The following is a 57,671-nucleotide window of genomic DNA, read 5'->3' as shown; positions in this document are numbered from 1 at the left end:
GTTTTAATACTTTTTATTTTATCCTTCATTCTGCTTTACTATTGTACCAATTCCTTAACTTCATCAAAATTCAATCCTCCATAATTCCCGGAGCTCATCAATAATAAAGCTGAATTCTCAAGATTAAGATTAAACAAATAGTCTTTAAAATCTTTTGGATTTGTATAAATAATTAAATCTTTTCTATTGAATGCATTTGCGATTTGTTCATAAGTCACTTCTTCCAGCTGCTTAATTTTTACTGCATCTGGCGAATAGAAAACAACTGCTTTATCGGCATACTCTAATGCGCCTTCATATTCTTTTAAAAATTCAGCATTCAAGCTGCTATAGGTATGTAACTCTAAACAAGCCACTAAAGTTCTATTTGGATATTGCTCTTTTACAGCTTTTGTAGTTGCCGCCACTTTACTTGGTGAATGGGCAAAATCTTTATACGCCACTTTAGTTTTACTTTCAGCGATTTTTTCTAATCGTTTTGATGCGCCTTTAAAACTTGCAATTGCTTCGTAAAAATCGGCTTCATCAACGCCCATATTTTGGCAAATCCATTTGGCTCCAGCCAAATTATTAAGATTATGCGCTCCAAAAACTTCTATTGGCATGTCGCCTTCCGGAGTTTCGAGAAGTGTAACACCATCGTTTACGGTATATTTTGGGGTATGATACGCTAATTTTCGGATTGGATTTATAGCGGCTTCGGCAACACGTTTTACTTCGGCATCATCTTCATCGTAAACTAAAATTCCACCATTGGTAATTTTGCCAATAAAAATTTCAAACTGTTCCACATAATTTTCATATGTTGGAAAAACATTGATATGATCCCAGGCTATACCAGAAATTAAAGCAATATTCGGTTGGTACAAATGAAACTTTGGTCTTCTGTCTATTGGCGAAGACAAATATTCATCTCCTTCCAAAACAATAAAATCATTTTCCTCAGTAAGATGTACCATCGTATCGAATCCTTCCAATTGTGCGCCAACCATATAATCAACCGCTATATCATGATAGTGCATAACGTGGAGAATCATTGAAGTTATCGTTGTTTTTCCATGAGAACCACCAATTACAACTCGCGTTTTATTTTTGGATTGTTCGTAAAGGAATTCAGGATAAGAATATATTTTCAACCCTAATTCCTGTGCTTTCAACAATTCAGGATTGTCTGCTTTGGCATGCATTCCTAAAATTACTGCTTCAATATCTGAGGTAATTTTCTCTGTAAACCATCCTAATTCCGAAGGCAAAATCCCTTTTTTGTCTAATCTTGATTTTGATGGTTCAAAAATGGCATCGTCACTTCCTGTAACTTGATACCCTTTGTTGTGTAGTGCTAAAGCGAGATTGTGCATGGCACTTCCTCCAATAGCTATAAAATGTGTACGCATTAAGTTTCTGGTTTATAGTTGTTGAATTCGAAACAAATTAGAAATTAATCTTAATTTATTTACCCTTTTTTATTTTTATATTCTTCTAAAACTGTTTTGGCTTTATCAGGTTCGTTCATTTTATTTTTATACAAATTAGCCAGCATTTGATAGCTCATTTTTGAACCGCCTAGAGCTATTGCTTTTTTGTAGTTTTGCTCTGCAATTTTATATCTTTTATAATATTCGTCAATATGCCCTTTAGATAAATAACCATCAACGGGTGACAACCGAAATAATTCATTCGAATATTTCATAGCCTTAGACTCGCTTCCGCCAATAATTCCTGGCAACTGAATATACAACTCTATCAATGCCCAACGCGCCTCAATATGCTTCGGATTGAAAACTATTGCTTTTTCAAAAGACCCTTTAACTTCATCAATCATTCCAATCGCTTTGAATTTATTGACTTGAGTCGCTTTCATGCCAAGGGCACCTCCATATTTATAATAATAATTGGCTTCTGAAGGTTTCAATTGCTTCAGTTTTTTATAATATCCTATCGCTGTATCCCAAGATTTATTACGGCCAGCAATATCTCCAAGATATTCGATCGTTTTAAGACTAGACGGATTACTTCTTAGAAAATTTTCAAAAATAGGTCGCGATTGATCAAATTTTTCCTCTTTGAATAATTTTTCTGCGGCATCAAAACTGGATTGTGACCAAATCATCAAAGGAATTAGTAAAAAGAAGTATGCCATTTTTTTCATCTTTCAAAAATAAGGAAATTTTAAAGTATTAAACAGATTTTTTAATCTTAAAAAGAGTTACAAGCCAAGTCATCCTGAGAAATAATAATACTAAAAACACATTGTCATAACATAGTGGTCTTACTTTCGCAAAAACTAAAAATGAAAAGAAAAAGAAAAATTCCGCTGGTAGTCATAAGTGACGTTCACTTAGGCACTTACGGATGTCATGCAAAAGAGTTATTGCAGTATTTAAAATCGATAAATCCCCAAACATTGGTTTTAAATGGAGACATCATCGATATGTGGAGTTTCACCAAAAGTTATTTCCCTGCTTCTCATATGAATGTATTGAGACAAATTATAAAAATGTCTAATCTTGGCACTCGAGTAATTTACATAACCGGAAACCACGATGAAGCTTTACGAAAATATTCTGATTTTATTTTAGGCAATTTCGAATTGGTGGATAAACTAATTCTGGATTTAGACGGCAAAAAAACGTGGATTTTCCACGGTGATGTATTCGACTCCTCTACTCAGGGCTATGCCAAAATACTGGCCAAACTAGGTGGGAAAGGCTATGATTTATTGATTTTAATCAACAGTTTAATTAATTGGGTTTTGGGAGTTTTAGGCAAAGAAAAAAGAAGCTACTCCAAAATAATTAAAGACAGTGTCAAGAAAGCAATTTCCTTTATATCCAATTTTGAAACTACTGCAGCAGAAATAGCAATCCAAAAAAAATATACTTATGTAGTTTGCGGACACATTCACAAACCCCAAATGAAGGAAATAGAAAATGAACACGGAAAAGTGATGTATTTGAATAGTGGTGATTGGATTGAAAACCTTACAGCATTAGAATATAAAAAGCAAAAATGGACTATTTATCATTATAAAACAGAACACTACAAAGACACTGACAACCATGAGGAAAAAATAGTTAATGACATTGTTAACAAAATTCTTTCCTAAAAACCGTATTCAGAAAAACAGTAGAAGCGTTCTAAAAATAAAAACATACAGTAATGAAAATATTTTATGCTATTCAGGCAACGGGCAATGGTCACATCAGTAGGGCCGTACAACTGTATCCTTATCTTCAAAAATTTGGAGAAGTTGATTTTTTTATGAGTGGCAACAATGCTAGTCTGGATGTCAATTTACCTATAAAATTCAAAAGCGAAGGCTGTAGCCTACATTACAGTAAATGCGGTGGCTTGAATTATTGGGATATTGCCAAAAACATTAAACCAAAACAAATATATAAAGACGCTAATTCTTTACCGCTGAAAAACTACGATGTGGTCATCAATGATTTTGATTCGATTACTTCTTTGGCTTGCAAATTACAAAAAGTGCATTCAATTCAATTTGGACATCAAGCCAGTTTCATATCCCCTTTGACTCCCAGACCTGAAAAAAAGAGCATTATGGGAGAAATGATTTTAAAACATTTTGCCCCTTCTCCTCAATATATTGGTTTGCATTTTGACAAATATGATTCCTTTATACGACCTCCAATTATCAAAGATGAAATCATGAATTCCGAACCCAAAAACATGGGTCATATTACTGTTTATTTACCTTCTTTTCAAAAAGATTGTTTAGAGAAAGCTTTCAACAAGCTTCCTAACTTATCTTTTCATTGGTTTTTGAATGATATAAAAACCAAACAAACCATAAAAAACGTTACTTATTTTCCCGTTAATCAAGAATACTTCAATAAAAGTCTCATAAATTGTGAAGGAATTATTACTGGCGGTGGTTTTGAAACGCCCGCTGAGGCATTATATTTAGAGAAAAAAATACTCTCTATTCCTATTCGGAAGCACTATGAGCAAGAATGCAATGCAGCGGCTCTCAAAAAAATGGGAGTTCCTGTTCTTTATGATGTTGAGGATGATTTTTATTTAACAATAGAAAACTGGCTTAATTCCAATATAAAATACCCGAAGATACAAGCGAATAATATCCCTGAAACCCTGCAGTACTTATTTGATACTTACAATCATAACTGAATCAAATAAATTATAAAAAACAAAAAAGGTGCTCTTTTCAGAACACCTTTAAATAAAAATTTTAAAATGTTAATCATTCAACATTTTCCATAATTTGTCTTTCAGTTCGGTCAAACCTTGTTGAGCAACCGAAGAGATAAACATGTAAGGGATATCTTTGAAAGCAACGTCTAATTCTACTTTTAATTCTGCTTTCAACCCATCATCAAGCATGTCGCATTTTGAAATTACCAATAAACGCTCTTTGTCAAGCATCTCTGGATTGTATTTTGTCAATTCGTTTACTAAAATATCATATTCCGCTTTTATATCTGGCGTATCCACAGGAACTAAGAACAATAATGTTGAATTACGTTCAATATGACGCAAGAAATAATGTCCGAGACCTTTTCCTTCGGCTGCACCTTCAATTATTCCAGGAATATCAGCAATTACAAAAGATTGAAAATCTCTGTACGCCACGATTCCAAGATTTGGTTTTAAAGTAGTAAATGGATAATCGGCAATTTTTGGTTTAGCTGAAGTCAATACTGACAACAATGTTGATTTTCCTGCATTAGGAAAACCTACTAAACCTACATCGGCTAGCACTTTAAGCTCAAGAATAACATCCATCTCTGCACCAGGCAAACCAGGTTGTGAGTATCTAGGCGTTTGATTGGTTGAACTCCTAAAATGCCAGTTCCCTAAACCCCCTTTTCCACCACGAGAAAGTATTTGTTTTTCACCGTCTTCGGTAATTTCAAATAATATTTCTCCGGTTTCTTTATCTTTTACAACTGTTCCTAGGGGAACTTCAATGAATTTATCATCACCATCAGCACCTGTACTTCTGTCACCACTACCATCTCCACCATTACCAGCTTTAATATGTCGGGCAAATTTAAGGTGAAACAATGTCCAAAGACCTTTGTTACCAACCAAAAAAACATGGCCTCCACGACCACCATCACCACCATCTGGACCGCCTTTTTCAATAAATTTTTCTCTATGCAAATGCGTAGACCCTTTTCCTCCTTTTCCGGAAGAAACATATATTTTAACGTAATCTACAAAATTCCCTTCAGTCATATTTTTTAGTATTCAGTATTCAGTCGCAGTGTTCAGTTATGATATTCAGTACAATAATGCTGAAAACTGAAACTGGGACTAAAAATTTTTATTAATTATTTAAGTGCTTTCACCATCACTTTATCAATCTTCACGCCATCCATATCAATGACTTCTAACTCAAATTTTTGCCAAATTAATTTTTCCCCTTGTTTAGGTATATGAGAGAGTTCTGTCATTATTAACCCACTCACCGTGGTTACCTCGTAATCATTGATTAATTCATCTAATTCAAAGTAAGTCAAGAAATCATGTAGTGAATAATGCCCGTCAACCAACCAAGTCCCATCTTCTCTTTCAATCAATTGAAAATCGTCTTTATAAAAATCAGAAGCGTCACCAACCAAGGCTTCCAGAATATCATTCAAAGTAATTACGCCTTGAAAAACACCGTATTCATCAGAGACAAATGCATAATGAATGCCTGTTTTTTTGAAATTCTCCAAAGCTACATAAGCAGTAGTTTGCTCCATCATAAAAGGAGCTTCAGTCATTATATCCGCTAAATTAAAATTTTCATTCTCAAAATGAGCAAAAATATTTTTAAGATTAACAACACCTACAATATCATCATAATTTTTATCAAAGACAGGGTAAATAGAATGTAATTCCTTAAGCATAAATTCTTTAACCTGTTCTTTATCAGAATGCAAAGGCAAAAAAATTACTGATTTTCTATGCGTCATCAATGAGTTTATCTTTCTGTCTCCAATATGAAAAACGCGCTCTACAATATCTTGCTCTATTTCCTGTACTTCTCCACCTTCAGTACCTTCCTTGATAATCGCTTTTATTTCTTCTTCGGTTACTTTACCATCAGCAGTGGGTTTTATTTGTAAAATATTTAATAAAAAATCCGTTGAATGAGTTAACAACCAAATAAATGGCGCGGTAACAATCGAAACAATTTTCATGGGTAAAGCCACAGCTTTAGCAATGGATTCCGGGTGATTCAAGCCTATTCTTTTAGGTAATAATTCCCCCAATACTAAGGAGAAAAAAGTCAAAATCACAACAACTAAACCTACAGAAACAGAATGTGCATAAGGTTTCATTATTTCAAACCCTATTATAAATGCTTCAACATCCTTAGTTATTTTATCACCACTATAAATACCGGTAAGAATTCCTATCAGAGTAATTCCTATTTGTACTGTTGACAAAAATTTATTAGGCGAATTTGCTAAATCTAATGCAACTTTAGCGCTTTTATTTCCTTTTTTTGCCGCAGTCTCTAATCTATTCTTTCGTGCTGAAATCAAGGCGATTTCTGACATAGAGAAAACCCCATTTAATAGTATTAGAAAAAATATTATTAGTATTTCCAATTTCTTTAGTTGATTCGTTTTTTATTTAAATTCTGATTTCTGTTTTTTTACTTTCTTAAATCTCCAATCTGGATTTTTAGCCCAAATAATAATGTAAAGCACAGAGTTAAAATCTGCTTTTTCTTGTCAAAACAGGCCGACCAAAAGAAGCTCCTTTTATGACTTATAAAAATAAATTTATAACAAGGAATTGCAACTATAAATTATCAATAATATTACTTACTCTTTCCGTAATTTCAGTAATGGAACCTATTCCATTTACTGTGTGAAACTTCCCTTGCTCCTGATAATAATCCATTAAAGGAGCTGTTTTTTCATTATATTCCTGGTACCGATTTCTAATTTTTTCTTCGTCTTGATCATCAATTCTACCACTTGTTTTTCCTCGTTCAAGTAATCTTGCAACCAAGATTTCATCATCGGCTTCTAGCGCAATAGTTGCGGCAACATTGGAACCTATGGAGGTAAGAAATACATCTAAATCCTTTGCTTGCGAAATTGTTCTTGGATAACCGTCAAATAAAACCCCATTGGTGTCCGGGTGTTTATTTACCTCGTCAATTAGCATTTTTGTTGTCAATTCATCTGGGACTAAATCCCCAGCATCCATGTATACTCTTGCTTGTTTCCCAAGTTCGGTATCGTTTTTTAAATTAAAACGAAATACATCACCAGTGGAGATATGCGTTAATTTGTATTTTTCTTTTAAAAATTCTGCTTGGGTTCCTTTACCTGCTCCTGGTTTTCCAAATAAAACAATGTTAGTCATGTTGTTGTGTTCGTTATTCTTTTAGTTTATATACTTCGGGTAAGTTTCTTCCTAAACCATCATAATCCAATCCAAAACCCACAATAAATTTATTTGGAATTCTAATTCCAACGTAATCTATTTTCAGGTCTTTTGTAAAGGCTTCCGGTTTAAAAAAAAGTGTTGCTATTTTAAAATGCTTTACATTTTGTTTTTTAAATAATGCTTTCAGCTCTACCAAAGTATTCCCGGTATCGACAATATCTTCTATTATAATAACGGTGCGACCAGTCAAATCTTGGTTCAACCCTATTAACTGTTTCACTTCGTTTGTAGAAGAAGTTCCCTCGTAAGAGGCCATTTTTATGAAAGATACCTCACATGGTTTTTTATACAGTTTCATAAAATCAGAAACCACCATAAAAGCACCATTCAATACCCCAACGAATAATGGTGTTTCATCAGCAAAATCGTCTTCTATTTGCGTAACCATTTTAGCAATGGCAAAGTCAATTTCTTTGGCAGAAATAAACGGAACAAATTGTTTATCGTGAAGTTGTATCATTATTTTTGTGTTTAAAATAATGAGCAAAGATACAGAATTCGGATTTGACAATTGATAAATGGGCATTAATTTGTAATTTTAAGTAAATTGCATAAAAAACCAACTTTAAATCTATTAAAAGCATTAAATAATGGAACATAAATTTCGAAGAAAATAAAATAGCATTTTCAACATTAAGAGTCATAGAAGAAATTCAAAAATATTCAGCCTATTGTTTTACTTTCTCTTTATTGCTTACTTGAATCGTCAGAAAACAAAAAAAAGGCTGCCTTTATAAAAAGAAAGCCTTTGATCATTTTTAAATTAAAAACACTTTTAAAATTAGAGCAAAACCCCTTCAGTTCATTTATGTTTTTTTACTATTTAGTCTCCTATAACATCTTGATTATACACTGGCCACAAAAATTCATTCAAAATTCCAACCCACTGTTAAACCGAATGCAACAGGTTTGATACTTGCGTCTTTGTCGGTACTGTACAATCCGTTTGCTTTTCTGTCAGTACTTGATGTTGGATTATAGCTTAAATAAGACTCGTTTTGTTTTTGATCAAGGATTGTTCCATAACCGCTGTCAAGAAACATCGCGGCGTACAAAGCACTCTTTTCTCCCATTTGAAAAGTAAAACCTAATTCAAACGTACTCATCAAAATACCTTTTGTGTTGTATTCTCCTGATGCAGCGTAATTTGTTTGATTCCCAAAACCATATTCTGGCAAATTATCAATGTATAAATTAACATCTGGGTAGTAAGCAACTCCTTTAGCCGTTGTTGCCGAAGATTTGATTTTGTAATTTATAGGTAAGAAGTATTTAACACCAGCCCTAAAATTGAAATCAATTCCTTTGTTAATATTCTTTTTATACTGCAAAAAAAGTGGAATCTGAATAGCTTGCAATGTTTGAGATTCTTTATAATTTCCTGTAGTAATATTGTACGAAAATGCCGAGCCAATAGCATCAACCTCGAAATTAGTTAGCGTTGCTGAGGGTTGTTCTAAAGACACCTTTTGCTTATATTGTGCAAACTCAACTCCAGATCCAATGCCTATGTGATCTGTCAATGAATATATGTAACCTGCCTTTAATGCTCCGCCAATATCAGTGGCTGACCTCACCCCTTTTACATCACTTTGAATATTCCCTATTCCTGTTTGTATTCCTACATAAAACTGCGCTTTAATTCCTTGAGAGAATAAAATCAGTGCAAATCCTACTATATATTTAACATCAAATTTCATATTTATTTATTTTTATTGCATTTGAATATTCCATCCTCATTCCTATAAAAATGAGGATTTCATACTCTTAAGTGATTTAATTTTTAACTAAAAGGTTTTTTGTAAAGTATTTACCATTTGCTAAGGTCAGCCTTACTAAATAAATCCCCTCCGTATTTGGCGCAATCATATCCATTGTTTTACTATCAACCATTTTATCGCTCACTAGTACTCCAAGCATATTAAAAACTGTAATACGAGCATTTTGCAACTTAACGGAATCAACAGTAGTAAAAATTTGGTAACTTGAATTACTTTTAACCGGATTAGATGCAATCTTTAAATATTCATCTACTATTGAAGCAGAAAACGTCAAAGGGCATGTTGTAATAACCGTACCATCTATTTTTGTAGCTTTAGCGTAATAGGTGCCATTAAGAATCCCAGTATCTTTAAAATATTGAGCTTTTTGACTCGATACTAAAACTCCATTTTTGTACCAGCTGAAAGCAATGAAGGTCTTAGAATTATTATCAAAGAAAATAACATCGTCAAAATGTTTTCTAATTAAATTAGGCCGACTATTAACAATTGTTACATTAACTGTTTTAGTAGAAACATTTCCACTATTATCTGTTACTTTTAGAGTAACTACATTCTCACCCACATCGGCACAACTAAATAATGCCTTATCGAGTTCTAATAAACTGATTGCACAATTATCAGTTGAACCATTATTTACATCTGCAGCAGCTATCAAAACATTTGACGAAGCGTCAAGTTGAACGGTGATATTTTTTGTAATTACTACTGGAGCTATTTTATCTTCGACAGTTATAATAGCCGTTTTAGTAGCAACATTTCCGTTATTATCTGTAACTTTTAATGTCACTGTATTTACACCAATATTAGCACATGTAAATGAAGTTTTATCTAATTCTAATAAACTGATTCCGCAATTATCCGCTGAACCATTGTTTACATCTGCAACAACTATCGAAGCAGTTCCTATAGCATTCAATTGAATCGTAGTATTTTTTGTAACAACCACTGGAACAACCTTATCTTCAACAGTTACGATTGCCGTTCGAGAAGAAACGTTTCCGTTTACATCTGTAGCAGTCAAAGTAACTGTATTAGCTCCAAGAGTGGCACAAGTAAACGAAGTTTTATCTAATGTCAATAAAGCAATTCCACAAGCATCTGAACTTCCATTATTGATTTGGGTTGGAGTTATCGAAACATTTCCTGCCGCATTGAGTTGAACCGTTATATTTTTTGTAAGCACTGTCGGCAGAGCATTGTCAACCACTATTACCGTTTGAATTACTGCAACCGCATCTTTTCCATTACTATCACTTGCATTCCATTTAATCGTTGTGGTTCCCACCGGATAAACAGCACTCAATGCCAATGCATCGCTTCGAACGCCTTTTGCTGCACCTACAGTACAATTATCTGTGGTAGATGCCGAAACAACTACCCTTGCGCCGCAAACATTTAAATCAGTAGTTACATTTTTATTGCCATTGGAAGTAATCACAGGAAGTTGATCATCCCTTACGATAACGGTTTGAACAACTTCAACTGCCGCATTACTGTTAGCATCATATACGTTCCATTTGATCGTTGTGGTTCCCACCGGATAAATGGAATTCAATGCCAACGCATCGCTTCGAACTCCTTTTGCTGCACCTACAGTACAATTATCTGTGGAAGATGCCGAAACAACAACGCTTGCGCCGCAAACATTTAAATCAGTAGTTACATTTTTATTGCCATTGGAAGTAATCACAGGAAGTTGATTATCCGTTAGTATAACGGTTTGGACAACTTCAACTGCCGCATTACTGTTAGCATCTGATACATTCCATTTAATCGTTGTGGTTCCCACCGGATAAACAGCATTCAATGCCAATGCATCGCTTCGAACGCCTTTTGCTGCACCTACAGTACAATTATCTGTGGCAGATGCTGAAACAAGTACAATTGCGCCGCAAACATTTAAATCAGTAGTTACATTTTTATTGCCATTGGAAGTAATCACAGGAAGTTGATTATCCCTTACGATAACGGTTTGGACAACTTCAACTGCCGCATTACTGTTTGCATCTGATACATTCCATTTAATCGTTGTGGTTCCCACTGGATAAACTGCATCCAATGCAAATGCATCACTACGAACGCCAGTTGGCAATCCAACAGTACAATTATCTGCTGCAGTTGCGGTAACAACTACTTTTGCGCCGCAAACATTTAAATCAGTAGTTACATTTTTATTGCCATTGGAAGTAATCACAGGAAGTTGATTATCTTTAACTGTAACAGTGAATGCTTGTGAAGCATTTCCACATGGATTGCTTGCACTAATTGTAACTGTAGTCACACCTAAATTCAATATACTCCCAGAACCTGTTCCTTGTCCATTCTCAGTTGTTGCTCCAGAAAAAGAGTAAGTCACGTTTGGTGTTGGAGTGCCTATAACATTAACAATGTAAGCTGCAGTTGCAGAGCAATTATTGCTATCAGTATTTATAACCATGTTAGAATGTGAAGTTAAAGCAGCAGCAGCGCAGTTAATCTCAGCCGTTACACTAAAAGTAATTCTGGCATTATCACAATCATTACTGATTACAGTTAAAGCAGCGCTATAACTAGTAATATTTTGAGCATTAAAAATTAAATCAAAATTTGCTGAGGAATTTGCCGCTACAGATGTTGGCGCTCCAAATACACTAAAATACTGATTATCAACTCCACTTATTAAGATTTGCGATACATCTAATGCATTAGCACCAGTATTACTTATTGTAAACTTCTTAACATTATTAGCATTCGGGAATACAGTGCCGAAATCACTTGAACTCCTATTTGAAATTGGTGTAGTACCTTCAGTTATTCCAATTACAGGAGCTCCGTTGGAAACTACAATTGTAGAAGATTGAGCCGAACATCCGAACAGATCGATCACTCTGACACTATAATCACCAGTTGTAGTGGTAGTGTAAATTTGCTGAGTAGCATTTGCTATATCTACCCCATCTTTCATCCATTGATAGACAGATGATTGAGAAGATGTCAAGTTTGCTGAACCACTACATAAATAAATATTATTTCCTTCAAGTATGCTAACAGTTGGATTTTCGTTAACTGTTACCTCCGTAGAAAGTGAAATTCCAGAACAGCCACCCGCATTTGTAACTTCTAAAGTATAAGCACCTGTTTGTGTTGCTATATAATTTTGACTAGTTGCTCCACTAATGGCAATACTATTTTTATACCATTGATAAGAATCTCCTAAATTTGCTGAAAGAGGGATAGACCCACCTTGACAAACAGTGGTTTGACCCGAAACAATAATTGCCGCAGGTTGCACATTAATTATTGCTTTGGTCTTAGATTCATTTCCCGTATAATCTTTAACAGTAAGGACAACCTGGTTTTCACCAATATTCGCACATGTAAAGAAAGTTTGAGAAAGTTTTATAGTATTAATTCCACAAGCATCTGAAGAACCGTTATCTACTTGAGCTGCGGTAACACTTACTGTTCCATCTGGAGCCAATGCTACAACTACATTTTGGGCAATTGCAGTTGGTGGTGTATTGTCTTTCTGTGAACTTATGTTTCTATGAAACAAGATACGATTAGAATTTATTCCAGAAGTAGCGATATCTGGCACAAAATCACCATCTAAATCACCAATAACAATACCCGAAACTTCTGCTTCCGCGCTGGATGTATAATCAACTCTTGAGGCAAAAGTTGGTGTTCCTGGGCCTGTAGTAGTGTTCCTGTAAACTGAAAACACATTAATTTGCAAAGATTTAGTTACAATATCAGAGTACCCATCACCATCCACATCACCTACCCCTATTCTGTAGTTACCCACTGGAGATGGTAGGTTGACAGTTGGTGCGAAAACGATATCACCGACGGTCGAAATATTTCTCCATAAGGCAACATTAGTTTCTCCTCTAAAATTACAAGATGTAAAATCTATTTTACCATCTTTATCAAAATCAGCAATCTGAGCTCTATAAGGATAAGTACCAAAACCATCCATAGGATTAGAATCAGAAGCCCAGTATTCAGGTGCTTCAAAAGATGGGATCGTACTTCCGACAGAAGTAGTATTTCTAATGGAAACAGCTCTATTTGAATCACCTTGTGACGCTATAAAATCCGTTTTACCATCTCCATCAATATCTGCTACTTGAATACCAGAACAGCGTGTTTCCACAAAAGCAAAAATTTGGGCAGGCCCGAATGAAATATTACCTGGACCTGTACTTGTATTAAAGGCAATTACCACATTAGCACCAACTCCACCAATAATATCGATTTTACCATCGTTATTAAAATCCCCTGCTGCAATTTGATAATTACTCACCGTTGGAATAGATTGGAATGGAGCCATTAACACATTACCTGGCGTACTTATATTTCTACTTACCTTATTGGTAGACAGTAAATCCTTTAACCCATCGCCATCAAAATCGGCAGCATAAATACTCTGACCACCTGCATTACTGTTAAGCGCACTGAAAGAAAGTGCCCCAGGAACTGAATTATTAATAGCAATTGATAAACCGCCACCATTGCTAGATGAAACCACTTCAGGTTTTCCATCAAGATCCAAATCCTGTGATAACATGTTATATGCCCCATATACACCGGGTAAATCAAAAGCTATATTATTATAGGTTTGAAGTTCCAACGGAGTTGGACAAAATATACCATTAAAAGAAACGCTAGAATAAGCCGTAAGATAACATTGGTTTGTAACTGAAATTGGAGCAGTAGAAACTCCAAGAGGTACAACAACTTCCAGCTTTCCAAATGTGGCACTAACAACAGTGGCTCTCGTAGATCCAAAATACACCACATTATTAGTGATCGTATTAGAATCAAAATTTGCACCAAAAATTGTAACTATACTTCCAATAAACCCAGTATTTGGTGAAAAACTATTGATTACAGGTATACTATTACAAGATTGCGCATAAGATTGTGTACTTACTCCCAAGCATACAATGATTAATAAGATTGAAATTATTTTTTTCATGATCCTGTATTATATATTATCGAAATTTTCATTGTAGAGGCATCTATTCCCTCTGGGACATCAAACCTTAGATTGGCATGATTCTCTGAACTGCAAGACGCGATAAACATATCTCCGATTTTTGTTTTGAAAAGAGCAATTTCCACCTGAGCCTCCTTGCCGGCTGCATCTTTCAAAGCAAGCTTAAATCCGACTTTTGGATAAGCACCTCCTTCGTTAAAGGCATTCATAATGACTATTGCTTTTGATGTTGGACTGCACTTTACCACAGCATATGCAACATCAAAATAAAATTTTGCCTCTTCAAGTTGGGTCCAATTTTGGATATACTTTGGTTCTGTTTGATTTGACTGAGCAATCATTGTATTATAAAAAACACAAGCAAAGCTCATAATGAAGAGTAATTTTAATTTCATATTGATTTTTTTAGATTTATTTGCAGCCAAAAATAAAAGAAAAAAAAGTGAAGAAATAGCCCATTAGGACATATCGATAGCCTATTAAGACCAGTTAGTATTTTTCAAATATAGAATCGATAAAAATTGACCCATAGACTTATTAAAGAATTCAAAAACAGCGATTTATATTTTTATATCTAAAAATATAAAATGAAATAATACTAAAAAATCAGAATAATAGTCCTAAAAAAATTAAAATAATTTGTTAAAATAACCAAAATCTATTTATAATGGCTATAAAAAACGTACTTCTGACGGGAGTTTGTCAAAGCGCTTTTTAAAATTGGCTGCAAATTTACTCGCGCTTTCATAACCCGTTGCATAAGCAATGTTTTTTATTTGCATATCGGTATTTGTAACCATTTGCATAGCGAGAAGTAAATTTTTTTCTTTATGGTATTGCAACATAGAAATCCCATGAACAGACTTAAAAGTCAACTTTAGTTTTGTAGGGGACAAGTTTACCTGTTGGGCAATATTATCTACACCCTGAAAAGGTGCTGTTAGATTATCGACAATTAATTTTTCGGCCTTGGCAATTTTCTTATAATCGGTTATATTAACAGGAATGTAATTACCAATGCGTAGGTCGACAAATGCATTCTTAAAAAAAGTGGAAACTAAATGAAGTGTTTGAGATTTTAAAATTGATTTACTCAATTGATCTGCTTTAACCGTTTTTAAATTCATCCAAATTTCTTTAGATAATTCACTTGCATTAGGTACAATATCCTGATAAGATATAAAGCCTTTGTCTGAATTTAAAAAACTTTTAATTTGGTTTTCTTCCGGTAAAATTTCAAACGAAAAATTTTTTTCTGCCCATTCTTTACTGAATCCGTAAAGGTAAAATTCACAAATAGAACCTTTATAAAAATAAGCGCCAACTTCGGTCCCTGGTCTTTTGAAACCCCAGTATTTGCTTGAAAAAGGGGTCTTATCGGCAAATGTGTTTTGTAATTTCACTTCGCTCTCAAAAACTGTAAAAGTAAGCGTGTAATAATCACTAACAAAGTCCTCATCATAAATTGCTTTTAGCATCACATTTTTCTTAAATGTAATATTTGTTGCAATAATCCAGAAACCCTCTTCAATCTCCCTATAACACATAACACCTTTAGAAAAAGGATTGTTTCTGTAAACCGCTTGTTCATCCCGAACGTGGCGAGAAGAGGGAGAATTGATAATGCTATTTATTAATATTTCAGGTGAATTAGATAAATATGGCAACTCAAAGAAACCATCCCTGTAAAAATTTATATTCTCTTTTATGAATTTAATCCACTTAGTTAAACGCATATTTGATGAGTATAAAATTTTAATTAACAGGAATTATTAAGAATTTATTGTGTAAATATAGATTAAACGAAAACACAAAATAGGCTATTGCTAAATATTTTATTTATAAAAATATCTACAATTTAATTATCCCTATAAGCAGAAGGCAATTTCCCGAAACGTTCTTTGAATGTTGCAGTAAATTTACTGGCACTTTCATAACCTGTTGCAGTAGCTATATTTTGAATTTGAATATCCGAATTTTGAATAAACTGCATCGCCAACAACATGTTTTTTTCTTTATGATATTTCAACATAGAAAACCCAAACACCGTTTTAAAATCAGACTTTAATTTTGTGGGAGAAGTATTTACGTCCTTTGCTATACTTTCAATGCCTAAAAACGGAAGATGCAAATTATGTAAAATCATTTTCTCGGCCTTGGCCACATTATAATAATCTAAATTGCTTAACGAAACATTATCTATAATACGGGTATCTTCAAAAGAATTATTAAAAAATTCAGTAATCAATTTTATAGAATGCTTTTTTAAATCTACAGAATTAAATTTTCCTTCACTTTCTGTTTCTAAATTTTTCGACATTATTTTTGCTAAATAATGTGCTTTTGGAGCGATGTCTAACCAAGTAAAAAAACCTTTTTTAGCATCTAAAAAATTTTTAATAACCTCTTTTTGAGGAAACTTGTTAGAGGAAAGATTTTTATTAGCCCATTCCTTATTAAATGCAATATTAAAAAACTTACCCGTTGTACCTTTATAAAAATAGGTTGTCACTTCTGTTCCTGGTTTGTAAAAAGTCCAACAAGTACTCAGAAGTATGCTATCACTTAAATTTTTAAAAGGATATTTATATTTAAATACAGAAAAAGATAATACATAATATTCTCTTAATTGATTTTCATCATAAATTGCCTTAGCGATTATATTTTCTTTGATATTTATATCGGTTTCCAAAAGCCAAAAACCCTCTTCAATTTCTCGATATCGTATTATCCCTTTACAGAAAGCATTATTTAAATAAATGGATTGTTGCAGAGTTTTATGATTGGTCACCGGTAATTTTATTAAACCATCCAACATCACTTGAGGAGAATTAGATAAATAGGGTAATTCAAAAAAATCATCTTTGAGAAGGAAAAGATATTTTTGAATATGTTTAGTCCAATAATTTGAGGTCATACATTTAGTTTTTAAAAGAAAATCAAATTCAAAAAAAAATTTGTCAATATAAAAGCTACCAAACCTAGCTTTAACAATCAGAACATGTAATAAAAGACTTATTTTACACATAAATAGCTAAAACCAGCCTGATAAACCAAATCCAAAATTAATAACCTAAAGATAGGTAAAGATACTTGTTTATCCATTAATACATAAAATTCTTACGGAATATATCATTATTACTTTCAATTTGAAAAATATCATTCCTCAAATCAACAAACAATCAATTGACAATTGTTTTTTATCAATTATCTTTGTAAAAATTACTACACAATGAATTATTTTTCTTCTGATTTTAAATTAGGAATTCTCGGCGGCGGACAACTCGGCAAAATGCTGTTGTTTGATACCCGAAAACTCGACATACAAACTTATGTTCTAGATCCAAGTGATGAAGCACCATGTAAAATAGCCTGTGATAAATTCTTCAAAGGGGATTTAATGAATTTTGAAACCGTTTACAATTTTGGAAAACTCGTTGACGTATTAACCTTTGAAATCGAATTGGTAAATCTTGAAGCTTTACTAAAACTTGAAGAAGAAGGCATAAAAGTATATCCTTCGCCTAAAACATTGAAACTCATCCAAAATAAAGGAATTCAAAAAGATTTTTATACCAAACATGCTATTCCCACCGCAAATTACAAGCGATTTGCTAATCTAAAAAGTGTCGTAGTTGCTATACTGGATTCTAAATTAAAGCTGCCTTTTGTATGGAAATGTACTGAATTCGGTTATGATGGAAATGGGGTAAAAGTCATTCGACAAATTTCAGATTTAGACAATTTAGCCAATGTGGAATGTATTGCTGAAGAAATGGTGCCTTTCAAAAATGAGTTGGCAGTTATCGTTTGTCGCAATCCATCAGGTGAAATAAAAACCTATCCTGTGGTAGAAATGGAATTTCATCCAGAAGCAAATCAAGTAGAATACGTGATTTGTCCTGCCCGAATTGATGCTGCAGTTGCTAAAAAAGCAATTGAAATTGCATTAAATGTTTCTGAAAAATTCAATCATGTCGGCCTTTTGGCGGTCGAAATGTTTCAAACTGAAGACGATGAAATTTTAGTTAACGAAGTCGCTCCCCGCCCGCACAATTCAGGTCATTATTCCATTGAAGCCAGTTATACTTCGCAATTCGAGAATCATTTACGGGCTATTCTTAATTTACCTTTGGGAAATACAGCTAGTAAATTGGCAGGTATCATGGTAAATCTATCTGGCGAAGAAGGTTATTCCGGAGATGTAGTTTACGAAAATATTGAAAAAATATTAAGTTGGGAAGGCGTTACACCTCACATTTATGGCAAGAAAGAAACACGCCCTTTTAGAAAAATGGGACATGTTACGATTGTAAATAAAAATATTGATGAAGCCAGAAAAATTGCTGAAAAAGTAAAAAATACGATTCGAGTAATTAGTACTAAATTGAATAATTAAAATATTTAATGATTTAAAAATTACGATAGGTCTAATTTGATTCTAGGTAATTTCCAATCTCTAAATATTTCAATCTTTAAATAACAATAAAATGAAAGTAGCCGTTATAATGGGAAGCATTTCTGACATGCCCGTAATGCAAGAAGCCATAGATATTCTAAAAGCATTTGATATAGAAACAGAAGTTGACATTGTTTCCGCTCACAGAACACCAGAAAAATTATTTGATTTTAGTAAAAATGCACATCATCGAGGGATTACGGTAATTATTGCCGGTGCTGGCGGTGCTGCACATTTACCTGGAATGGTCGCTTCGATGTCGCCACTTCCAGTAATTGGAGTTCCTGTGAAATCCAGTAATTCTATCGACGGATGGGATAGTATTTTATCAATTCTTCAAATGCCGGGTGGCGTTCCTGTAGCAACAGTTGCACTAAATGGAGCAAAAAATGCTGGAATTCTTGCCGCTCAAATTATAGGAAGTCACAACAAAAGTGTCCTCGACCGAATACTATTATATAAGAAAGGATTGAAAGAAGCGGTAGATATAGCTTCTGAAACACTCCATAATTAACAAAGAAAGCTCCTTTACGGAGCTTTTTTTATTCCAAATTGTGAATCATTTATTCAACACTTACTGATTCGTCCAAAATCCCTTCAAATTCCGAAGCAATGATATCTTCTTTGTTTAACCAATATTCGGAAGTAGTCAAAGTATAATTTACGTTGTCCGAAGTTGTCAATTCCCATAGAATATCTTCGGCTTCCGGAAAAGGTGCATTTTCATTCATGGCATGATCAAACAATCTTTTGATCAGAGTACTATCAGACAAACCTTTGCTTAACAATTTTAAAACATTTTCTTTTGTTAATTCATTTGCTCCTTCTGATGCGGTCATACTGCACTCAACAATTGTAGCTTTTGCATTAGGAAATTTACCGTTGTACGCTTTAAAAAGCAATTGATTGACATGAAACAAAGTCGAATGCAACCCTATTTCAGGATATTCTTCACAGACTTTATCTAAAAACATATCGTTTGAAATTTGCTGAATTTGACCTTCATTTAAATCTTCTGACAATTTGTATTCCAATACAATTACAGCAGCATCTTTGGGTTCAAAATCACTTATTGCCATAAACAGCAATTCTCTTAAACTGGCAGCATCTGCATCTGCAGCATCTGGATAGTCGAATTTTTCAAGCAGTTTGACATAATCTTCATTGGTCCAATATTCCTCGATTTGATCTACAATATTTACGCTTTTTATTATAATTTGATAATTCATATTTTTATTATTTATTTGATTCGTTTCTTCCAAAACCAATCTTTTTTTTTTACAATTTAAGGCTTTATTACTGCCAAACGAAATAAATAACATTTAAATAACACAATCAGCTACACCATTTTGGGGCAAATCAATTCGTTTGTCAACTTCGTTTTTTTTTATTAAATCCGTACCTTTGGTATCTTTAAACATCGAATTATTTTTATTAAAAAATACAAATGAGTATCTTAACCCACCATTTCAATACAAAGTACAATACTGCGCCTTTTTCGAAAATAAAGAACGAAGATTTTCTTCCTGCTTTTCAAGAAGGAATCGAATTGGCAAAAGCCGAAATTGATGCTATTGTAAGAAATCCTATAAAACCAACTTTCGAAAACACTATTGAAGCATTGGCGTTCAGCGGCGATGTTTTGGATCGAATTTCAAGCATTTTTTTCAACTTGAATTCCGCAGAAACGAATGATGGAATTCAAAAAATCGCTCAGGAAGTTTCTCCTTTATTGTCTGAATTTGGGAATGATGTGCGTCTTAACCCTGATTTATTCGCGCGAGTGAAAACGGTTTACGAGCAAAGAGAAAAATTAAATCTAAATCCGGAACAAACCACGCTTTTAGACAAAAAATACAAAAGCTTCTCCAGAAACGGAGCCAATTTGCCGGAAGACAAAAAGAATCTATTGCGAGAAATCGACAAAGAATTATCGAAATTGAGTTTGCAGTTTGGCGAAAATGTTTTAGCCGAAACCCAAGCCTATCAATTGCACATTACCAATGAAGCCGATTTAGCCGGTTTACCGGAAGGAACTATCGAAGCCGCTCGTTCATTGGCAAAAAGCCAAGAAAAAGAAGGTTGGATTTTCACGCTAGATTACCCAAGTTATGTTCCGTTTGTGACGTATGCTGACAATCGCGAACTGCGCAAGAAAATGGCCATCGCTTTTGGTGCCAAAGGGTTTCAAAACAATGAATTTGACAATCAGGAAATTGTGCTTAAAATTGCCAAATTACGTTTTGACAGAGCACAAGTTTTAGGATATGCCACACACGCTCATTTTGTTCTTGAAGAAAGAATGGCAGAAAGTCCAGAGAAAGTAAAAACATTTTCGAACGACTTATTGGAAAAAGCCAAACCGGCCGCTTTGAAAGAATTTGCACAATTAACCGCTTTTGCAAAAGAGTTACACGGAATTGACCAACTTCAGAAATGGGATGGCGCTTATTATTCGGAGAAATTGAAACAACAATTATTCAATTTGGATGATGAAATTTTAAAACCCTATTTTCAATTAGAAAAAGTCTTGGACGGTGCTTTTGCAGTTGCGCAAAAATTATATGGAATTACTTTCGAAGAAATTTTCGAAGTGGATAAATACCATGAAGAAGTAAAAACCTACGAAGTAAAAGATGAAGAAGACCAACTAGTTGCCGTATTTTATGCTGATTTCTTTCCAAGAAAAGGCAAACGCAACGGTGCTTGGATGACTTCTTTTAAATCACAATCCATCAAAAAAGAAATCAACGAAAGACCACACATTTCAATCGTATGTAATTTCACGAAACCTACTGAAACCAAACCATCGCTGTTAACCTTCAACGAAGTAACAACTTTATTTCATGAATTTGGTCATGCGTTACACGGCATGTTAGCCAACACGACGTATCCAAGTTTATCAGGAACTTCTGTGTATTGGGATTTCGTAGAATTACCAAGCCAGATTTTAGAAAACTGGTGTTACGAACCGGAAGCATTGGCTTTGTTCGCATATCATTATCAAACTGGTGAAATGATTCCGATGGAATTAGTCCATAAAATTAAAGAAAGCGCGAGTTTTCAAGAAGGAATGGCAACGATGCGCCAATTGAGTTTTGGGTTGTTAGATATGGGATGGCATGCACAAGATCCATCGAATATTAAGGACATCAAAACTTTTGAAACCGAACAATTTGCAGCCACACAATTGTATCCTGATGTAAAGGAAAATGCAATGAGCACTTCTTTTTCCCATATTTTTCAAGGCGGTTATTCTTCTGGATATTACAGTTATAAATGGGCTGAAGTTCTAGATGCTGATGCTTTCGAATATTTTCAGGAAAAAGGTATTTTTAATAAAGAAGTGGCAACCAAGTTCAAGGAAAATGTGCTTTCTAAAGGCGGAACGGAACATCCTATGATTTTATACAAACGCTTTAGAGGACAGGAACCAAAACCAGAAGCGCTGTTGAGAAGAGCAGGATTGGTGTGATTTTTTTGAATAAAAATTAACTATATAATATTTTAGGACCGAAGTTTAAAAGCTTCGGTTTTTTATTAAAACAAAACCATCAACCGCGCAAGATTTGGCACGCTTTCGAACCAAAAAATAGATGCTATTTCGAACTACTTTAAAAACTCCCTGAAATTTTCATTGCTTACTACCAAAAAACTCGGTTGATACGCTTCTTGAAATGATTTCGGCAACTTCGCTTTTTTAGTGGAAGACCATTTGAATTCAAAAGCACTGACTGCATCAGCATTAGTTTCAATATAATCTATTTCCTGTTGTTGTGTAGTTCTCCAAAAGTAAGGTTTTGACAAACTTTGAGAATAGGACAACTGTTTAAATCGCTCTGAAACTAAAAAATTTTCCCACAATGCCCCTTTATCCTGTCTAAAATCTAAGGAATTAAAATTTCCGATCAACATATTCCGAACACCATTGTCGTAGAAATAGATTTTTCTGTTTGCCTTTATTTCATTTCTCAAGTTTTTGCTAAAACTATTTAATCTAAAAATCACAAAAGCTTTTTCCAATAAATCTATATAATTATTGACCGTATTTTTATCTACACCAACTAATTGTGCTATTTCATTATAGCTCACTTCACTACCAACCTGAAAAGCTAAGGCTTGTAATATTTTTTCTAAAACTTCCGATTTCCTGATACCCGCTAAACTCAAAACATCTTTATATAAGTAGCTGGAAACAAGGTTTTTTAAAATTTCATATTCATTACCAAAATTATTGATCACATCAGGATACATTCCGTATAACAATCGCAACTCCAATTGTTGTTGCGCTTTCATATAACCAACATTCGCTTCGAATTCATTCCAGGAAATAGGATATAAACGGTATTCAAATTTACGTCCCGTTAATGGTTCTTGTGTAACATGATTAATATCAAAAGCCGAAGAACCACTCACAATCACTTGCACACCCTTGATTTGATCAACAATAATCTTTAGTTTTAAACCAATAGAAGAAATACGCTGTACCTCATCAATAAAAACGTATTTATAATTTCCAATAATATTTTTTAAGGTTTCGGTATTTGCATTTGCTAAAGTATCAGCCACAACCGCATCATCACCATCAAGAAATAGAAACGGAATATCCTTTAATAAAGCATTAATCAATGTAGTTTTACCAACTTGTCGCGGGCCTATTAATACAATAATTTTGCCCTTCCCTAAATTCTTTTCTATTATAGGTGTTAAATCTCTACTAATCATAACCGTAAATTTTATACAAATATAGTACAATCATGTCGTATTCACCAATTTTATACTTTTTTTGGTGAATACATTCACCAATTTTACACTATTTTTAGTGAACGTATTCACCAATATTAATCTTTTTAAAGAAACAAAACTAGCAACCACCAGATAATTGGCACGCTTTCCACCCAAAAGGAGGTATAGTATTTCGAGCGTTTTTCATTGGCAAAAAGCAGCAATAACGCAATCAGAATCACTATTATCAAGTTGATAATTAATTGATTTTTATCAAAATTACTTTTCAGCAATTCCAGAAAATAAAACGGAATCAAAAGTAACAATCCCAATATTTTCGTTTGCTTCACTCCTATTTGTTGTGGCACGGTTTGCAAATGTGGATCATCATTTGCCAAATCAATAATTTCAAAAATAAGTACCAATACAAAAATCAAGATAAATCGCTGTATGCATTTTAGATAGAAATCAAGCGTAATCGAAACTTCTGCATTCAAAATGGGCAAAGCCAAAGTCACTCCTACCCAACACAACGCCACAATGTAGATTTTTACACCAGCCCAGTTTCTGGCATTTTTTTTATTTGGAAAAAACGGAAGCGTATACAATAAAGTGATACTCAAAAAAGCGATTGCTACGATTCGGGTAATCCGTTGCAGCTGAAAAAAATAAAAACCAACCAAAAGAAGTGCAAAAAAACTAAATACAGCAATGATTTTTAACTCCTTGCGCATCCTTAATTTTTTGGCTCTGGCCAAAGCATCATATTTTACGAAATTATATCCTACAATTGTTCCAAAAAAAGCAAAATTAGCTATTGGTTCATCCGCAGCAATGTGGAACATGTGTTGTGTCATTCGCACTAAGGCATAACACGACAATCCCACGTGAATACTGCTATTGATATAAAAATTGAATAGTTGTTTAAAAATCTTCATTAAACAAAATTAATCAATTGTGAACAAATACACCATTTAGTTGAAAAATCAATAAAAAAGGACACCCAAAATACCTTTTAGATTATTAATAATACTTAATTTTGCACCACTAAAAAAACAACACCTACATTTTTATATGAAAACAGATGCTTTTGCTTTAAGACACATTGGTCCAAGAGAAAACGACCTACAACATATGTTGAAAACCATTGGAGCGGAGACGTTAGACCAATTGATTTTCGAGACAATTCCTAGTGATATTCGTCTAAAAGCTGATTTAGATTTAGATCCAGCAATGACCGAATATGAATTTGCAAATCACATTCAAAAATTAGGGAATAAAAATAAAGTTTTTCAATCTTATATTGGTTTGGGTTACAATGCAGCCATTATCCCTGCCGTTATTCAAAGAAACGTTTTTGAAAACCCGGGATGGTACACCGCTTATACGCCTTATCAAGCTGAGATCGCTCAAGGTCGTTTAGAAGCAATTTTGAATTTCCAAACTATGGTTATCGAATTAACCGGAATGGAAATTGCTAACGCTTCTTTATTGGACGAAGGAACTGCTGCTGCTGAAGCAATGGCATTACTTTTTGATGTTCGTTCTCGTGATCAAAAGAAAAATAACGTTTGTAAATTCTTCGTTTCCGAAGAAATATTACCTCAAACTTTATCGGTTTTACAAACGCGATCTACGCCAGTTGGTGTGGAATTAGTAATTGGAAACCATGAAGATTTCGACTTTTCAACGGATTACTTTGGAGCTATTCTTCAATATCCGGGAAAATTTGGACAAGTTCACGATTATGCCGATTTTATCGCCAAAGCTGCCGCAAACGAAATAAAAGTAGCTGTGGCTGCTGATATTTTAAGTTTGGCAAAATTGACTTCTCCGGGAGAAATGGGCGCTGCAGTTGTCCTTGGAACGACACAACGTTTCGGAATTCCGTTAGGTTATGGTGGTCCGCACGCTGCTTATTTTGCTACAAAAGACGAATACAAAAGAAGCATGCCTGGAAGAATCATCGGTGTAACTGTTGATACGAATGGTAATCGTGCATTACGAATGGCCTTGCAAACTCGGGAGCAACACATTAAACGTGACAAAGCCACTTCAAATATATGCACTGCACAAGTTTTATTATCCGTTATGGCTGGAATGTATGCCGTTTATCATGGACCAAAAGGCTTGCAATATATCGCTAATAAAGTACATGCTTCGACAGCTACGTTGGCAAACGCATTAGAAAAATTAGGGTTACAACAAACCAATACTGCTTTCTTTGACACAATCGTTGTTAAGGCTGATGCCAAAAAAGTGAAAGCTATTGCTGAACAAAACGAAATTAACTTTTATTATATTGACGAAAATACTGTTTCAATTTCCTTAAACGAAACGACAAGTATTGCCGATTTAAATAAAATTATTACTGTTTTCGCTTCCGCAAAAGAGACTCAGGCAACAACAATTGAAAGTTTATCAGAAACCAATCATTTTCCAGCAAGCGTAAGCAGAACATCAACGTTCTTAGAACATGATGTTTTCAATAAATACCATTCGGAAACCGCTTTGATGCGCTACATCAAAATGTTGGAACGAAAAGATTTAGCCTTGAACCATTCCATGATTTCATTAGGTTCTTGTACCATGAAACTGAATGCAGCTTCTGAAATGTTGCCTTTAAGCATGCCGCAATGGAATAATATTCACCCATTTGCTCCATTGGACCAAGCACAAGGATACCAAGAAATGTTGGCTAAACTAGAACAGCAATTAAATGTTATCACTGGTTTTGCAGGAACTACTTTACAACCTAACTCTGGTGCTCAAGGCGAATATGCCGGATTAATGGTAATTCGTGCCTACCACCAGTCTAGAGGAGATCACCATAGAAACATTGCTTTAATTCCATCATCAGCTCACGGAACAAATCCTGCTTCAGCAGCTATGGCAGGAATGAAAGTTATTGTTACCAAGACATTGGAAAACGGAAATATCGACGTAGAAGATTTACGTGAAAAAGCAATTCTTCACGCAGAAAATCTTTCTTGTTTGATGGTAACATATCCATCAACTCACGGGGTTTTTGAAAGCGCCATTAAAGAAATTACACAATTGATTCACGATAACGGTGGACAAGTTTATATGGACGGTGCCAACATGAATGCACAAGTAGGATTAACAAATCCTGCTACCATTGGTGCTGACGTTTGTCATTTGAATTTACACAAAACATTCGCTATTCCTCATGGTGGAGGTGGACCGGGCGTTGGACCGATATGTGTTGCGCCACAATTAGTTCCATTTTTACCCTCAAACCCTGTAATTCCTACAGGAGGAGAACATGCAATCACAGCTATATCTGCAGCTCCTTGGGGCTCCGCTTTAGTTTGTTTGATTTCTTACGGCTACATTTCAATGTTGGGTGCTGAAGGTTTGAAACAATCTACTCAATATGCGATTCTAAACGCGAACTACATTAAAGAGAAATTAAACGGTCATTATGATACATTATATTCTGGAGAAATGGGTCGTGCAGCTCACGAAATGATTTTAGAATGCCGTCCTTTCAAACAAAAAGGAATTGAAGTGACTGATATTGCAAAACGTTTGATGGATTATGGTTTCCATGCTCCTACCGTTTCTTTCCCAGTTGCAGGAACCTTAATGATTGAACCTACGGAGAGTGAGAACTTAGAGGAATTAGACCGTTTTTGTGAGGCGATGATTTCAATCCGTAAAGAAATTGAAGCTTCAACTATTGAAGACAAAAACAATGTTTTGAAAAATTCACCCCATACATTAGCCATGCTAACTACAGATGCTTGGGACTTCCCTTACACTCGGGAACAAGCAGCTTTCCCATTAGATTATATTGCTGAAAATAAATTTTGGCCAACCGTTCGTCGTGCGGACGATGCGTATGGCGATAGAAATTTAGTTTGTTCTTGTGCGCCAATTGAGGCGTATATGGAAAACTAATTTTTAAATTAATTCAAAAAAATGTCTCGATAAATCGGGACATTTTTTTTACCTCTCTAAATTATTCAGAAAACAATACAATGTAAATTCTTAAAACATTCAGTTTACCAACTGAACCTTAGCAAAGAAATATCGCATCCATTTTTGCAATTTGTAAAAAAATAATCAATATTTTTACAAATAAATTATTATTTCATAATTATATGCATGCATAGTAAATTTTATGAGTATACTAATTTTTTAATCATTAAATTACGCCTGAATTTTTGGACAAATAACCTGATGAAAATAAAAATAACTGGAATAGGAAGTTATATTCCTGAGAAAAAAGTAAGCAACACAGACTTTGGTGAACATGTTTTTTTAAACGTAGATGGAACCGCCTTTGGTTATCCAAACGAAGTTGTGATAAATAAATTTAAAGGAATAACAGGAATTGAACACAGACGTTATGCCGAAGACCATCATACCTCCTCTGATTTAGCTTTTTTTGCTTCTCAAAAAGCAATTAAAAATGCAGGTATTGACCCGGAAACTATCGATTATATCATCTTCGCACACAATTTTGGAGATGTTAAATACGGTACAACGCAGTCGGATAGCATTCCTAGTTTGGCCACCCGTGTGAAAAACAAGCTACAAATAAAAAACCCAAAATGTGTCGCCTATGATATCCTATTTGGATGTCCAGGTTGGATAGAAGGGGTTATGCAGGCCAATGCTTTCATCAAATCAGGAATGGCAAAACGTTGTCTTGTTATTGGCGCTGAAACCCTTTCGAGAGTGGTTGACGCTCATGACAGGGATTCAATGATTTATTCTGATGGCGCAGGTGCGTCTATCATTGAAGCTTCTGATGATGAAACAGGAATGTTAGCTTATGAAAGCGCGACTTATGCGAATGACGAGGCTAATTATTTGTTTTTTGGAAAATCATACAATCCTGATTTAGATGCGGATATACGCTATATAAAAATGTATGGTCGCAAGATTTATGAATTTGCATTAAACCAAGTTCCAGCTGCAATGAAAAGTTGTTTGGATAAAAGCGGAATTGCCATTGACGACGTAAAAAAAATTCTTATCCATCAAGCCAATGAAAAAATGGACGAAGCGATAATCCAACGTTTTTACAAATTACACGAAAAACCAGTCCCTGAAAACATCATGCCAATGAGCATTCATGAACTTGGAAACAGCAGTGTGGCAACCGTTCCTACGCTATATGACCTTTTAATTCGTGGAGAAATAGAAAACCAATCCATACAAAAAGGCGACGTTCTTATCTTTGCCTCCGTTGGTGCGGGAATGAATATCAACGCATTTGTATACCGATATTAAGCATCTAAGGAATTTGGTAATCAGGAGCTAATCCAGCTGTACATTACAATTCCTCACTACAAAACTTGTTTTTTAAAGGTGTAAGAAAGCTTCTTTTAGTCACTTTTTGCACCTTGAAAAACTACATTTTGAAGCTCCGGGATTTTCATTCCCATCCGGGCTAAAAAACAATGCCCAAAAACACATTTATTACTATATTTGTGGCTTCGTGCCCTTGAGGCAAAATCAAAAACACATGTACGAAAAAACGTTTCCCAATAAAAGATTCAAACATACTTTAGAATTTTTAAAAAAACACATCTCCACGGATGAAACCATATTAGATTTAGGCGTAGCAAATCCTTTTTCTAAAATCATGAAATCCGAAGGATTTACAGTTAAAAACACAACAGGAGAAGACTTAGATACCGACCAAACCGTACTTTCCAATGAAAAACAGGATGTCGTAACTGCTTTCGAAATCTTTGAACATTTACTCAATCCGTTTACCATTTTAAAAGAAATAAAATCCGATAAGCTTTTTATATCCATTCCGATGCGTTTATGGTTTTCACCTGCCTACAGAAGTAAAACTGATATGTGGGACAGACATTATCATGAATTTGAAGATTGGCAATTGGACTGGCTGTTGGAAAAAACAGGTTGGAAAATAATCGACCGCGAAAAATGGACCAATCCAGTAAAGAAGTTTGGCCTTCGTCCCTTACTGAGAAAGTTCACCAACCGATATTATATAGTTTACGCTGAAAAAATCCCCTCCCCAACCCTCCCCGAAGGGAAGGGAGCCTAGACGATACAATTTTTAAGCTTAAAATCTCAGCATCTTAGAAACTTAGTCCCTCAAGAAAATGAATTATTACATTGTTATTCCGGCTCATAACGAGGAGGCATTTATTTCCTTAACTTTGGAATCTTTGATTTCGCAAACCGTTTTACCCAAAAAAGTAGTTGTAGTCAATGACAATTCTACTGATAAAACAGCAGAAATTGTAACGGTATTTGCCAAAGAAAATCCGTTTATCACTTTGGTAAACAAAACTTCAAGCGCCATCCATTTACCGGGAAGCAAAGTCATTCAGGCTTTTCACAAAGGTTTCGAAACATTAGACGAAGAGTACGACGTTATCGTAAAACTGGACGCCGACTTAATTCTTCCCAACAACTATTTTGAAACTATTTTAAATATTTTCGAAAAAGATGCAACAATAGGAATGGCGGGCGGATTTGCCTTTATCGAAAAAAATGGCGAATGGATTCTGGAAAACCTCACTGATAAAGACCATATTCGTGGTGCTTTTAAAGCCTACAGAAAAGCATGTTTCCAACAAATAGGCAATTTAAAACCGGCTATGGGTTGGGATACTGTTGATGAATTATTGTCAAAATTTTACGGATGGAAAGTAGTTACTGATGCCACTCTAATCGTAAAACACCTAAAACCAACTGGTGCTAATTATAACAAAACAGCCCGATACAAACAAGGAGAAGCATTTTACACCCTTGGTTACGGATTTCTAATTACTGGAATTGCTTCGGCAAAACTGGCAATGCTAAAAAAAAAGCCTTTCCTTTTTTTGGATTACATCAAAGGTTTTTGGAAAGCAAAAGCAGCTAAAACCCCTTTATTGGTAACTGAAGAACAAGCAAAATTCATTCGAAAATATCGTTTAAAGAAAATGAAAGAAAAGCTTTTTTAGCCTTAGCATTCAAAAAATTGTAAACCGTAAAGTATAAACTGCTAACAAATCCTTAATTTAGCCCATAATCGCAAAACTATGATGCTCATTCGATATATAACGCAGATAGGAAGGTACTTCTTAATGCTAAAAGAAATTTTTAATAAACAGACGAAATGGTCTGTGTTAAGAAATCTTATTTTCAAGGAAATTGATGATTTAATTATTGGTTCCCTTGGTATAGTAGCTTTCATCTCCTTCTTTGTTGGAGGTGTTGTTGCCATTCAAACCGCATTAAATTTAACTAATCCTTTAATTCCAAAATATCTAATTGGTTTTGCTACCAGACAATCCGTTATATTAGAATTTGCCCCTACTTTCATTTCAGTGATTATGGCTGGAAAAATGGGATCTTTTATTACGTCAAGCATAGGAACCATGAGGGTTACAGAACAAATTGATGCGCTTGAAGTGATGGGAGTTAACTCTTTAAACTATTTGGTTTTTCCAAAAATAATCGCTTTATTATTATACCCATTCCTTATTGGAATCGCAATGTTTCTAGGGGTTTTAGGGGGCTGGATGGCTGGTGTTTATGGGGGTTTTACATCAAGTGCTGAATTTATAAATGGGGCTCAGATGGAATTTATACCTTTCCATATTGTTTATGCTTTTATAAAAACATTGATTTTTGCCATGTTATTGGCTACTATTCCATCTTTTCACGGGTATTATATGAAAGGTGGCGCACTTGAAGTGGGTAAAGCCAGTACGGTCTCCTTCGTTTGGACATCAGTTACCATAATATTGTTCAATTATATATTAACGCAGTTGTTACTAGGATCATGATAGAAGTAAAAAACGTAGAAAAATCATTTGGCGGTATTAAAATTCTTAAAGGTATTTCAACGGTTTTTGAAACTGGGAAGACAAATTTAATTATTGGACAAAGTGGATCAGGAAAAACGGTTTTGCTAAAAAGTCTTTTAGGCATCCATACACCCGAATCAGGAACAATTTCATTTGATGGCAGGATTTATTCTGAATTAACACCTGATGACAAACGAGATTTACGAACAGAAATAGGAATGGTTTTCCAAGGAAGCGCTTTATTTGATTCCATGACTGTAGCTGAAAACGTTGGCTTTCCACTTAAAATGTTCACCAAGGACAATAGAGCAAAAATTCAACAGCGTGTAGACTTTGTACTAAAAAGAGTCAACCTTACTGATGCCCATAAAAAACTTCCTTCACAAATTTCAGGAGGAATGCAAAAACGTGTGGCAATTGCCCGCGCTATTGTAAACAATCCAAAGTATCTTTTTTGTGACGAACCTAACTCTGGATTAGACCCAAACACTGCTATTTTGATAGATAATCTTATCAAAGAAATCACTGAAGAATACAACATAACAACGGTTATAAACACGCATGATATGAACTCCGTAATGGAAATTGGGGAGAAAATATTGTTCTTAAAAGATGGTTTAAAAGCTTGGGAAGGAAGTAAAGAAGAAATTTTTAGAACCGATAATGAAGCTGTTGTAGCCTTTGTCTATTCTTCGAATTTGTTCAAAAAAGTAAGAGAAGCCTATTTGAAAGAGTAATTTTTTTTTTAAATTAACTGGATTTTAATAGCTCTACTTCCGCATTAGGATTAAACAAATACGTTTTTCCAGAACTCATTTCGAGACATTCAAAACGTTTGGTTCTAACAGCTATTTTCTTAAAAATCTTTCCGTTTTGGATTCGGAAAACACTGCCGTAAGGAATTTCAAATACATAGTTTTTATCATTTTGCTGATCAAATTGTTTCAATGCCAATGCCAAAGTAGCATCGGTATCGCTACTGGCTGTCGGATTTTTGAAATGTCTCGCCAACAACGGTAATAAGTGGTTTGGAAAAATTTCCGGACGAATATATGGAATCATCAACCGTTGAAACGAATACTTCCACTCGTTTCCATGAGGTTTGATATTCCGTCCAAATTTCTCAAAAGCAACCAGATGCGAAATTTCATGAATCAGCGTAATCAAAAATTTGTATTTATTTAGGTTTGAATTTACCGTTATTTCATGCTTACCATTCAAGCCTTTTCGATAATCACCATGTCGCGTTTGACGTTCGTTTACAATCTTAAGATGAACCCGATGGTCCACAATGAGTTCAAAAACTGGCTTTACGGCATGTTCAGGTATGTATCGCGCTAATGTCTCACTCATAATTTACCACTTACTTAAAATTTATAACTTTCTGTTACGGATTCGTAGAAGACACTTGCAACACTTTTCCGTTGAAATATTTATTTCCAGTCAACGTAAAATTACAAATATAATCTGCCATTTCGCTTGCAGTAATTGGTGCTTGATAGCCTGGAAAAGCTTCAGCCAACATTTCTGTTTGAACCGAACCTAATGCCAAAACATTAAAAGCAATACCCCGCTCTTTATATTCCTCAGCTAATAACTCCGACAATGTAATAACAGCACCTTTACTCGAACTATACGCTGACAATCCAGCAAACTTTAAACTTCCCTGAATCCCACCCATAGAACTTATCGTTACAACGTGGCTTCCTTTCTGTAAATAAGGCAAGCAAATTCGGGTCAAATTAGCAACCCCAAAAACATTGACTTTATAGATGTTTTCAAAATCTTCCTGAGACGTTTCTGAAAAGGGTTTCAACAATAATCTTCCTGCATTATGAACGACAGCATCAATTTGTTTCCAAGATTTCGAAAGAAAATCTTTAACTTTTTCCAATTCAGACTCATTGGACAAATCAACCGAAAGACATGTGATATTTTCATTCCCCAATAAAGTCTGAGGAATTTTTCTGGAAACAGCCAGAACCTGATGTCCAGCCTTGGCAAATTGCAATGCCAACTCATATCCTATACCTCTGCTCGTTCCTGTAATAATAATATTTTTCATGTAGCAAAAATAAACAAAAACACTAAAAAAAACATCATTTTAGCTGTAGGTATTGTTTCGAATATAAAAATAAGGTTTTCTATAATTTTGCTTAATTTTGCCGAAACAAAATACAATTTGAAATAGCATAAAATGATAGCAACCATACCATTTGAAGTAGCAAAATTGAGTGATATTGATGGAGTATTAGCCTTACAAGAACTATATCTTGTCTCAAATTTATCTGAAGAGGAAAAGGAATTTGGCTTTGTTACCACACCGTTTACAATTTCTCAATTAACAGAAGTAATAACTCAAGAGGGATTGTTTTTAGCGAAAGACAACAACAAAACTATTGCTTACATCTTTTCTGGAAGCTGGGATTTTTTCAATCAATGGCCTATATTCAATTACATGATTACGCTATTACCTAATCTTAAATTTTTAGATTTCGATGTTGCGACAACCAATAGCTTTCAATATGGACCTATTTGTATCGATAAAAAATACAGAGGAAAAGGATTGATAACTACTCTTTTTGAATTCATGAGAATCCATATTGTAAAACGATATCCGTTAGCGTTGACCTTCATTAACAAAACTAATATTCCGTCTACAAAAGCGCATACCGAAAAACTAAAATGGACGATTATTGGTGATTTTCAATTCAACAATAACAACTATTTTATTTTGGCTTATGACATGAATCAGCCTGTTTCTATTCGTTAATTCATATGAATTTCATGTGTTGGTGTATTGGCCATTTGTGTTACGGCAGGCAATAATTCTTGAATAAACGAAGTCATATGAGGTAAATCCATAACTTTGAATTCATCCGAAACATGATGGTAGAATTCGAAATTTTCAAAATCAAAAGTACTCACAGATTGGCAAGGAACTTTGAAAACATTGTAAAAAGAATAATTATCTGATCTGTAAAACAATTGAAATTCGGCTTCTTTTGGTAAAAAACCAATTGTGTTTTTTCCCGTATATTCATTGATTTTACCCGCCATATTCGATTTGTCAAAACCTGTAATATACGCTAGATAATTTCTTTTCATTGGCACTCCAATCATCTCAATATTGAATTGCGCGTATAAATTAAAGTTTTGTGCTTTCAGTTTTTTGGCTAAATGTTTAGACCCTAATAATCCTTTTTCTTCTCCTGCAAAGAACACAAAAAGAATACTTCTCTTATTGTTTTTAACACTACTAAAATATTTCGCCATTTCAGCAACTGCAGTTGTTCCCGAAGCATCGTCATTGGCACCATTATTTATAAAATCTCCATTTACTCCTTTTTTATCAATTCCAATATGATCATAATGTCCGCTGATAATAACGAATTCATTTTTTAGCACAGGATCATTTCCTTCGACAAAACCTACAATATTAGAAGCGGGTTCTTTGAAATTTGATAACGTATCGCGATAACTTGAAAAATAAGGCTTTACATTATTGTCTTTGAAAAACTGTTCCAAATAATCGGCCGCTTTCACCATTCCTTTTGTCCCGGTTTCTCTGCCTTCTAGTTCGTCCGAAGTCAAATATTTCAATGTTTCTGCAACATCACTTTGTTTGACTTTATATTCCGTTTCTGCTAATTTTAATCGGGAATCGGCTGTAGCTTGGGCCGTGATAGGAGAATTTCGTACAAATCCGAATAGAACAAATAAAAGAAGTAAAAATTTGTTTTTCATAGTCAATAATTGTTTGGTTAAAAGGAGTAATCTTATTTTAATTGATAAAATCAAAATCTTATTTCTTATAATATTTCTTGTAGACGGTATACATTTGAATCAAAGCTAAAACTACAAAAAATAACGGAATAATTATTGGCACTATATAACTTGAAAAACTAGCCGTATTTTGGGAAAACAAATTTAGAATAGTTACTAAAGCCAGCATTCCAAAAAACGTCCCAACTAAAGTCCCAAAAACGTAATAGTATTTAAGTCTTTTCTCGATAGCAATATAATTTCCATTAATCAAATAGAGATTCCATCCCGTCCAGAATGGCACTTGAAGAAAATTGATAGCATTCAAAAACATACCGATAAGAAAAGGAGAATACTTAATAAATTCCTCTAAATCATTATGATTTTCTACGGTTTGATTCGAATGAGCATAAAAAGAATAGCCCAGAAACAGCAAAAAGAAGACCGCAAAAAAATCGATAATTTTCATCAATTTTTTATTGTTTACCAATTGATTTGCAAAAATCAATGTCAAATAAATTACAAAAACCTCAACCGAAATAACGCCCCACAAATAAAAAATTAAACTATTAATTCCTAATTCAGCATAAATTTCGAACCCAATAATATTTAAATATCCCAATGGAACTGAGCCAATAAAGCTCACCAAGAAACCTACAAGAATATTTTTTATAATTTTCATTTTATTAGAAATTTACTATTCTATTGCTTTGCTCTACATGCAAACGATATTCTTTCATCCCTTCCTTGTGCGGCAAATAAGGACTTCCGGCTTTATGATTCTCCACACTTATTTCATACATGTAAGTAATATGTCTAGCGAGTTCTTTCCACGCAAATAGTAACGAATGTTTTGGATCATAGATGTGCGTAGGTTCACTTGCAGCTCCATTCAACTCAACAATAGCCAAATTTTTTCCTTGTTCCAAATCTTCCAAAGTAGTATACATAACATCCAATCTCCCGAAATAGAAACCCGGAATTTGCAAACACATTTGATTGATGGTTTCGTTTAATTTTGGGGTTATCCAATGGCTTCCGTCAATAAATTTTGCACCACGGGCATGATTTCCATAAGGAACTAAATTTAGTTTTTCTCCTTTTGGCACAACCTCCAGTAATTTCTTACCGTATTCTTGTTGCAATACTTTAAGTTGCAATTCATAACGAGGATTTTTCCTGATTAACTGTTCAATAGTTGTAATTCCATCCCCCGTGATTATCAGAAATTCTTTAGAAACTATTCCTGTTATTTTACCCATTTTCTCGTGTGGATAACGTACATAAAAAATGCCAACTTCATTCTGGAAAGGAATTAAATCTTGCACTACAAAATCAAAATTTGCCTTTTCAGCATATCTTTTTAAGTCGGCAACAGTATCTATTTTCTTAACTCCGGAACCACGCAACCCGATATCAGGTTTTGCAATCAATGGAAATTTTATTCCTGAAAATTCGATTATTTTTAAAATTTCTTCCAGTGAAGTTCCTTCGATTATGAGTTCAGTTTTTGGATAATACCGCTGTGGAATCAAATCGTAGATGGCTTTTTTGGATTCCATCATAAATCCTCCGTTTTTTATCGTTGGATTAGCCGCGTTAAAGAAAAAAATGGACTTTGCTTTAAGCGAATAAAATGCCCAAAGAAAATAAATTGGAATATAAACAATCTGAAACGGCCAATATTCCCAATGCGTAATCTTATGAAAAAGTAATTTCAATCGAGAAAATTTTAAATAGTGATAAATGAAGTTTTGGTCTCTTTCTGTGCAATCAAATCGCAATGCAATATAGCGACTTTATTTTTTTCGATTACAGATTGGGTAATACTCAAGGTTTTCATTTCGTCATTTCGATTAATAACCAATCCGTTTTCCTGATTTTTATCTTCGGTATAGCGATGAAAATGAAGCATTTCGGCTTCTGATATTTCTGGATTTGCATCCAAAAAAGTATAAAACCAATTGGTACGTTTCTCCCGAATTACCGCTGGATATAACGTTGACGATGACCAAATATGATTTTTATGACTATCTAAAAGAGTCGTTTCTTTCTGATTCCCATTCCATCGCAATTGAAACAGCTCCTTATTTTGAAACAAAACCAATGTAAAAGGTTCTATATTTTCCAAATTAATTTCGTCCCAAAAATCCTTCGGTGATTCGCTGCCAATAATATCCAAAACAATTAAACCGCGACTTTTTCTGTAAGGAAGCACTACTTTGTGTTTTTCGTCAGCGCCATTTAATAAAACCAAAACAGTTCCATTTGCATCGACAACAAACCAAGTTCCGCCAGCTTTTGGGTCTTTTGGAAAAATGACATTCTTACCGTTTATGGTATAATTTCTGGGTGGTATTGCAGACGGTCTAATTATTTTTTCATCTCGATTTGAGGTAATGATAATTGTATCATTAACAGTGACAAAACTTACTGTGCACATTGATTCCTGTATTCGATTGTGGAACGGGCAACTCCAAAATTCTCATCGACCGTAATATTTTCACACTTTAAAACAGCCACTTTTATCAGCGCCTGATGATGAATACAATGCTCTAAATTATAAAGCAATTCTCGATAATAGTTACTTTGAATTCGGATTTCCTCACCGTCAATTACTTGTTGCAAATCAATATTTTTATTCTCTTTTTCAAGATTATTTTTAATTTCTAAAATATGATGAATTGCATAATTCATATCTGTTTGAATTAATACATTACGCTCTCTTTTATCATAATTCACAATCCCTAAATCGTATTGATCCTCGAGACACTTAAACATTTCGATAATATGCCTCGTATGTTCACCTATACTGGTATTACTCAATTCAGCACATGGATTTGAGTAATCCTTTTTCGATAATTGATTGAGCAAATCAATCAATTCGTTTAGACTATTAGTAATAGAAGGTATTAGCATATTAGCGTTTTAATTTTAACAAATTTGGTAATTTATCTTTATTTAAAAAAATTAAAGTAAGACAACTTAATAAGGTTATGTTAGCCAACGCAAATAACGTTCCACCATCACCCTCCACTTCAATGCCCAGAACAAACAAATGTGAAAGAATGGCACCAACCATTATTCCGCACCCTAGCAATGCACCAAGCAATGTAGTTCTAGGTATTAAAATTAGAATTGCAGTAATCAATTCTGAAATTCCGGTAATAATTCTACCATAAGGCTCCACTCCCAAAGCAGTAAAAATATAAATACTTTCCTTGACTCCCGTAAATTTAAAATATAAGGTTTGCGATAAAATTACTGCCACTCCAATACGTAAAATCCAAGATAAAATAGTTATTTTCATAATTACTGTTTTATTTGATTGTTTTTTTCCAAGTGCTCTCTGCTTTTGACTTTAAATTAGCTTGGTCTTTATTCCAACTTTTCAATGTATTATTGAAATAAGCATTATAAAATAAATATAATTTTCCGTCAACAATCTTAAAAGTCTGTGGGTTTATTTCTACTTTTTCGCCGGAATCTCCCATCGCATAAGCGCACCAACCTCCAAATTGCGGTTCATATTTCAAAGGATTTTTTAAAAAATATTCTCTATTTACAGGCATTGAAAAATTATAGGTTACTCCCTCGTACGTTACTGTCAGTTCTTTTTTTCCCTTTACGGCTTTCCCTAGTTTAAAATAAGCAACAGGATCGTACCCTTGTAAGGCAACTTTGTGCTCTAAATTGAAATGAGTTAATCGACTATTTTCGGTTTGTGCAACTGTTGTCAGTGAAATAAAAATAACCATTAGATAAAGAATCTGTTTTTTACTTACAAGTTTAAAAGTATTTTTTTGGCGTTCGGGAATATTAGATTTCATTGTATCTTAATTTAGAAATGATACTTCACTTATTTATTAAGCAAAGATATTTAAATCAAAAAAGCAATTTGTCAGCTACTTTAGAACAGATACGAAATAATTGAAACTACAGTTTTGAAATATCCGAGAAAATGATTCCTTTTCAGTTTTAAACAAATGCCCGTTAGTTTCCATTTCATTGAACAATTAGGTCTCGGTTTGAGTTAAAATACTAATAATCTGGGTAATATAATTTTATTTTCAATGCTTTGTTATCTTCTCTTTTACTTTCTTTTTCAGCCCAATCCTACAGTAAAAATATTAAAAATCGTTTTAAAAAATAAAACCCTTTCCAATCGAATTGAAAAGGGTATAAATAACTATTTAATTTTATTTATGAAACTAGTGTTCTCGAAATCACAATACGCTGAATTTCAGAAGTCCCCTCATATATTTGAGTGATTTTAGCATCACGCATCATGCGTTCCACATGATACTCGGCAACATAGCCATTTCCACCATGAATTTGTACGGCTTCAATAGTCGTATCCATAGCCGTTTGTGAGGCAAACAACTTAGCCATCGCTCCGGATTGCGAAATATCCATACCCAAATCCTTTTCAGAAGCCGCTTTAAAACACAACATTCTGGCAGCCATAATTTGAGTGGCCATATCTGCTAATTTAAAAGCAATCGCCTGATGTTGGAAAATTTCTTTTCCAAAAGCTTTACGTTCCTGTGAATATTTTAAGGCCAACTCATAAGCACCTGTGGCAATTCCTAAAGCTTGAGAAGCAATTCCTATTCTTCCCCCGTTTAGTACGCTCATCGCAAAATTAAATCCAAATCCATCTGCTCCGATTCGGTTTTCCTTTGGTACTTTAACATCGTTAAATAATAAAGAATGGGTATCTGAACCACGAATTCCCATTTTTTTCTCCTTTGGACCAATATCAAAACCAGCCCAACCTTTTTCAACTATAAATGCATTAATCCCTTTGTGTCCCTTTTCAACATCCGTCTGAGCAATTACAATATAGGTTGATGCCGAAGATCCATTAGTAATCCAGTTTTTCGTTCCATTCATTAAGTAATAATCGCCTTTATCGATTGCAGTTGTTTTTTGCGAAGTCGCATCTGAACCCGCTTCAGGCTCAGACAAACAAAAAGCACCTATCACTTCACCTTTGGCAAGAGGAATTAAGTATTTCATTTTTTGTTCTTCATTACAGTACTTCTCTAAACCTGCACAAACCAAAGAGTTATTTACAGACATCACAACTGCTGTAGATGCGTCTACTTTAGCAATTTCAGTAACCGCCAAAACATAAGAAAGACTATCCAATCCGGAACCGCCATATTTAGGGTCAACCATCATTCCTAAAAAACCAAGCTCAGCCATTTTTTTAACCTGCTCAGTCGGAAATTTAGAGAATTCGTCTCTTTCAATAACACCCGGCAATAATTCGTTTTGAGCAAAATCCTTAGCTGCTTGCTGAATCATTAACTGCTCTTCGGTTAGATTAAAATCCATAACTATATTTTGTTTTTTATTAAAATTTCAACTCTACAAATAAAAGTAAAATTACTCAATTACAATCCTTAAATTTACAGCTTTAGAAAGTTTTTTATGTTTCCTACTTTTTATTGTAAATTTGATTATTATTTTAATTTACACTCATTAAATTATTTTTTATTTAAAAAAAGCATTCAAAGATACTTTAATATTATGAAATTATTAATTTTGATTTAGAAATTTGCTCAATGAAAAAAGATTACTATAACGTTATCGGAGTAATGTCAGGAACTTCGCTTGATGGTGTTGATTTAACACACATCCATTTTAAAGTACAGAACAATAAATGGGCTTTTGAAATACTTGAAAGCGAAACGATAGCCTATAGTACAAGTTGGATAAAAAGTCTAAAATCTGCGGTGGATTATTCTAGAGAGCAACTCGAAAAATTAAATCAGGATTACACCCAACTTCTCGCTTCCATTATTGCAGCTTTTATCGAAAAAAATAAAATCGAAAACCTGAATGCCGTATGTTCGCATGGACATACTATTTTACATCAACCGCAAAATGGGTTTACGCTTCAAATTGGTAATTTACCAGAAATCGCGACTTTAATTCACCAAACGGTAGTCTGCGACTTTAGATTACAAGATGTCCAACTTGGTGGCCAAGGTGCTCCTTTGGTTCCTATTGGCGACCGAATATTATTTCCTGAATACGATTATTGCATGAATTTAGGTGGTTTTTCGAATGTGTCTTTTGAGCAGGATAAGCAACGAATCGCCTTTGATATTTCACCGGTAAATACCGTTTTAAATTTTTACGCCAATCAATTGGGATTGGATTATGATGATAAAGGAACCATTTCTAGAACTGGAAAAACCGACACTAATTTGCTAAACAAATTAAATGCTTTGGATTTTTATCAAAAAAAACATCCTAAATCACTGGGTTTTGAATTTGTAAAAGAAACCGTTTTGCCTTTAATAGAAAGTTTCGGAATTGCAATTGAAGACAAATTACAAACGTTCACCGAACATGTATCGTTACAAATTGCCTTGGCTTTGCCTAATAAAAACGGAAGTCTTTATATAACTGGCGGTGGTGCCTACAATGATTTTCTTATCGAACGTATTCAATCCTATTTGCCGGAAATAAAAATCATAATTCCATCAACCAAAATTCTGGAATTCAAAGAAGCGTTGATTTTTGCTTTACTTGGTGTATTGAAATTGCGGGGCGAAATCAATGTTTTGAGCAGTGTTACGGGCGCTAAAATGGATCATAGTTCAGGAAATGTTTATTACTCAAAATAATATCAAAAATACATAATTCGCATTATTCTATTTTTTATATTTGTAAAAATTAAACATATCGCAATAAATGAAAGATTTATTAAAGAAATTCGAAAATAAAGAACCTGAGATAGTTTTCCATTGGAAAGATGCTGAAACCGAAGCCGAAGGTTGGACTGTAATTAATTCTCTTCGTGGTGGTGCTGCTGGAGGTGGAACCCGTATGAGAAAAGGATTGGATATGAATGAAGTTTTGTCTTTGGCAAAAACTATGGAAGTGAAATTTTCAGTTTCAGGACCTGCTATTGGCGGAGCTAAATCCGGAATTAATTTTGACCCGAATGATCCCAGAAAAAAAGGCGTTTTACAACGTTGGTACAAAGCGGTTTCTCCTTTATTAAAAAGCTATTACGGAACCGGAGGTGATTTGAATGTGGATGAAATTCATGAAGTAATCCCCATGACAGAAGAATGTGGTGTTTGGCACCCACAAGAAGGTGTTTTTAACGGACATTTTAAACCTACAGAAGCGGATAAAATCAACAGAATAGGTCAATTGCGCCAAGGTGTGGTTAAAGTAATTGAGAATCCAAAATTCTCACCAGACGTTTCTCGAAAATATACCATTGCAGATATGATTACCGGTTTTGGTGTTGCCGAAGCTGTTCGTAATTATTATAGTATTTATGGCGGAGATGTAAAAGGCAAGAAAGCCATTGTTCAAGGTTTTGGAAATGTAGGTTCGGCAGCAGCATTTTATCTGGCTGAAATGGGAGCAAAAATCATCGGTATTATTGATCGAGATGGTGGATTAATAAAGGAAGAAGGTTTTACTTTCGAAGAAATAAAAACATTATTTCTTGCTAAAGACGGAAACAAACTAGTTGCCGAAAATATGATTCCTTTTGAAGAAATCAATCAAAAAATATGGACAATCGGTGCTGAAATATTTACTCCTTGTGCTGCTTCTAGATTAGTGACTCAATCTCAAATTGACAGTTTAATTGCCAATGGTCTTGAAGTAATTTCGTGTGGCGCTAATGTTCCTTTTGCGGACAAAGAAATATTTTTTGGTCCAATTATGGAAGATGTAGATCATAAAGTGAGTTTAATTCCTGACTTTATTTCTAATTGCGGAATGGCACGCGTTTTTGCTTATTTCATGGAAAAGAAAGTGCAAATGACCGATGAAGCCATCTTTCAAGACACATCGGAAACCATTAAAAAGGCAATTAAAAAAGCACATCATTTGAATCCTAGCAAAACAAATATAAGTGCTACAGCTTTCGAAATTGCATTGAAACAGCTTACTTAAAATACAGCATTTCATAAAACATATTAGAACTGGGATTAGTTAGATTATTCAAAATCTATTTAATCCCTTTTTCTTATTTTCAATTTTAAATAAAAGCAATCTTATTTATATTCTCTTAGTCGCTTTTTACTCTTGACAATTTTTAGTACTTTTCAACGTTTTTTAGTAATACACTTTTTTTAAATTTAAAATACAAATGAGTTCCACCATTTCATCAGACCAAAAGAAATCTTTAGCAATATCCATTCTTTTGTATGCCACAATGTTGTTAATTTTATTTTTCATACGCTTTTGGCCACCAGCAAACTTGGCTGAACTTGCAGGCGGAGGAGGTGGCGGAGGCGTTACCGTGAATTTTGGGGACAGCGATTTGGGTTCTGGAGCGAATTATAAAAGTGAAGTGCTGCAAGTAAAAAACCAAACGAGGCAAACACCAACAAAAGTAACTCCTGACGAAGCTATTTTATCGCAGGAAAACAGCACCGAAGAAAGCGTTGTCATTCCCAAAAAAGAAAAAACTACAAAACCTATTGCTGTTGTAAAAGAGAAACCAAAACCAGTAGTTGTAAAACCTAAAGTTTCCAACAATACAAATGATGCATTATCCAGCATTCTGAAAGGTTCTAATAAAGGTGGTGATGGCGATGACAAAACAGCCGGAAATAAAGGAAAATCAAATGGAAGTCTAAGTTCTAATGGCTATTATGGAACTGGAGGTTCCGGTGGCGGAACAGGTGGCGGAAGTGGCACAGGAACCGGAATAGGAACAGGCAGTGGATATGGCTCCGGCAGCGGAGGAGGAAACGGAAGTGGTTCTGGCGGTGGTAGCGGTTACTCCTTAGGAAACAGAAAAGCAGTTTCGAAACCAGCTCCTAAATACACTTGTAACGAAGAAGGAAAAGTTGTTGTTGAAGTTTCTGTAGATAGAAATGGACGAACTATTAATGCGATTGCCGGTATAAAAGGAACAACTAACACAGCGCGATGTTTATTAGACCAAGCAAGAATCGCAGCGATGAATACTAAATGGGATGCTAGCAGCGATGCTCCGGAAAAACAAGTTGGCAAGATTGTTTATAATTTCAATTTGAATTAAAAAACATTAGGTCACAGATAATACGGATTAAACTAATCTTCAAGGATTTATATAAAAATGCCTCAAAATAATTTTTTGAGGCATTTTTTATGCTGTAAACGCTATGCTAAAATGAATAATTCCTTATTTATTTTATGTTTAGGGATTTGCGTGAGGGATAGAAGCAAGTACCGAAGTACTGCGGATAGCCCGACCACAATAGAAAAAGCGGCTAATCAACTTTATGCTGATTAGCCCCTTTTTCTATTGTGGTCACGCCCAAATGATAATTACTTTATTTCGGACTCGTGGCAATGACAAACTTCAGATTGTTCTTTACTCCTATTTGCAATACATCAACTAAGTCTTGCACTTGTAAATTAAACGGGATCCTCACCACAACGGTTTGGTCCTTTTCGTTATTGATTTTAGACATTAAAGTTGTTTCCAGCTCCTCAAATGCTACCGGTTGCTTGTCGATATAGAATTTCTTGTCTTCTGTAACGGACAAACTGATGTATTGCTTGTTGGTTTTCTCGTTAGCTTTTGCTTTTGGCAATGTCATTTTTATAACATTAGGATTAGCCAAAGTGGATATAATCAGAAAAAACAACAACAAGAAAAACATAATATCACTTAATGACGAAGTAGCCACTTCGGCATGAAATCTTCTTTTTCGTTTTATGGACATGTTACGATCTTTGAATAATATTTACAAATTCCAGTATTTGTTTTTGAACTTTTAAAGCAAAATTATCAATTTTTCCGTTTAATAGATGGTACGCGCTATACGCAATAATACCAACTAATAATCCGGAACCGCTACTGATCATTTTCTCGTATAAACCTCCAGAGATATTACCAATACTAATGTTCTCAGTAACCGAAATACTATAAAATATTTTAATAACTCCTGAAATAGTTCCAATAAATCCTAATGTAGGCGCAATCCCTGCAATAAGACCTAATTGACCCAAATGCTTCTCCATTTCTCCAATTTCAATGTCCGCAGCGCGATCCATATTAGATTCAATCTCCGTTATAGGTCTGCCAATAACAAGAATTCCTTCTTTAATGATGTTACCGGAAGACGTATTGCTTCTTTCGGCTAAGGATCGAGCCAATTCCAAATTACCGGAATTTAGATTATCTCTGACATCTGACATCAATCGGTGATCCATTTTTGATGCTTTACTAATGTACAAAGTACGTTCTATAATTAAATAAAAAGTATAGAATAATAGGATTGAAATTGGGATTAAGAAAAACCCTCCTTTTAAAATAAATTCCAAAACAGAGATTTCAGTATTTGGAGCAATTTTCTCGATTACTACGTTTGACGCAGCATTAGCAATAGTGTCCGCCTGTAATTGTATAAAACTAAACATATATTATTATTGATTTTTACTCATTAATTCTAAAAATTATTTCAATTTTGCAATAAAGATACTTTTCGATGTACTATTAAACTAAAAAAATCGAAAAATATTTTAAACAATGACTATTTTATTCAAAATATGAACTATCAGGAAACTATAAATTGGATGTTTAATCAACTCCCGATGTACCAACTTCAGGGCGCTTCGGCCTATAAAAAAGATTTAACCAACACACATTTGCTAGTAGATCATCTTGATAATCCTCAAGAAAAAATAAAATGCATTCATGTTGCAGGAACTAATGGAAAAGGTTCTACCTCACACATGCTGGCTTCCATACTTCAGGAAGCGGGCTATAAAGTGGGATTATATACTTCGCCTCATTTAAAAGATTTCAGGGAGCGCATCAAAATTAACGGAATGGAAATTTCTGAATCATTTGTTACTGATTTTGCCAATAAGCATAAAGTTTTTTTTGAAGCAAACGACATGAGTTTCTTTGAAATGACCGTTGGACTGGCTTTTGATTTTTTTGCAAAAGAAAAAGTCGACATCGCCATCATAGAAGTTGGTATGGGCGGGAGATTAGACGCTACCAATGTCATTACGCCACTTGTATCTGTTATTACGAATATTGGATTGGATCATACCCAATTTCTGGGCAACACTCTTGAATCTGTTGCTTTTGAAAAAGCGGGAATTATAAAACCAACCATTCCTGTAGTAATTGGAGAATATACTACTGAAACCAAACCTGTTTTTTTGGCAAAAGCCAAAACATGTAATTCAGAAATCTATTTTGCCTCTGAATTAATTACCGAAACGCATCCTTCTGATTTAATTGGTGATTATCAGTTGCAGAACAAAAAAACAGTATTGCAAACTATTGCTGTATTAAATGCCCAAAAAGAATTTAAAGTCTTCCAAGAAGACATCAAATCTGGCTTATTACTGGTTGTAAAAAACACTGGACTTCAAGGAAGATGGCAACAACTAAGCGAATCCCCTAAAGTTATTTGTGACACCGCACACAACAGGAACGGATTAGAGATTGTTATGAACCAAATTCAAAAAGAAACGTTTGAAAAACTACATATTGTACTTGGAATGGTAAATGACAAAGATTTGGATGAAGTTTTACCTTTATTCCCAAAGAATGCTATTTATTATTTCTGTAAACCGAACATTCCCCGTGGTTTAGATGCTGCTATTTTACAAGAAAAAGCAAAAAAACACAACCTCAACGGAGATACATACAACTCTGTAACAAGTGCCTATCAATCTTCTAGAGATAATGCTACACAAAATGATTTTATCTTTATTGGTGGGAGTACGTTTGTAGTAGCTGAATTGCCTTTAAATAAAGAGATTTAACTTTCTACCGTTATTAAACTTCGTTTTACAGATGCAAGACCAACTTATTTAAAAACTACGCCAAACCTAATGAACTAAACACCAATTAAATATAAACTATTTCAAAAAAATATTAAAATTTGTACAAAAATGTTTTGGATAAACGAAAAACAAGCTTATATTTGCACTCGCAATAAGGCAATGAAAATTACTAAATTGTACTAGGGCGATTAGCTCAGCTGGTTCAGAGCACCTCGTTTACACCGAGGGGGTCGGGGGTTCGAACCCCTCATCGCCCACAAAAACTTCATTAGAGATAATGGAGTTTTTTTATGGTTATACTTTATTGAATTTATAGTTTACATCTTTTTTTAGCAAGACTAAAATCATATTTTAGTGATTCCACTTCTAATTTAAAAAGAAAAAATTATTAGTATTTCTATAATTTAAAAACACCAAACATAGGTCTAAATTGAGTATCTGTCAATAAAATTGAATGGATTTTTCACTTTACCTATTTCCTTATTTAAAATCATCCTTGCAGCAGTTTCCCCCATCATTTTAAAATCTGTCGAAATTACTGTTATTCTAAACAACTCTTTTAAAAGGTGTATCATTATAAGAAATGACACCTATCTCTTTCCCTAATTGAAATTCATAATCTCTAATTTGTTTTATTAAACTAACCAACTCAGATTCTTCAATCGTGATAAACAAATTTCCTTTTATCAAAAGCATATCGTCGCATATCTCATCCCGGACTTCAAAATCGAGATTGTTTTCGACACAAAATTTCTTAAATCCATTTAAAATTCTCCTTGGATAGGGATAAACAGCCTTCTCTGGATAAATCAATATGAATTTATCATACTTAGCTATTTTGAAAAAGACCTTCTTTCAAAGCGTTATAAATATCATTTTCAAAATCTTGGTGAATCTCAACGATTGCATCTTCAAGTAAACTATTTTTTTCATCTAAAATAATTAGTTTTTCCTTCGGTATTTCTTTTATAATTTTTAATGCTTTATCGGTAAGACTCACATGCTTTAAATCTTTTGTTTTAAAATGTGGCATGATAACATACTTGTCATATGCAAACTTATTTTTATCTAATAAATTTAAAAATAAGGTTTCGTCAAAATGATACACATGAAGATCTACTTTTGAATTCCCTCCTATATTTATCTACAAAAGAATTAAAAACACTCATCTTATAAGAACTTAATTTATTAATCAGAAACAAAACATACCCATGATTGGGGAAATTACATTTCTCTCTTTTAAAATATTATAGGCATTCTCTACAGTATCCCTCGATAGATTAAATGCCTCACTAAGCATATTAATGGATGGAATCTTCTGATCCATTGAAAATCTTCCAATGGATACATTATAAATAACTGAATCTACTATTTGCTTGTATTTAGGCACTCAATAATTTTCATCAATTTCAATATATTTAAATTAGAATAGTTTTGGGGATTAAAGAGCAAAAAATTAATAACTGAACATTTATAGAAAATGGTTGTTTACTGACTACAAAAGTTTAGTGTTTAATTGAATTACTGGCTGAAGTTGGGACAGTCGCTTTTTGCCCTATTATAACATCATTCATTGTTACATTTTCGGAGTTCAGGATTGTCATTCCGTTTTTTGCCGATTTAACTTCTATAGTATCCAAATATACGTTTCGCACTTTCTTTTGCGGATAACCCTGAATAATAATCGCAGTTTCTCTTGCTTTTGTACAGGTAATATTGGACAAGAAAATATCGGATACATCCGATGGAAAACCACCACTGCCCTCGCCCATATAATTAGCCGTGATGTAAATACAATCTTCAACCTCATCCAATTGGATGTTTCTGGCATAAATATTTTTAATAAATCCACCTCTATCTGCATTAGTTTTTAAATAAATTCCTCTTTTTAAAAAACCACTTGTCTTACAGTTATCAATAAAAATATTTTTGACGCCAGCCGACATTTCACTCCCAATAACAACCCCATGCAGTCCTTTGAAATTACAATTGCGAATCACGATATTTTCACTTGGGGTTTCACTATTGGCTCTGCCTTCATCGTCTCTACCCGCTTTTATTGCTATATTATCATCCGCATTATCAAAATCAATATTCTCTATTAAAACATCTTTGGCATATTCTGGATCGATTCCATCATTGTTGGCATTAAATGCTTTGTATTTTAAACCTCTCACGGTAATGCTTTCTGATTTTAATAAATGAAGACACCAGAATGGCGAGTCTTCAATTTTTACATTTTCGACTAAAATATTTTTGCAATTAAAAAACTGAATCAGTTGTGGTCTTAGAAAATGTCCGGTACCAAATTTTCTATCCTTGACAGGCATATTGCTATGATTCATTTCTCGGCTTAATTTTTTATCGACTCCCTCTTTTGCTTTGTAACTATTCCAAACTTTGCTTCCTTCTCCATCAATAGTTCCCTCTCCGGTTATAACGATGTTAGTGCAACCATACGCATAAATAAGCGGACTATAATTATAAATCATAGTTCCTTCCCAGTTTGTCAACACCATTGGTAAATAATGTTTAGGATTCTCACTAAAGCGAATTTTAGCCCCTTTTTCAATTAATAGCTTTACATTACTTACAAAGTGAATGGGACCATTTAGCCTATAAACACCTTTAGAAACAATGATTGTACCTCCATTATTCTTTTTACAAAGTGCCATGGCTTTATCAAAAGCCGGTTTGGCATCACTAATGGAATCTCCTTTGGCCCCTAGTCGTGTAACTTCAATTTTAAACGAAGGAATTTGAGGCAATTGAATCCGTTTGACAATAGAATCAACTGTGCCAGATGGAAAATTACTTTTTTGAGCCAAACAATTTAAAGAGAGCAGCAAGAAAATAAGAAGTTTACATTTCATAATTTTTAAGTTTAAAGTTGAATAGAAAATAACTTTGTTTGATGATTTATTTTACCTTTTAATAAGATTCAATTATTTTGTTAGAAAAGTCCAATCCTTAAATATCTTTTCAATTACTGGTCTACCCCAATTATGCCATCCTGCAGATTTGATGTGATTGCCCATTTTACATTTAATAAAAACCGTTCTAGCATTATTATCCTATCAAAGTGATATTTATTTTATTTTGTGCCAGAAATAATTTTTCTTTATAAATACCATTTTTAATGAAAATTATGGTTTCTTTCTCTTGCAGAAAAGGCACCGCATTTATGACCTCTTGAACCGTAACAAAATCCCCGCTTCCTTTAGCATTACAATTATATCATATAATTTATTCTCAATATTTTCAGTTTTACTGGGATTCCCAGCAGAACAATTAATAAAAAAATAGCGAAACAATACATATATATGCGTTTATCATTTTCATTTTTAACAAAGTTTAGAGCTCATTCGCTTTAGAATTTATAAAATTATCTTGTAGAATACTGATTATTTATTAATTGCGTTTTTTAATTTTGCAAGTAAAGGACTGTCCAATAATTTAATTTGATTGACAACCAATTGTGCAACTTCAGTGGCTCCTTCTACACAAAGATGCGTATTGTCTTCCTTCCCTTCGGGATAATAAGGAATTTCTCCTGCTTTATAATGCAAATGCAATTTTTTTGATTTTTCAGGTCCGTAAGACATTTCCAATAATTCTGTATAATATTCTAAATCAATAAATGGGACCTTATAATCCTGGGCGACTAAACGAGTTTCTAATGGATATTCCCCATGCGTTGCGATCAAGACTCCATTTTCATTAAAATTTCTTCTCACTATAGAAGAGAATAATATGGGAATGGCACCTTTTTCTCTGCTTTCATTTACAAAACGGATTAAGTTATGGCGATAACTTGTATGTGGATTGGTATATCGAGTTGAATCAGCAAATTTTTCATCATTATGTCCGAATTGAATAAAAACATAATCACCTGGTTTTAATACTTTATAAACGGAATCCCAACGTTTTTCATTAATAAAACTACGGCTGCTTCTGCCATTTACTGCCCTGTTATCTACATTAACTTCATCATTGAAAAAAGAAGACAGCATTTGTCCCCAACCTCGTTCTGGATTTACTTCCGGCTTAATTTTATTAGCCATTGTAGAATCTCCTATAGAATAAATAGTGGTTTTTTGAGCCAAACAGTTTAGCGAAAGTATCAGCAATAAGAGGATTCGGTATTTCATGATTTTGTTTTTAACGTTGATTTAAAAAACAACTTTGTTTGAGAATTTATTTTGATTTCAAAGACCAGTCTTTTATTTTGTTGGAAAAATCCAATCCCATAATATTTTCGGTCGTGTATTTCTTCGCCTCTGATTTTTGCAGTTGATGTGACCACGAAACTCTTTTCCCAGCAAGACATCCTTCTCCGGAACAATTATATTCCGCATAAAAAGCCGTTTTTGCTGCTTCAGGCTTGGACCAATCGTTCCAGCCTTCAGGCTTGATGTGTTTTCCCATTTCGCAATTAATAAAAACCGTTTTTGCATAAATACGCCAAGGACGTCCCAGATAAACTTCGGTTGCCTTTACATCAGCAGTCAGTTTACAATTTTTAAATACAAAACCATAATTAACTCCTTCAGGAGTAGATGCAGCGGCTATGTATGAATCTTTTAAACTATGAAGGATGCAGTTTTCAAATAACATGGTCGCTTGACCAAAGATAAAATCGACAGTTCCCTCAATATAACAATTCTTCAAATACTGTTTGTTATTAGTGCCAGTGGCATACAAAGTATCCTGATTGCCCAGAATAATACAATTCGAAATCAAAACGCTATTAGCATTTAGTGCCAAAGCCACCGCTTGCCCTACTTGTCCGGATGAATTTTTTATGGTTAAATTTTGAGCCACAAAATCAGCCCCTTCCACTAAGACCGTGTAGGTATAAAAAGTACTATTTCTACCTAAATTAATCTTACTGAAATAATCCCCATACGTAATAATAGTTTTCTCTTTACTTTGTCCTATTAATGAAATATTGGGATTCCATTCGTGAATTTTTACTTTCTCGTTATAGATTCCATTTTTTACAGTAATGGTAACCCGTCTATAAGGGAATGCGGGTGAATTATTTATCGCTTCTTGGATACTTGTGTAATCACCGCTTCCGTCTTGAGCAACAATAACATTAAATTCGTCTTTAGCAACAACTTTATTCTGTTTTACAACTGTTTTAGTATCTGCAATCAAATACTTTTCTTTCCACTTTTCATATTTTGCCAGTACCTCTTTTGGCTCATTTGTGTACCAGGAATATCCATTTCTGCGTTCCATGCCAATTTCAGCTAACGACCCTTTTTTTATACCATCCCGATCACAGAAAAAAGGAGTGTTGCTTTCCAGTTCCATAAAACGAGCCCATATATCAGGAGCATTCACATCTGAAACCATTTTCTTGTCGTTTATTTTACCTTTTTCATCATAAAAACGCTCTTCTCTTAACCCTTTTATTTTTGCTTTATCAAACCATACTACAGCAAAATCTACTGCATTTATTATTTCCTTTGATGTATTTTCAATTGACATTAATAGCAATACAATTTGTGCTGATTCTTTTCCGCTTAAAGAGGGTAATTCATAAGCACGTGCTTTAGCCGGAGCCAACGTATATTCATCGTATTGCGCACACCAGCCTGTTAAAACCCCGTTCTGTTTGTATTGTGTATTTATAATACAATCTATTCCTTTATCGAATGCTTTTTGGGCTCTTTTAACGATTTCCTCAGACGGTTTTATCGAAAAACAATCGGTTTTATCAACAATTTCTTTTAAAACATTCAGGATATTTACCATGGAATCATCATTATACGTAATGTGCGTATAATATCCTTTTTTTAACGGGTAAAACTGAGGCCATCCTCCATTTTCATATTGCGCTTCTAATAAGTAATCAAGCCCTGAAAGGAAAGCTTTTTCATATCTTTCCTCTGGCACCTGTCTATAGATTTTAGAAAGAAAAATCAGCTGTTGAAATGTAGCATCATTATCTGTGGTGATTTCGTTAGGATCGCTTTTAAGTGCAATTAATTTTTGCTTTTCATCATTCGAAAGCTTTTTTTGCATTTGGATATTTTTTGGCCAACCACCAATGTTGCGTTGATATAACAATACATTTTGAGCAATATCTTTTGCCTCATTTGAAGCAAACCAAGTTCCTTCTTTAGTATTAACAACCTCTTTCCATGATTTACTAAGAATTTGAGCCTGAACACTAAAACTTAATAAACAAGAAGCAATTACAATACGCATACCTTTTTGAAAATATTTCATTCTTTATTTATTAATTCGAATCCAATCAATACGAACACTTCCTGCGTCATTTATTGTTCCGTTTCGAAGTGCTAAAAAACCTAATTTTGCACCAATCCATTTGCCTTCTTTTGCAATAAAATCTGTTCCTACGGCTGTGTATTTTTCACCATCTTCACTATAAAAGAAATTGCATATACCTCCCGCTTTTACTTTTACCTGCAGATAAAACAAATTGCTTTTTAATTTAATAGCTTCACTTTCTGTCTCGATTCCTTTTTTGTCTGCATTTTTACAGATTACTTGTGATATAGAGAGTTGTCCTGCTGATTGTTTTACTTTCAAATAACTGTAGTCAAGTCCCATTATCAACAAACCGGTTTGCTCTCTATCAAAACGGGCATTGAAAGTCATTTTGGTCGTAGCTGTAAATTCTTCGGCAGGAAATTTTTGTAGTAATAAATTTCTCATATCAAATAAATTGGTGGCTTCTTTTGGCATTGGACGACAGTACATCGTGTAATAACCCATCGTGGAAGGGAAACCCCAATACACCTGTTGATTAGCATGCCATTGCCATTGTAACCCTAACTTTGAAGTATTAAATTCGTCCGAATCAGGAGGAGTTGTGATGGGATATGTTTTTCCAACATTAGGTTTTTTGTAGATGGATACTGGTTCGCCAGTGCCATCGCCATCTTTGTCGGTTCCGATTATCGGCCAATTGTCAACCCATTTCATAGGTTGCAAATGAACAATTCTTCCGTAAGCCCCTTTGTCTTGAAAATGAAAAAACCAGTTTTCTCCAGTTTGAGTTTGTACCCAAGCTCCCTGATGTGGCCCATTAATATTTGTTTTTCCTTGGTCCATAGCCTTTCTCTTTTCGTATGGTCCCCAAATATTTTTCGATCTCAAAACAGTTTGCCATCCAGTAGATACACCTCCTGCGGGAGCAAAAATATAATAATAGCCATTATGCTTGTATAATTTGGGCCCTTCAATTGTTGATTCACTATCATGACCATCAATAATGATTACATCATCATCGTTAGCAACTGTTCCTTCAGTATTTAAGGTACAAATTGCCAAAAGACTTTTAATTCCTGCTCTGCTTCCCGCAAAAGCAAAAGCAAGGTACACTTTACCGTCGTCATCCCATAAAGGTGAAGGATCAATCAAACCCTTGCCTTCTTTTACCATAATTGGTTTGGACCAAACGCCTTTCGGATCTTTTGTCTTGATCATATAAATTCCATAATCCGGATCTGGATAATAAATATACAACTCCCCATTATGGTATCTTATGCAAGGTGCCCATACCCCATTTCCATGCTGTGGTTTGTCAAAGACATCAAAAGGAGGCTGTTTTGGAAGTGCATAATTTACCAGTTCCCAATTTACCATATCTTTAGAATGTAGAATAGGTAATCCAGGAATACAATTGAAAGAAGAGGATGTCATATAATAATCATTTCCAACTCTAACTACGTCCGGATCCGAATAATCAGCATGCAAAATTGGATTTTTATACGTTCCATCTCTATTATCAGCTACCCATACTAACGAATTACTATCCATTTTTTTTGCTTGTCCAAAAACTAGCTGATTAGGAATAAACAATAAAACACAAGTAATAATCAGTATCAATCTCATAGGTAAAGAAATTAGGATTAACTGTCCCATTTGTTTTAAAATGAAACAGTTTTAGTATGCTTTAAACTTAATTGGGTAAGTCTATTTTATTTATTCAACTCTAATGCAGCCAATATAAATGGACCTGTAGCTTTAGGATCATTATCCTTTTTTCTCTCATTTATATAATATTCATACGATCCATCTCTATAAGGACTTCCGCCAAGACCTGCAACTGCACAAGCTTGTATTATGGTAACTTCTCCATTAGAATCCACTTTTATCAATTCTCTGGTCAAACCATCAAAAGCTTTAGTAGCAACTGTTTTAAATTTTTTAGGTAAATATCCTTTGTTTACTCCTTTTGCCAAAGCATAAGCAAACATGGAAGTTCCTGATGATTCTAAATAATTTCCTGCTTTGTCTCCCTTATCAGTCACTTGGTACCACAAACCTGATTTATCTTGAAATTTTTCTAAAGCATTTGCAACATTATTCAAATACCCAACTAATTCTTTTTGTTTTGGATGATTCTTTGGGAAGTATTCCAAAGCATCTACTAAAGCCATTGCGTACCACCCGATTGATCTTGACCAAAAATTTGGTGACGTTCCTGTTTCTTTATTGGACCAAGGCATTTGCTTACTCTCGTCCCAAGCATGGTACAACAATCCTGTTTTTTTATCAGTGGCATGCAATTGAATAAGTTCAAATTGTTTTGCAACGTCATCCAGTTTTGCTCCCTTTTCAAAAGTAGCAGTATATTCTGCATAGAATGGTTCCCCCATATACAACCCATCTAACCACATTTGGTTTGGATATATTTTTTTGTGCCAAAATCCACCACTGGTAGTTCTAGGCTGACCTTCTAGTTGCTTTCTTAAAGTTTGCATTGCAATTAAGTAGCGATTGTCTTTAGTGGTCTTGTACAAATTAAATAATAATCGCCCTGCAACAATCATATCAATATTGTAAGCTTCCATTTTATAGGTATTAATGGTTCCATCTTTATCAACTAAGACATCGACGTAGCTTTTGATATAATCGGAATAGTTACTATTACCCTTTTCTTTATACAATTGTTCAAATGAGGTGAGTACTAAACCATGGACATAATCCCAATGCGGCGCTTTAGCATCATCGATCATATAAGACTCCTTATGACGTTTCATAATAGAAAGTGCCATTCGCTCTGACCATTTTAAATTAGCTGAAATAAGCAGTTCTTTTTTAGCATCAACTGATTTTGTATCCGTTTGAGAAATGGTTTTACAGCTTACAAATAACAATGTCAGCATTATGCTCAACACTGTAAAACAGTTAGTTTTAAGACTATTTTTCATTTAAATATGTTTTGTTGTTAGAATTATTTTTAAAAAATGACTTTTATTTATCTAGTTCAATTACAGCTAAAAGGAAAGAACCTAAACCATGAGAATTGTCCACTTTGATCTTTTCGCTGATATAATACTCATAAGAACCGTCTCTATAAGGATTTCCTCCAAGTCCTGCACTTGCACAAACTTGAGTAATATGTATTTCCCCATCGGCATCAACTTTTATTAGTTTTTTTGTCAAACCGTTAAACCCTTTAGTGGCTACGCCTTTAAATTCAGAAGGTAAATATCCTTTATTTACCCCTTTTGCAAAAGCATAAGTAAGCATTGATGAACCTGACGCTTCTAAATAATTTCCTTTTTTAGTTGCCAAATTTGGAACTTGATACCACAATCCTGACTTATCCTGAAACTTGCTTGCCGCTACAGCAAATTCATTTAAGTATCTTACTAATTCTTTTTGTTTCGGATGCTCTTTTGGAAAATAATCCAACACATCAACTAATGCCATTGCATACCAGCCGAGCGCTCTTAACCAAATATGGGGTGTCGTTCCGGTTTCCTTATTTGCCCAAGCCATTTGTTTACTTTCATCCCAAGCATGAAAATACAAGCCTGTTTTTTTATCAAATGCATGGTCGTGCAGCAATTCAAACTGATGGGCAACATCATTCAATTTCGCTCCTTTTTCAAACGCAACAGTATATCTTGCATAAAATGGTTCCCCCATATATAAGCCGTCTAACCACATTTGATTTGGGTAGATTTTTTTATGCCAAAAGCCACCGGATCGAGTTCTAGGATGATTCTCAAATTGTCTTCTCAATGTTTTCAATGCCGTTAAATACCTTGGGTCTTTTGTTTTATCATACAGATTAAAAAGTATTTTCCCCGCATTAATAAAATCAATATTATGATCTTGGGGATTAAAATTTTGAAAAGATCCGGTACTATCAATCAATTCATCGGCATATTCTTTGATATAATCGAAATATTTTTGATTTTTAGTTGTAGTGTATAATTTTTCATAACCCGTCAAAATCATACCAATTTTATAATCCCATTTGGGCTTTTCATGATTATCAATCTGCCAGGCTTTAGGATGGCGTTTCATTATTGACAATGCCATTCGCTCTGACCATTTTAGTGCAACTGGAATAGCCATTTCTTTTTTTAGGGTAAGAGTTTTCACTTGCTCTTGTGCACTAGTTTTACAACTTACAAAAACCAATCCTACTAGTAAGATACACGATAAAAATCTGTTTCTAAAAGACAATGATGAATCATTCCGAAACTGGAGGAAAGTTTCAGGTCTCAGTTTGCTGTTTCCAATTAAAATTGGTTGCTGTAACATTAGTCTCCCATAAATCCCTATTTTATTAGTATCGCTTTCCATTTAAATTAAATTTTATTCTTATCATTCAGTGCTACCAGTTTTTGATCTAAATAAGACAAAAAAGCTTCTTTGTTTTTGATTCCGTTTGGTTCTTGTTCCCAAGCGCCTAAGAAATAAAACGAAGTCGGTTTTGTTGTAGGTTTAAAAACTAAAAGATAATCAAATTCCGCATCGACTAAATTTTCAATTGTATTGGTTTGATAAAAAATAGCCATTCCTAAATTATCCGGCACCAAAGATTGGGTACCATAAGTTGCCAAATAAGCCCATTTTTTATTTTTGCTTTCTTTTTTAAGTAATTCAGTATTTTTTTGTTTTACGATTCC

At 34.0% G+C, this 57,671-nt stretch carries 50 protein-coding genes, 1 tRNA gene and 2 pseudogenes (2 of these 53 cut by a window edge); 17 read left to right on the top strand and 36 right to left on the bottom strand.

The annotated features are described in order from the left end of the window. The 3 genes in view from ACM55G_RS05260 to ACM55G_RS05250 are tightly spaced (at most 59 nt apart) and all read right to left on the bottom strand, a layout consistent with a single transcriptional unit that may run on beyond the window. On the bottom strand, positions 1 to 29 hold the 5' portion of the coding sequence (locus tag ACM55G_RS05260) for a GNAT family N-acetyltransferase (protein ID WP_416842874.1). 430 nt of this gene lie to the left of the window's left edge; 29 of the gene's 459 nt are visible here — the first part of the coding sequence; its start codon is at positions 27 to 29; the stop codon falls past the left edge of the window. A 9-nt stretch (positions 30 to 38) separates the two neighbouring features. After that, positions 39 to 1,394 (bottom strand): UDP-N-acetylmuramate--L-alanine ligase, encoded by a 1,356-nt coding sequence (locus ACM55G_RS05255; RefSeq protein ID WP_416842873.1) that lies wholly within the window; start codon positions 1,392 to 1,394, stop codon positions 39 to 41. Positions 1,395 to 1,453: 59 nt separating this feature from the next. Then, complete coding sequence (locus ACM55G_RS05250; RefSeq protein WP_416842872.1) at positions 1,454 to 2,140, bottom strand: tetratricopeptide repeat protein; 687 nt, start codon at positions 2,138 to 2,140, stop codon at positions 1,454 to 1,456. A 150-nt stretch (positions 2,141 to 2,290) separates the two neighbouring features. Between ACM55G_RS05250 and ACM55G_RS05245 the strand changes: the two genes are divergently transcribed. Together ACM55G_RS05245 and ACM55G_RS05240 are read left to right on the top strand one after the other, a co-directional pair. Next, on the top strand, positions 2,291 to 3,106 hold the full coding sequence (locus ACM55G_RS05245; protein WP_416842871.1) for a UDP-2,3-diacylglucosamine diphosphatase: 816 nt from the start codon (positions 2,291 to 2,293) through the stop codon (positions 3,104 to 3,106). Between the two features lie 53 nt (positions 3,107 to 3,159). Then, positions 3,160 to 4,152: a glycosyltransferase family protein gene (locus tag ACM55G_RS05240; RefSeq protein WP_416842870.1), complete on the top strand. Its 993-nt coding sequence runs from the start codon at positions 3,160 to 3,162 to the stop codon at positions 4,150 to 4,152. A 69-nt stretch (positions 4,153 to 4,221) separates the two neighbouring features. Here the strand turns inward: ACM55G_RS05240 and obgE are convergent, their stop codons facing one another. From obgE to ACM55G_RS05195, 9 genes are all read right to left on the bottom strand, one after another. Next, positions 4,222 to 5,223: a GTPase ObgE gene (obgE, locus tag ACM55G_RS05235; protein ID WP_416842869.1), complete on the bottom strand. Its 1,002-nt coding sequence runs from the start codon at positions 5,221 to 5,223 to the stop codon at positions 4,222 to 4,224. Between the two features lie 95 nt (positions 5,224 to 5,318). Beyond that, positions 5,319 to 6,590 (bottom strand): hemolysin family protein, encoded by a 1,272-nt coding sequence (locus ACM55G_RS05230; protein WP_416842868.1) that lies wholly within the window; start codon positions 6,588 to 6,590, stop codon positions 5,319 to 5,321. A gap of 196 nt (positions 6,591 to 6,786) precedes the next feature. Further along, positions 6,787 to 7,359 (bottom strand): adenylate kinase, encoded by a 573-nt coding sequence (locus ACM55G_RS05225; RefSeq protein WP_416842867.1) that lies wholly within the window; start codon positions 7,357 to 7,359, stop codon positions 6,787 to 6,789. A gap of 13 nt (positions 7,360 to 7,372) precedes the next feature. Next, the gene (gene hpt / locus ACM55G_RS05220) at positions 7,373 to 7,903 is read right to left on the bottom strand and encodes a hypoxanthine phosphoribosyltransferase (protein WP_416842866.1); all 531 of its coding nucleotides are present in this window, start codon (positions 7,901 to 7,903) and stop codon (positions 7,373 to 7,375) included. 406 nt (positions 7,904 to 8,309) lie between these two features. Continuing rightward, on the bottom strand, positions 8,310 to 9,143 hold the full coding sequence (locus ACM55G_RS05215; protein ID WP_416842865.1) for a hypothetical protein: 834 nt from the start codon (positions 9,141 to 9,143) through the stop codon (positions 8,310 to 8,312). A 76-nt stretch (positions 9,144 to 9,219) separates the two neighbouring features. Continuing rightward, positions 9,220 to 14,190, bottom strand: coding sequence for an FG-GAP-like repeat-containing protein (locus ACM55G_RS05210; protein ID WP_416842864.1), 4,971 nt, complete (start codon positions 14,188 to 14,190; stop codon positions 9,220 to 9,222). Continuing rightward, positions 14,187 to 14,606, bottom strand: coding sequence for a hypothetical protein (locus ACM55G_RS05205; protein ID WP_416842863.1), 420 nt, complete (start codon positions 14,604 to 14,606; stop codon positions 14,187 to 14,189). Before ACM55G_RS05205 ends, ACM55G_RS05210 begins: the two co-directional genes overlap by 4 nt. Positions 14,607 to 14,882: 276 nt before the next feature. Then, the gene (locus tag ACM55G_RS05200) at positions 14,883 to 15,947 is read right to left on the bottom strand and encodes a helix-turn-helix domain-containing protein (RefSeq protein ID WP_416842862.1); all 1,065 of its coding nucleotides are present in this window, start codon (positions 15,945 to 15,947) and stop codon (positions 14,883 to 14,885) included. A 122-nt stretch (positions 15,948 to 16,069) separates the two neighbouring features. Beyond that, a complete protein-coding gene (locus tag ACM55G_RS05195) occupies positions 16,070 to 17,128 on the bottom strand; it encodes a helix-turn-helix domain-containing protein (RefSeq protein WP_416842861.1) in 1,059 nt (352 codons plus the stop codon). A gap of 315 nt (positions 17,129 to 17,443) precedes the next feature. On the opposite strand from ACM55G_RS05195, the gene ACM55G_RS05190 reads away from it, so the two are divergent. Beyond that, positions 17,444 to 18,610, top strand: a complete 1,167-nt coding sequence (locus ACM55G_RS05190; RefSeq protein WP_416842860.1) for a 5-(carboxyamino)imidazole ribonucleotide synthase — start codon at positions 17,444 to 17,446, stop codon at positions 18,608 to 18,610. 91 nt (positions 18,611 to 18,701) lie between these two features. Next, positions 18,702 to 19,184: a 5-(carboxyamino)imidazole ribonucleotide mutase gene (purE, locus tag ACM55G_RS05185; RefSeq protein WP_416842859.1), complete on the top strand. Its 483-nt coding sequence runs from the start codon at positions 18,702 to 18,704 to the stop codon at positions 19,182 to 19,184. A gap of 49 nt (positions 19,185 to 19,233) precedes the next feature. Here the strand turns inward: purE and ACM55G_RS05180 are convergent, their stop codons facing one another. Next, positions 19,234 to 19,899: a hypothetical protein gene (locus tag ACM55G_RS05180; RefSeq protein ID WP_416842858.1), complete on the bottom strand. Its 666-nt coding sequence runs from the start codon at positions 19,897 to 19,899 to the stop codon at positions 19,234 to 19,236. Between the two features lie 218 nt (positions 19,900 to 20,117). Between ACM55G_RS05180 and ACM55G_RS05175 the strand changes: the two genes are divergently transcribed. Then, positions 20,118 to 22,145, top strand: a complete 2,028-nt coding sequence (locus tag ACM55G_RS05175; RefSeq protein WP_416842857.1) for a M3 family metallopeptidase — start codon at positions 20,118 to 20,120, stop codon at positions 22,143 to 22,145. 134 nt (positions 22,146 to 22,279) lie between these two features. Here the strand turns inward: ACM55G_RS05175 and ACM55G_RS05170 are convergent, their stop codons facing one another. Together ACM55G_RS05170 and ACM55G_RS05165 are read right to left on the bottom strand one after the other, a co-directional pair. Beyond that, on the bottom strand, positions 22,280 to 23,395 hold the full coding sequence (locus ACM55G_RS05170) for an ATP-binding protein (protein WP_416842856.1): 1,116 nt from the start codon (positions 23,393 to 23,395) through the stop codon (positions 22,280 to 22,282). Between the two features lie 125 nt (positions 23,396 to 23,520). Further along, a complete protein-coding gene (locus ACM55G_RS05165; RefSeq protein WP_416842855.1) occupies positions 23,521 to 24,333 on the bottom strand; it encodes a hypothetical protein in 813 nt (270 codons plus the stop codon). A 136-nt stretch (positions 24,334 to 24,469) separates the two neighbouring features. On the opposite strand from ACM55G_RS05165, the gene gcvP reads away from it, so the two are divergent. From gcvP to ACM55G_RS05135, 6 genes are all read left to right on the top strand, one after another. Further along, positions 24,470 to 27,319, top strand: a complete 2,850-nt coding sequence (gene gcvP, locus ACM55G_RS05160; protein WP_416842854.1) for an aminomethyl-transferring glycine dehydrogenase — start codon at positions 24,470 to 24,472, stop codon at positions 27,317 to 27,319. A gap of 282 nt (positions 27,320 to 27,601) precedes the next feature. Further along, complete coding sequence (locus ACM55G_RS05155; RefSeq protein ID WP_416842853.1) at positions 27,602 to 28,660, top strand: 3-oxoacyl-ACP synthase III family protein; 1,059 nt, start codon at positions 27,602 to 27,604, stop codon at positions 28,658 to 28,660. A gap of 235 nt (positions 28,661 to 28,895) precedes the next feature. Next, positions 28,896 to 29,450, top strand: coding sequence for a methyltransferase domain-containing protein (locus tag ACM55G_RS05150; protein WP_416842852.1), 555 nt, complete (start codon positions 28,896 to 28,898; stop codon positions 29,448 to 29,450). Positions 29,451 to 29,508: 58 nt separating this feature from the next. Next, complete coding sequence (locus ACM55G_RS05145) at positions 29,509 to 30,357, top strand: glycosyltransferase family 2 protein (RefSeq protein WP_416842851.1); 849 nt, start codon at positions 29,509 to 29,511, stop codon at positions 30,355 to 30,357. A 78-nt stretch (positions 30,358 to 30,435) separates the two neighbouring features. Further along, positions 30,436 to 31,185, top strand: a complete 750-nt coding sequence (locus ACM55G_RS05140; protein ID WP_416842850.1) for an MlaE family ABC transporter permease — start codon at positions 30,436 to 30,438, stop codon at positions 31,183 to 31,185. Next, positions 31,182 to 31,943, top strand: coding sequence for an ABC transporter ATP-binding protein (locus tag ACM55G_RS05135; protein WP_416842849.1), 762 nt, complete (start codon positions 31,182 to 31,184; stop codon positions 31,941 to 31,943). The genes ACM55G_RS05140 and ACM55G_RS05135 overlap by 4 nt, the downstream gene beginning before the upstream one ends. 13 nt (positions 31,944 to 31,956) lie before the next feature. On the opposite strand, the gene ACM55G_RS05130 is transcribed toward ACM55G_RS05135, so the two are convergent. Further along, complete coding sequence (locus ACM55G_RS05130; protein ID WP_416842848.1) at positions 31,957 to 32,559, bottom strand: SprT-like domain-containing protein; 603 nt, start codon at positions 32,557 to 32,559, stop codon at positions 31,957 to 31,959. A 34-nt stretch (positions 32,560 to 32,593) separates the two neighbouring features. Next, on the bottom strand, positions 32,594 to 33,271 hold the full coding sequence (locus tag ACM55G_RS05125; protein WP_416842847.1) for an SDR family NAD(P)-dependent oxidoreductase: 678 nt from the start codon (positions 33,269 to 33,271) through the stop codon (positions 32,594 to 32,596). Positions 33,272 to 33,403: 132 nt separating this feature from the next. Between ACM55G_RS05125 and ACM55G_RS05120 the strand changes: the two genes are divergently transcribed. Then, entirely contained in the window at positions 33,404 to 33,979 is a 576-nt protein-coding gene (locus ACM55G_RS05120; RefSeq protein WP_416842846.1) for a GNAT family acetyltransferase, read from the top strand. Here the strand turns inward: ACM55G_RS05120 and ACM55G_RS05115 are convergent. From ACM55G_RS05115 to ACM55G_RS05080, 8 genes are all read right to left on the bottom strand, one after another. Further along, positions 33,976 to 34,953: a M28 family peptidase gene (locus tag ACM55G_RS05115; protein WP_416842845.1), complete on the bottom strand. Its 978-nt coding sequence runs from the start codon at positions 34,951 to 34,953 to the stop codon at positions 33,976 to 33,978. The two genes, ACM55G_RS05120 and ACM55G_RS05115, sit on opposite strands and share 4 nt — an antisense overlap. Before the next feature lie 58 nt (positions 34,954 to 35,011). Beyond that, positions 35,012 to 35,653 (bottom strand): LysE family transporter, encoded by a 642-nt coding sequence (locus ACM55G_RS05110; protein ID WP_416842844.1) that lies wholly within the window; start codon positions 35,651 to 35,653, stop codon positions 35,012 to 35,014. 4 nt (positions 35,654 to 35,657) lie between these two features. Further along, positions 35,658 to 36,692 (bottom strand): ATP-grasp domain-containing protein, encoded by a 1,035-nt coding sequence (locus ACM55G_RS05105; protein WP_416842843.1) that lies wholly within the window; start codon positions 36,690 to 36,692, stop codon positions 35,658 to 35,660. 11 nt (positions 36,693 to 36,703) lie between these two features. After that, positions 36,704 to 37,414, bottom strand: coding sequence for an NRDE family protein (locus tag ACM55G_RS05100; protein WP_416842842.1), 711 nt, complete (start codon positions 37,412 to 37,414; stop codon positions 36,704 to 36,706). Beyond that, entirely contained in the window at positions 37,402 to 37,890 is a 489-nt protein-coding gene (locus ACM55G_RS05095; RefSeq protein ID WP_416842841.1) for a DinB family protein, read from the bottom strand. The genes ACM55G_RS05100 and ACM55G_RS05095 overlap by 13 nt, the downstream gene beginning before the upstream one ends. A gap of 1 nt (position 37,891) precedes the next feature. Further along, positions 37,892 to 38,281 (bottom strand): DoxX family protein, encoded by a 390-nt coding sequence (locus tag ACM55G_RS05090; RefSeq protein ID WP_416842840.1) that lies wholly within the window; start codon positions 38,279 to 38,281, stop codon positions 37,892 to 37,894. A 10-nt stretch (positions 38,282 to 38,291) separates the two neighbouring features. Next, positions 38,292 to 38,801 carry a YHS domain-containing (seleno)protein gene (locus ACM55G_RS05085; protein WP_416842839.1) on the bottom strand — a complete coding sequence of 170 codons (510 nt, stop codon included), beginning with the start codon at positions 38,799 to 38,801 and terminating at the stop codon, positions 38,292 to 38,294. A gap of 373 nt (positions 38,802 to 39,174) precedes the next feature. After that, on the bottom strand, positions 39,175 to 40,314 hold the full coding sequence (locus tag ACM55G_RS05080) for an acyl-CoA dehydrogenase family protein (protein ID WP_416842838.1): 1,140 nt from the start codon (positions 40,312 to 40,314) through the stop codon (positions 39,175 to 39,177). A 230-nt stretch (positions 40,315 to 40,544) separates the two neighbouring features. On the opposite strand from ACM55G_RS05080, the gene ACM55G_RS05075 reads away from it, so the two are divergent. The 3 genes from ACM55G_RS05075 (at position 40,545) to ACM55G_RS05065 (ending at position 44,005) form a co-directional block, all read left to right on the top strand. Then, complete coding sequence (locus tag ACM55G_RS05075; RefSeq protein ID WP_416842837.1) at positions 40,545 to 41,615, top strand: anhydro-N-acetylmuramic acid kinase; 1,071 nt, start codon at positions 40,545 to 40,547, stop codon at positions 41,613 to 41,615. 67 nt (positions 41,616 to 41,682) lie between these two features. Further along, complete coding sequence (locus tag ACM55G_RS05070) at positions 41,683 to 42,909, top strand: Glu/Leu/Phe/Val dehydrogenase dimerization domain-containing protein (protein WP_416842836.1); 1,227 nt, start codon at positions 41,683 to 41,685, stop codon at positions 42,907 to 42,909. 196 nt (positions 42,910 to 43,105) lie between these two features. Continuing rightward, positions 43,106 to 44,005, top strand: a complete 900-nt coding sequence (locus ACM55G_RS05065; RefSeq protein WP_416842835.1) for an energy transducer TonB — start codon at positions 43,106 to 43,108, stop codon at positions 44,003 to 44,005. Between the two features lie 274 nt (positions 44,006 to 44,279). Here ACM55G_RS05065 and ACM55G_RS05060 read toward each other — a convergent pair whose 3' ends face one another. Both ACM55G_RS05060 and ACM55G_RS05055 read right to left on the bottom strand, forming a co-directional pair. After that, positions 44,280 to 44,675, bottom strand: coding sequence for an ExbD/TolR family protein (locus tag ACM55G_RS05060; protein ID WP_416842834.1), 396 nt, complete (start codon positions 44,673 to 44,675; stop codon positions 44,280 to 44,282). Position 44,676: 1 nt separating this feature from the next. Continuing rightward, complete coding sequence (locus tag ACM55G_RS05055) at positions 44,677 to 45,372, bottom strand: MotA/TolQ/ExbB proton channel family protein (protein WP_416842833.1); 696 nt, start codon at positions 45,370 to 45,372, stop codon at positions 44,677 to 44,679. A 129-nt stretch (positions 45,373 to 45,501) separates the two neighbouring features. Here ACM55G_RS05055 and ACM55G_RS05050 point away from each other — a divergent pair, with 129 nt between their 5' ends. Both ACM55G_RS05050 and ACM55G_RS05045 read left to right on the top strand, forming a co-directional pair. After that, positions 45,502 to 46,737, top strand: a complete 1,236-nt coding sequence (locus ACM55G_RS05050; protein ID WP_416842832.1) for a bifunctional folylpolyglutamate synthase/dihydrofolate synthase — start codon at positions 45,502 to 45,504, stop codon at positions 46,735 to 46,737. A gap of 203 nt (positions 46,738 to 46,940) precedes the next feature. Beyond that, positions 46,941 to 47,015: transfer RNA gene (locus ACM55G_RS05045), tRNA-Val, on the top strand. 168 nt (positions 47,016 to 47,183) lie between these two features. Here the strand turns inward: ACM55G_RS05045 and ACM55G_RS05040 are convergent. The 9 genes and pseudogenes from ACM55G_RS05040 to ACM55G_RS05000 form a co-directional block, all read right to left on the bottom strand. Continuing rightward, positions 47,184 to 48,148, bottom strand: a pseudogene (locus tag ACM55G_RS05040) (substrate-binding domain-containing protein). Between the two features lie 115 nt (positions 48,149 to 48,263). Further along, positions 48,264 to 49,631 carry a glycoside hydrolase family 28 protein gene (locus tag ACM55G_RS05035; protein WP_416842831.1) on the bottom strand — a complete coding sequence of 456 codons (1,368 nt, stop codon included), beginning with the start codon at positions 49,629 to 49,631 and terminating at the stop codon, positions 48,264 to 48,266. 196 nt (positions 49,632 to 49,827) lie between these two features. Continuing rightward, a pseudogene (locus tag ACM55G_RS05030) lies at positions 49,828 to 49,971 on the bottom strand (pectinesterase family protein); the annotation flags it as partial. Between the two features lie 191 nt (positions 49,972 to 50,162). Beyond that, entirely contained in the window at positions 50,163 to 50,909 is a 747-nt protein-coding gene (locus ACM55G_RS05025) for a rhamnogalacturonan acetylesterase (protein ID WP_416842830.1), read from the bottom strand. 46 nt (positions 50,910 to 50,955) lie between these two features. Beyond that, the gene (pelA, locus tag ACM55G_RS05020) at positions 50,956 to 53,001 is read right to left on the bottom strand and encodes a pectate lyase (protein ID WP_416842829.1); all 2,046 of its coding nucleotides are present in this window, start codon (positions 52,999 to 53,001) and stop codon (positions 50,956 to 50,958) included. A gap of 3 nt (positions 53,002 to 53,004) precedes the next feature. Beyond that, positions 53,005 to 54,633 (bottom strand): glycoside hydrolase family 43 protein, encoded by a 1,629-nt coding sequence (locus tag ACM55G_RS05015; RefSeq protein WP_416842828.1) that lies wholly within the window; start codon positions 54,631 to 54,633, stop codon positions 53,005 to 53,007. Positions 54,634 to 54,719: 86 nt separating this feature from the next. Further along, positions 54,720 to 55,955, bottom strand: coding sequence for a glycoside hydrolase family 88/105 protein (locus ACM55G_RS05010; protein ID WP_416842827.1), 1,236 nt, complete (start codon positions 55,953 to 55,955; stop codon positions 54,720 to 54,722). A 43-nt stretch (positions 55,956 to 55,998) separates the two neighbouring features. Further along, the gene (locus ACM55G_RS05005) at positions 55,999 to 57,345 is read right to left on the bottom strand and encodes a glycoside hydrolase family 88/105 protein (RefSeq protein WP_416842826.1); all 1,347 of its coding nucleotides are present in this window, start codon (positions 57,343 to 57,345) and stop codon (positions 55,999 to 56,001) included. A gap of 5 nt (positions 57,346 to 57,350) precedes the next feature. Continuing rightward, positions 57,351 to 57,671 carry the 3' end of a DUF4861 family protein gene (locus ACM55G_RS05000; protein WP_416842825.1) on the bottom strand. The gene runs 645 nt beyond the window's last position, so the window shows 321 of its 966 coding nt (coding positions 646–966); its start codon lies beyond the right edge, outside the window; the stop codon is at positions 57,351 to 57,353.

Source organism: Flavobacterium algoriphilum (assembly GCF_048158655.1).
Lineage (GTDB): Bacteria > Bacteroidota > Bacteroidia > Flavobacteriales > Flavobacteriaceae > Flavobacterium > Flavobacterium algoriphilum.
The sequence above is the reverse complement of the archived record's forward strand: the minus strand, read 5'-3'. Positions and strand labels throughout refer to the sequence as shown.

Bases quoted from the DNA above. Each gene is read 5' to 3' on its own strand.
- ACM55G_RS05135 (WP_416842849.1), top strand. From the start codon at position 31,182: ATGATAGAAGTAAAAAACGTAGAAAAATCATTTGGCGGTATTAAAATT.
- hpt (WP_416842866.1), bottom strand. From the start codon at position 7,903: ATGATACAACTTCACGATAAACAATTTGTTCCGTTTATTTCTGCCAAA.
- ACM55G_RS05065 (WP_416842835.1), top strand. From the start codon at position 43,106: ATGAGTTCCACCATTTCATCAGACCAAAAGAAATCTTTAGCAATATCC.
- ACM55G_RS05145 (WP_416842851.1), top strand. From the start codon at position 29,509: ATGAATTATTACATTGTTATTCCGGCTCATAACGAGGAGGCATTTATT.
- ACM55G_RS05070 (WP_416842836.1), top strand. From the start codon at position 41,683: ATGAAAGATTTATTAAAGAAATTCGAAAATAAAGAACCTGAGATAGTT.
- ACM55G_RS05200 (WP_416842862.1), bottom strand. From the start codon at position 15,947: ATGCGTTTAACTAAGTGGATTAAATTCATAAAAGAGAATATAAATTTT.
- ACM55G_RS05140 (WP_416842850.1), top strand. From the start codon at position 30,436: ATGATGCTCATTCGATATATAACGCAGATAGGAAGGTACTTCTTAATG.
- ACM55G_RS05095 (WP_416842841.1), bottom strand. From the start codon at position 37,890: ATGCTAATACCTTCTATTACTAATAGTCTAAACGAATTGATTGATTTG.
- ACM55G_RS05115 (WP_416842845.1), bottom strand. From the start codon at position 34,953: ATGAAAAACAAATTTTTACTTCTTTTATTTGTTCTATTCGGATTTGTA.
- purE (WP_416842859.1), top strand. From the start codon at position 18,702: ATGAAAGTAGCCGTTATAATGGGAAGCATTTCTGACATGCCCGTAATG.
- ACM55G_RS05025 (WP_416842830.1), bottom strand. From the start codon at position 50,909: ATGAAATACCGAATCCTCTTATTGCTGATACTTTCGCTAAACTGTTTG.
- ACM55G_RS05055 (WP_416842833.1), bottom strand. From the start codon at position 45,372: ATGTTTAGTTTTATACAATTACAGGCGGACACTATTGCTAATGCTGCG.
- ACM55G_RS05210 (WP_416842864.1), bottom strand. From the start codon at position 14,190: ATGAAAAAAATAATTTCAATCTTATTAATCATTGTATGCTTGGGAGTA.
- ACM55G_RS05245 (WP_416842871.1), top strand. From the start codon at position 2,291: ATGAAAAGAAAAAGAAAAATTCCGCTGGTAGTCATAAGTGACGTTCAC.
- ACM55G_RS05150 (WP_416842852.1), top strand. From the start codon at position 28,896: ATGTACGAAAAAACGTTTCCCAATAAAAGATTCAAACATACTTTAGAA.
- ACM55G_RS05250 (WP_416842872.1), bottom strand. From the start codon at position 2,140: ATGGCATACTTCTTTTTACTAATTCCTTTGATGATTTGGTCACAATCC.
- ACM55G_RS05010 (WP_416842827.1), bottom strand. From the start codon at position 55,955: ATGAAAAATAGTCTTAAAACTAACTGTTTTACAGTGTTGAGCATAATG.
- ACM55G_RS05170 (WP_416842856.1), bottom strand. From the start codon at position 23,395: ATGATTAGTAGAGATTTAACACCTATAATAGAAAAGAATTTAGGGAAG.
- obgE (WP_416842869.1), bottom strand. From the start codon at position 5,223: ATGACTGAAGGGAATTTTGTAGATTACGTTAAAATATATGTTTCTTCC.
- ACM55G_RS05255 (WP_416842873.1), bottom strand. From the start codon at position 1,394: ATGCGTACACATTTTATAGCTATTGGAGGAAGTGCCATGCACAATCTC.
- ACM55G_RS05195 (WP_416842861.1), bottom strand. From the start codon at position 17,128: ATGACCTCAAATTATTGGACTAAACATATTCAAAAATATCTTTTCCTT.
- ACM55G_RS05190 (WP_416842860.1), top strand. From the start codon at position 17,444: ATGAATTATTTTTCTTCTGATTTTAAATTAGGAATTCTCGGCGGCGGA.
- ACM55G_RS05050 (WP_416842832.1), top strand. From the start codon at position 45,502: ATGAACTATCAGGAAACTATAAATTGGATGTTTAATCAACTCCCGATG.
- ACM55G_RS05175 (WP_416842857.1), top strand. From the start codon at position 20,118: ATGAGTATCTTAACCCACCATTTCAATACAAAGTACAATACTGCGCCT.
- ACM55G_RS05155 (WP_416842853.1), top strand. From the start codon at position 27,602: ATGAAAATAAAAATAACTGGAATAGGAAGTTATATTCCTGAGAAAAAA.
- gcvP (WP_416842854.1), top strand. From the start codon at position 24,470: ATGAAAACAGATGCTTTTGCTTTAAGACACATTGGTCCAAGAGAAAAC.
- ACM55G_RS05180 (WP_416842858.1), bottom strand. From the start codon at position 19,899: ATGAATTATCAAATTATAATAAAAAGCGTAAATATTGTAGATCAAATC.
- ACM55G_RS05215 (WP_416842865.1), bottom strand. From the start codon at position 9,143: ATGAAATTTGATGTTAAATATATAGTAGGATTTGCACTGATTTTATTC.
- ACM55G_RS05120 (WP_416842846.1), top strand. From the start codon at position 33,404: ATGATAGCAACCATACCATTTGAAGTAGCAAAATTGAGTGATATTGAT.
- ACM55G_RS05165 (WP_416842855.1), bottom strand. From the start codon at position 24,333: ATGAAGATTTTTAAACAACTATTCAATTTTTATATCAATAGCAGTATT.
- ACM55G_RS05075 (WP_416842837.1), top strand. From the start codon at position 40,545: ATGAAAAAAGATTACTATAACGTTATCGGAGTAATGTCAGGAACTTCG.
- ACM55G_RS05125 (WP_416842847.1), bottom strand. From the start codon at position 33,271: ATGAAAAATATTATTATTACAGGAACGAGCAGAGGTATAGGATATGAG.
- ACM55G_RS05090 (WP_416842840.1), bottom strand. From the start codon at position 38,281: ATGAAAATAACTATTTTATCTTGGATTTTACGTATTGGAGTGGCAGTA.
- ACM55G_RS05005 (WP_416842826.1), bottom strand. From the start codon at position 57,345: ATGGAAAGCGATACTAATAAAATAGGGATTTATGGGAGACTAATGTTA.
- ACM55G_RS05035 (WP_416842831.1), bottom strand. From the start codon at position 49,631: ATGAAATGTAAACTTCTTATTTTCTTGCTGCTCTCTTTAAATTGTTTG.
- ACM55G_RS05015 (WP_416842828.1), bottom strand. From the start codon at position 54,633: ATGAGATTGATACTGATTATTACTTGTGTTTTATTGTTTATTCCTAAT.
- ACM55G_RS05240 (WP_416842870.1), top strand. From the start codon at position 3,160: ATGAAAATATTTTATGCTATTCAGGCAACGGGCAATGGTCACATCAGT.
- ACM55G_RS05225 (WP_416842867.1), bottom strand. From the start codon at position 7,359: ATGACTAACATTGTTTTATTTGGAAAACCAGGAGCAGGTAAAGGAACC.
- ACM55G_RS05060 (WP_416842834.1), bottom strand. From the start codon at position 44,675: ATGTCCATAAAACGAAAAAGAAGATTTCATGCCGAAGTGGCTACTTCG.
- ACM55G_RS05110 (WP_416842844.1), bottom strand. From the start codon at position 35,653: ATGAAAATTATAAAAAATATTCTTGTAGGTTTCTTGGTGAGCTTTATT.
- ACM55G_RS05080 (WP_416842838.1), bottom strand. From the start codon at position 40,314: ATGGATTTTAATCTAACCGAAGAGCAGTTAATGATTCAGCAAGCAGCT.
- ACM55G_RS05085 (WP_416842839.1), bottom strand. From the start codon at position 38,801: ATGAAATCTAATATTCCCGAACGCCAAAAAAATACTTTTAAACTTGTA.
- ACM55G_RS05205 (WP_416842863.1), bottom strand. From the start codon at position 14,606: ATGAAATTAAAATTACTCTTCATTATGAGCTTTGCTTGTGTTTTTTAT.
- ACM55G_RS05100 (WP_416842842.1), bottom strand. From the start codon at position 37,414: ATGTGCACAGTAAGTTTTGTCACTGTTAATGATACAATTATCATTACC.
- pelA (WP_416842829.1), bottom strand. From the start codon at position 53,001: ATGAAATATTTTCAAAAAGGTATGCGTATTGTAATTGCTTCTTGTTTA.
- ACM55G_RS05130 (WP_416842848.1), bottom strand. From the start codon at position 32,559: ATGAGTGAGACATTAGCGCGATACATACCTGAACATGCCGTAAAGCCA.